The following is a 57671-nucleotide window of genomic DNA, read 5'->3' on the forward strand; positions in this document are numbered from 1 at the left end:
GGTCACGGCCGATCTACCGGCCCGGCCTGCCGCCGCCATCGAGGGCATCGCCTACTTCACGGTCTCCGAGCTGGGCGCGGCCGATGACCGCGCCCAGCGCGGACGCCTCTATGGGATCGCCGACGGGTGTTCCTGTTCCGTGCAGTTCCACGAAACGTACCTGCGCGGGGTCCACTCCCGCGTTTTCATAGGCCCGTTGCAGGACGTCGCGCTGCCCGCTCGTCCGGGGTGCGGTGAGGGTGTCACCGCCGCCGTCGTTGTTGACGGCGCCCCCTCGGATCAGACAGTGCACGGTGTCGGCGTCGGCGAGGGCTTGACGGAGGGTTTTGAGCACGACGACACCGCCGCCCTCGCCGCGTACGTAGCCGTCGGCGCGGGCGTCGAACACAGCGGCCCGGCCGGTCGGCGAGAGGGCACCGAATCGCTCGGCGACGGTGAAGCCCTCGGGGAGGAGATTGAGGCTGACCCCGCCCGCCAGCGCCAGGTCGGTCTCGCCGCTGCGCAGGCTCTCGCAGGCCAGGTGGATGGCGACGAGCGAGGAGGACTGGGCGGTGTCGACGACGACGCTGGGGCCCTGGAGGCCGAGGACGTAGGAGACGCGATTGGCGATGACACCACGGCTCAGCCCGGTGAGGGAGCGGCCGTTGACGGCGTCGGGCCCGTGCTCGTGGGCGAGTTTGGCGTAGTCGTCCCAGATCGCGCCCAGGTAGACACCGGTGCGGGTGTCCCTGCGGGTGCCGGGGACGATACCGGCGTCCTCCAGGGCCTCCCAGGCGAGTTCGAGGGCGAGCCGCTGCTGGGGGTCCATGTCGGCGGCCTCACGCGGGGAGATGCCGAAGAACTCCGGGTCGAACCGTTCCACGCCGTCGACGAATCCGGCCCGCAACGGCCGGGCGCCCTCGGGCCGGGGGGTGAACCCGGGCCGGCCCGGCGGTACGTCGGTGATGGCCTCGGTGCCGCCGCGCAGCAGCTCCCAGAACGCGGCCGGGTCCGCTGCGCCGGGCAGCCGGCAGGCCAGACCGACGACGGCGATGGGCTCCGCCGGGACCGGTCGCGCCTGCGGGCCGCTGTCGGAACGGGGTTCGTCGGTCATGGGAGTGACTTCGCCTTCCTGTCGGGCATCCTCGGACATTCCTCGGGCTCTGTCGGACATCCCGCCGTCCCGCGGAGCTTCATCGGGGCTTCCGCCCGGCTTGCCGGGGCTCCGGCGCCCGCATGGCGAAGGGCGCGCCGCCCGTATCCCGGAGAGAGCGGACGGGAAGTTACACACCGGTTTCCGACGCGTTATGTTCGCCGCTTCCTCCGTACCGTTTTCCCGTCCTTCGGTATCGGCGGCATACGGCAATGAACTTCTTTTCGTGTTCCTCCGGACGAAACAAAGGGCGCAGTCGGCGGACCTCCGTGTTCACGCGCCGAATTCGGACGGTGAAACGCTACTTGCGGGCCGACCGCAGGCCAACCCTTAGTTCTGTGCCCCTATCCCCGCGTTGCGCGGCTATTACGGCATAGGGGTGGCCCATGGATCACGGCGCCCGCCGGGTCATAGCACGGTCGGTGCAGCGGGCGCAGTGCGCGACACGCCGGATCGTCGCCGGTGGCGAGGGCCAATAGGGGTTGACCGATAGGGGGTCCACAGAGCTATTTTGACCCGTCATAACTGGACCAGACCACTCTGGGCAACCCTGGACGGTCGCTTATCACTGACCGTAGCAGTACCGGAATGCCCACTTCCTTTACATGCGCTTTCAGTTCTTTGCTTTCGCACTCAGGCAGGTTCTTTGCGTTAGCTTAACCAGCCGCCGAGTTAGAATCGGTCAGCGGCCACCGGCCGCACCAGCCACCTTGGCGACGGGGGAATAAATGACCTTAGAACGAGGAAGCTCAGGCACCATAACGCGCAGCGGGGTCAGAGGCCGCGCGAAGGGGAATAATGTGACATTCGTTGAACGGGCGGAAGAAATTCTTCTCCTGGAAAGCTTACTCAACGAGGCCCTGGGTGGCGCCGGGCGAGTCGTCTCCGTGACCGGTCCGGTCGGGTCGGGCAAGACCGAACTCGCCCACCAACTCGCCGCCCGGGCCACCGACCAGGGTGTCCGGGTCGTCCTGACCCACGCCTCACCGGCCGGCGTGGGGGCCGGTCCGGGAATCTTCGGCCAGCTCCTGGAAGCCTGTTCGTCAGCGGCCGAACTGCGCCACCGGCTGGCCGAGGACGGGTCCGCCCACGCCATGTCCTCACAACTCATGCTGGCCATCTGCCACGACCTGCTGCGCTCCGCGGCCCAGACCCCGCTCCTGCTGATCGCCGACGACGTCCATCTCACCGACGCCGAATCCCTGCGCGGGCTGCTCTATCTCGTCCGCCACGCCCGGGTCGCACCCGTGATGCTGGTGCTGGTCACCAGCGAGTACTCGCAGCAGACGATTCCGCTCTTCCACGCGGAGCTGTTCCGCGAACCGCACCACCGCCAGATCCAGCTCCCCCTGCTGTCGGTGGACGGGGTCACCGGCATCCTCTCCGAGCGGCTCGACGACGCGACCGCGCACCGGCTCGCACCGGCCGCCCACGCGGCCACCGGCGGCAACCCGCTGGTGGTCCGGGCCCTGCTGGAAGAGCACCTGATGGACCCTTCGGCCGGCGGGGAGTCCCTGCGCCCCGGCGACACCTCCGCCACGGCGGTGCTCGCCTGTCTGCACCACAGCGGACAGCCCGGCCTCGATGTCGCCCGGGGCATCGCCCTGCTCGGCGATCGCGCCACCCCCGAACTGATCTCCAAGCTGGTGTCCAGGCCCCGCCGCCAGGTCAAGAGGTTCAGCGCCGCACTCTCGCAGGCCGGTCTGCTCGGCCCCGACGGATCACTGCGCCACCCGGCGGCCCGCTCGGTCGTCCTCAACGACCCGGGCTTCGAGAACGCGTCCGAACTGCGCTACCGCGCCGCCGAGTTGCTGCACAGCGAGGGCGAGACCCCGCTACGGGTCGCCGAGCATCTGATCGCCGCCGACCGGCCCGTCCGCCACTGGCACATCTCGCTGCTGCGCCAGGCGGCGGAGGACGCGCTGGACTCCCAGCAGGCCGACCTCGCCCTCCAGTGCCTGGATCTGGCGCTGCGGGACTGCCCCGACGGCGAGGAACGCGCGCTGATCACCGCGGCCAAGGTCCGGGTCGAGTGGCGGATGAACCCGGCCCGGGCCATGTCCCACTTCGCCGGGCTGCTCAACGCCTTCGAGCAGGGGCACCTCCCCGACCTGGAGGCCATCATGCTGGCCCGCGCCCTGATGTGGCACGGGCGGGAGGAGGAGGCCGCCGGAATACTGACCAAAATCCGCGCACGCCCGCACACCCCCGAGGTCGGCGAGGCCCTGCTCAGCACCGACCAGTCGCTGCGCAGCACCCATCCGGAGTCCGTCGTACTCCTGCCGGAACGGCCGACGGATCCCCGTCCGACCTGCGAGGACCCGTGCGCCGGACCGCTGGTCGACTCGGTGATGTGGGACTTCATGCAGGCCGGGAACCACGAGGACACCGCCCGGGTCGCCGAGGGCGTCCTGCGCAACGACCACTCGCCGGACTACTGGCGCGGCCCGCACTCCAACGCGCTGTGCGCACTGCTCTACGTCCATGAACTCGACCGTGCCGAGTACTGGACCACCCGGATCTACCAGAGCGCCGAGGCCGAGGGTTTCCGCACCTGGCAGGCCGTGCGGGCGGGGATCCTGTCCGAGGTGGCCCGGCGGCGCGGCGACCTGCCGGCGGCGGTCCGGCTGGCCCGGGAGGGGCTGCGGCTCATGGGGCCGAGGGCGTGGGGTCCCCAGATCGAGATGCCGCTGTCGAGCCTGATCTCCGCCGCCACCGCGGCGGGCCATCACCGTACGGCGGCGGAGTGGCTGGCGTTCCCGCGCCCCGGGGGAGCCTCGAAGACCCGGTACTACCTGCACTTCCTCGAGGCGCGTGGCCACCACCACCTGGCGATGGGGCGCTATCTGCCGGCACTGCGGGACTTCCTGGCCTGCGGACGGCTGATGAAGAGCTGGGACATGGACATCGCCGGGATCGTGCCCTGGCGGCTGGGGGTGGCCGAGGCACTGCTGCGGCTCGGCCGCAGGGAGCGGGCCGCGCGGGTACTGGACGAGCAGGCCGAGCGGCCCGATGCCCACCACCCCCGTGTCCAGGGGCCCCTGCTGCGGCTGCGCGCGGGGACCATGAAACCGCGTCAGGCGGTGGTGCTGCTGCGCAAGTCCGACGACCTGCTCGACAGCAACCGGCTCCCGGTGGAACTGCTGGCCACGCTGATGGAACTCAACCGGGTGTACGTGGAGCTGGGCGACTCCCACCAGGCGCGTTTCACCGCCCGCCGGATCTGGCGTACGGCGGCACAGTGCGGTGCCGAGGCGCACGTACGGCAGACGCTGCTGCCGGAGTTCGCCGCTCCGCACTCCGGCACGGGGGCGCCCGCGGTCGCCGAGGACGACATGCAGACGGTGCTCAGCGACGCGGAGCTGCGGGTGGCCGAACTGGCCGCTCGCGGGCACACCAACCGGGAGATAGCCGGCCGCCTCTACATCACGGTCAGCACGGTCGAGCAGCATCTGACCCGGGTGTACCGCAAGCTCCAGGTGGACGGCCGGGTCGATCTGCAGATCCGGCTGAACACGAAACTCCAGGGCACCGCGTGACGGGGCATCGCGTGACAGGACACCGCGTGATCGTGGACGGTGGTCGGCGGCGTTGACCGCACCGGGTGGGTGGCGGGTCCGGCTCCGGACCCGCCACCCACCCGGTCTCGCGTCCACCCGGCCCGGCGTCCGGCCGGTCCCTCAGCCCGCCAGGGCCCCGGACCGGAAGGGGGTGAGTTTCCGCTCGCCGATCCGCGCGCGCAGTCCGGGATCGGTGACGCCCAGTCCCTCCTCCGCCGCCAGGCACAGCACACCGACCTTCCCCACGTGCTGGTTGGTCTGCACGAGGCGGGCGGCCTCACCCACGTCGGCCAGCGGGAAGGTCCGGGACAGCACGGGCGAGAGCCGGCCCAGGGTGAAGAGCCGGTTGCAGTCCCATGCCTCCTGGTAGTTGGCGACGTTGCTGCCGATGACACGTTTCAGGTTCATCCACAGATAGCGGTTGTCGAAGTGGTGCCAGTCCCCGGAACCGGAGCCGCAGGTGACCACGACACCGCCACGCCTGACCACGAAGACGGAGATCCCGAAGGTCGCCCGGCCGGTGGTGTCGACCGCGATGTGCGGGTCCTCGCCGACCTCGCGCCTGATCACCTTGCCCAGCCGCCGGCCCAGCTCCGCGGTGTCCCGCCCCGGCTCGTCCAGTCCCAGCTCGGACCGGTTGATCACCACGTCGCAGCCCAGCTCGGCCAGCCGGCGCGCCTTCTCCTCGCTGGAGACCACCCCGACCGCGATACCGCCGGCGTTCCGTACGAGCTGTACCGCGAAGGAGCCGAGCCCGCCGGCGGCGCCCCAGATCAGCACGATGTCGCCCTGCTTGACCCGGGCGCCGTGCTCTCCGACCAGCATCCGGTACGCGGTCGTCGCGCACAGCGTGCCGGAGGCCGCCTCCTCCCACGTCAGGTGCGGCGGCTTGGGCAGGATCTGGTCGGCGCGTGCCACCGAGTAGTGGCCGAGACCGCCGTAGTTGGTCTCCAGGCCCCAGGTCCGCTGTTCGGTGCTGAGCATGCCGTCCATGTGGGTGCCCGGCTCCTGGGAGTCGACCCATGCCCCGGCCACCACCACGTGGTCCCCCACCTTCCAGCGGCGGACCGAGGAACCCACCCGGACGATCACACCGGCGGCGTCCGAACCGATCGCGTGGAAGTCCTGGTCGTGCCGCCGGTCGAATCCGCCCTGTTCGCCGAGGCGTCCCAGGAGATCGAATGTCGGCCGCGGTTCGAACGTCGCCGCGGAGACGGTGTCGTGACTGACGGAGCCGGCCATCGTGGCGATCAGGACCTCGTCGGGAGCCAGCCGGGGCATTCGCACCTGACCGACGTTCAGCGACTTCCGTACGTCCTTGTCGGCGACGCCGCGGAAGATCTCCACCTGGTCCTTGCGCAAATGCGCGGCGGTGTACAGGCCGGGCACCGCGACATTCTCCAGTTCACTCGGCGGGGCGCCCGAGATCACCGCTTCGGCCAGAGCGTCCATGGCAATTGCCTCTCCGTTGGCGACGACACCTCCGTCCGGAGAACGTTACGGCCGTGAATTGGGCGGCCCCAACCCTTAGTCGGGCTGCCCGACCCCCTACTTTTCGATCCCCTAGGGACCTTTTCGATCCCCTAGGGAATTGGGCACGGCGGGCCGGCCGACCGCTGGAAGGGTCGGCCGGCCCGCTGGCTCAGGCTTTCGCCACCGAGAGATTGAACTCGGGGGACTGGAACGTGGTGTAAAGGCGGACGAACAGCAGGAGCGCGGCCTCGGTGGCACGCGCGCTGGTCACGTCGCCGATGTCGAGGATCTGGGCTTCGGACCAGCCGAACGACTTCAGCAGGTCGGCGACCTCGGCCTTGGCCGTCGGGTCGTCACCGCTGAGGAAGACGGTGTGGTGGCCCGGGATACGACCGGGATCGACCATGACCTGACCGGCCATGGTGTTCAGCGACTTCACGATCCGGGCCTCGGGAAAGGCCGACTGAAGCTGCTCGGCGATGCTGCCGCCGTTGGGTGTGACGACCGCGAGGCCGCCGTCCCTGGTCTCGGTGGCGTTGGAGACGTCCACGACCACCTTGCCGCGGAGACTGTCGGCGCCGGCCGCGGTGAGGACGTCGAGGGAGGAGAGACCTGGTGCGGTGTTCACCACCAGATCGGCGCCCGCGGCGGTCTCCCGCAGACCGTCGACCTTGGCGCCGTTCTCCTCGGCCCACTTCACGGCCGGGGAGTTCTCGGGGTCGCGCGACCCCAGGGTCACCTCGTGCCCGAGGGAGACCAACTTCAAGCCAACGACCTTGGCGACATTGCCGGTTCCCAGTAAGCCGATCTTCACTTTAAATGCTCCGCTTCTCGGTGGGTGCTGCTGTGACAGCTCTCCGACGCCAACCACAGCCCGAGTGCGGAACATTCCCGTTCCGGCGATCTTTTCGAAGTTCCCGTTTCAGCACGGCTTGCGCCACACCCCGAGTTCCAGTCGCTTCTGCATCGAGGACAGTTCGAGCCGCCGTGACTCGGCGCAGAAACGGCCCGTCGGTACGGCGTACTCGACGTGGAACACCGCCTTGCCGGCCGCGATGAAGGGCGACAGGCGCGCGCACTCGTCGTACTGGGCGCACTCCTCGTTGACCGCGAAGTCGAAGTCGGCCAGGAGCTGGGGGATCTGCGGCAGGTCGCTCTTCAGGCCCACGGACAGTCCGCGCTCGTGGGCGATGTCCGCGATCACGCGGTTGTAGCGGAGCTGGTCGGCGGCGGTGAGCGGGAAGCCGGTGTCGTTGCTGTAGCCCTCCACCAGGTCCGGCTCCACCGCGTCGAAGCCCTTGTCGCGGCACATGTCGAAACGGCGTTCCATCAGGGGCAGGACGTCGAGCCGCCTGATGTCCAGCCAGCGTTCGCCCGCCCAGCCGTTCTCCTCGCCGAGCACCCCCGGGGGAAGTCGGCCTGGTCGGACCGGAAGTCCTCCCACGCACCGACGTTGACGTAACAGATGGGTCATCCCCGGCGTCCCCGCGGCGGCGCAGGCCCACCCCATCAGCTCGTCCAGGAGCATGGCGCTCATGCCGCCGTGTCCGTAGCCGGGCGGCCCTTCGTGGGCGATGCCGAGCACGCAGGTCCCCGTCACACCGCCGTCGGACGCCGTGACGCGCAGGGGCGGTGCGAGCGGGCTGCCGAGGCCGGTGACGGGGCTGTACATCCGCACCCCGCCCGGGAACTCGTCGACCGCCGGGATCTCCGCGCGGGCGCGACGCCGCCCGGTCAGCTGCCCGGTAAGACTGCGGACCCCGTCCGCGACCCGGTGCAGGGTGTCCGGCGAGGCCACGGTACGGACGGCGGCATCGACCAGGGCACGCAGCTCGTGCCCCAGCGCGGCGACGGCCGCCCGTTCGTACTTCGGCCCGTCCGTTCCCGGCTGTTGGGCGACGGGGCTCGTCGTGGAGGGGTGGTTCAGGGACGGGTTCATCGGGTTTTCGGGGGTCCTTGCGGTGCGTGTCGCGGCTAGGTTGCGTCGCGTACGAACACAGGCTTGAGGTGCTTCTCGGGTAGCGCGTCGGGGAGTTGTTCCCAGTCGAGGACGTGGGAGACGACCCGCTCGGGTGCGACCTTTCCCGAGGAGGCGAGCTCCAGGGCGTCGGGGATGTGGTCGCGTACGTTGTCGCGTGCGATGCGCAGGGTGACTCCGGTGAGGTACATGTCGAGCAGGGGCAGTTCGCCGGGCCGGAAGTGGTTGCCCGCGGATTCGCAGAAGCCTTCCGGGGCGAGGGACTTGACGGCGAGGGCGAGCTGGTCGACGCGGCCGGTGGCCTCCACCGCGAGGTCGAAGCCGCGGTGGACTGGCTCGATCGTCTCGGCGGTGCGGGCGCCGTAGCCCTCGGCGATCCGGCGGTGCCCTGGGTCGGGATCGACGTACAGCACGTCGGAGGCGCCGAGCGCGCGGGCGATGTCGCACACGTACAGGCCGATGCTGCCGCGGGCGACGACCAGGACCCGGGCTCCGGGCCTGTTCTTCAGGTGGGGGGCGACCAGGCGCCAGGAGAGGGACCAGTTGTCGCTCGCCGACGCCATGGCGACCGGGTCGAGGCCGGTGGGCAGGGGCACCAGCATGGCGTCCGCCCAGGGGACGCGGACCAGGTCGGAGAAGAGCCCGCCCCAGTTGCCGCCGATCGGCGCGCCGTACATGGCCATGTGCGGTACGGAGGTGCAGTGCGCGGTCAGTCCGGCGCGGCAGTGGTCGCAGGTGCCGCAGTTGACGGACCAGGGCACGACGACCAGATCGCCGGGGGCCACGGCCGTCACGGCGGCGCCGATGTCGACGACGCGTGCCACGCACTCGTGGCCGAGGGCGAAGGGCGGGGCGATGAAGCCGTGCCCGGCCAGGATCGCGGAGTCGACGTCACAGGAGGTGGCGGCCACCGGGGCGACGATCGCCTCCTGGTCGGACCGGAGCGTGGGGTCGGGTGCCTCGCGCCACTCGACGGTGTGCCGTGCGACGTACGTCAGTTCACGCATCGGCCCGCTGCCCCTTCGCCAGGGCCACGAGGTCGGCGTAGCGGATGACGGAGCCGCCCGCGCCCCAGGTGCCGTCCGGCTGTTCGTGGACCAGCACCCACACACGCAGCGCCTCGGCCCCGGACAGCCCGGCGGCTTCGAGTACGGCCTTGGTGACGTCCTCGACCAGCCCGGCCTTGCGCCGCTCGGACAGCGCGCCCTCGGGCACCGTGACGTCCACCAGGAACCGCGGCGCGTCGTCCTCCGCGCCGGTCTGCGCCCCTTCGGGCAGTTCGACGAGGTAACTCCACGCCTGGGCGCGGAAGAACGCGGTGTCGGGCGCCCCCTCCCAGCGCAGCAGGACGGCAGCCAGTTCGCGCTGGACGGTCTTGCGCCCCTCCGCGGTCAGCGCATCGGCCGGGACGGTCAGCCTGATCATCGGCATGGCAACTCCTGTGCGGGTCGACGGCATCTCGTTATAACAGTCGTCATAGACGAGGGTCACGTTAGACTATGACGGTCGCTATAACCAGCGGGGTGTGTGTGCCGAGGACCGGCCGACAGGCGCGCGAGCGGATCGCGACCGGTGCGGCCTGAGGGCCATGGGCATTCGGGAGCCGGCTCCACCGAAAAGCCCCCGACAGGGCGCCGCTGTGCGGGCGAACCAGGTCCGCGACTCGACAACGACGGTCGTCGTCCAAGAACTCGTGACGCGCGCCCCTGACCTACGGGCGCGCTCCTGGTTTCGCGCATTGAGAGGAGCCGCCTCACATCCGATACGATACGTCTCGTCTTGATTGAGTCTCGTGCAGGAGGGTCACCATGGAACACTTCGTCGACGCCGCACCCGGCATACGCCTCTGGGCGGAAGAGCGTGGTGGCGCCGACGCGTCTCCGCTGCTGCTGGTCATGGGTGCGCAGGCGTCCGGCCTGGGCTGGCCGGACGAACTGGTGGACCTGCTCACCTCCCGCCATCGCGTGATCCGCTACGACCACCGCGACACCGGGCGCTCCACCTGGGCCTTCGACCAGCGGCCCTATCCCCTCAGCGAACTCGCGGGAGACGCCCTCACCGTGCTGGACGCCCTCGACGTCCACCGCGCCCACATCGTCGGCATGTCAATGGGCGGCATGCTCACGCAACTCCTCATCGCCGACCATCCCGACCGGTTGCTCAGCGCGACCCTGATCGGCACGAGCGCGCTCAGCACCGCCCCGTACGTCCAGCAGGACGAGACCCGGACCCCGCCCGAGGAACTCCCGGGTATCGCGCCCCGCCTGCTGGAGATGTGGTCCCGCCCCGTGGCGGACCTCGGCCTGGACGCAGAGGTGGAACGGCGGGTCGAGCACTGGCGGGTACTGGGCGGCGACCAGCTCCCCTTCGACGCCGAGTACGCCCGCGACCTGGAGCGGAAGGTCATCGCGCACACCGGGCACTACACCACCGGCACCGCGCATGCCCGCGCCGACGCCTCCGACCTGGACCGCACCGAGCAGCTCGCCCGGACCACGGTGCCCACCCTCGTCATCTCCGCTCCCGCCGAACCGGTCTTCCCGCCGCCGCATCCCCACCACCTCGCCCAGGCGATCCAGGACGCACGCATCGTCGACATCCCCGGCATGGGACACGCACTCCCACGTGAGGTGCACGCGCCGCTCGCCGCCGCGATCCTGGACCACACCACCAAACGCTGACGCGCAGCAGGACCGGAGGACGGGGCAGGAACCACAGCTCCGTCAATCCAACCGAGACGACTTCTTACTCGGACCGTCCGAAGAGCGTCCCGGCGTCGCCTCTCCCCCGGTGTGCCGCCGTGTTCCCCACAGCCGTCAGGTCCCGGTCCGCCTCCTTGGTGCTGACGGCCTGGGCTCCACGGTGGAACATGCCGAGGCCGATCACCGAGAGGGGGTGGAGTTCGCAGTCGACCGCGTCGTACAGCGCGAGCATGAGCAGCAGCAACGGCTGGGCCGCGAGATCGGGGTGGGCTTGACCACGTCCACGGTCAACGGGCGCAGACCGCGCTGCTCCAGGTAGCCGAGGTTCCTCCTGTTCCAGATGGTGAGCCACCGGTGGATCTCCCGTTCCGTGAACGTCTCCAGACGCAGAACCTGGCTGTAACTGGGGATCTCCGCGCGGTCGGCGACCATCGTGCGGCTCGTCACCACGACGATCAGGGGGCGGTCGAGCTCGACCTCCCGGTCGCCCGGCCCCGTTGACCAGGCCCCGGATCTCTTCGATCGCCACGTACCGGTCTTCGCAACGAAGCCGGCGTCTGTCGTACTCTGCGACCGGTTCCTCGCCCGGTGACCCGGCACACGGGCCGACTCGACGGCCCGCTCCAGCTCGCCGTACCGCCCCCGCCACCACTCCACATCCAGCCGCGTACCCGCCGTATGGTCCCGCGAGCCGGCCCGCCGGAACATGGCCTGCCGGGGCGCGCCCGGCTTCGAACAGCCCCGGGCGACAGCGCCATGATCAGGCAGCCCGTCAACTGCCGTCGGAGGTCCCGGCGCCGCCGCACATGCGCCCGTGAACAGCGAAACATCCGATGCCCTGACCGCCGCGGTCGCCTCCCTGTCAACACTCGATGACGAGCGCCGTACGAAACCCTTTCGGAAACACACCGGTGACATAACAGCGCTCCGTCCTAATAATTTCATCATCCGGCTCCCGCCTCATTGGCTGCAATTCGCATCCATGACCACCCGCCGACCTCACACCCCGTCGCATGGCGTTTCGCGATTCGTGTCCCGCCCAGCGAACGCCGATCCACGGGCACCCGTCGACCGCGGCCCCGCGGCCGAACCAAAGCGAGGAATGAGCATGGACACCTTGGCGAAACACGTCACCAGTCCGAGGGTGCCGGCCGGGCGAGGGCGTTCTGGCGGCAACCACCGCCCAGGCGTACGACTTTCGTTCTCCACGCACCGCGATCCGATGTGACCCATCACGCGCACCACGCCTCGCGCAGGACCGCCTTGGGCTGAATCACAGTCGGGTCCGCGCGACCGACAGCCGGCGCCACATGCCGGATCTCACCCAGGCATCTCCACACGGTGCAGGCGGAGAGCGGGCCGCAAGAATTCTCCATTCGGCCCCAGAACCGCCCTGCCCGGCTCCAATGGCCGCTGACCATACGCTCAGAGGAATCACCATGATCAAGGCTTTGGTACGGAAGGCGGTCGCGACAGCGGCAGCCTTCGGTCTCGGCGCGGCATTCGCCGTCGCCTCCGCGGGGAGTGCGTCGGCGTATCAGCCGAGCCAGACGAACTTGTACGTGTCGCAGGACAGCGCCGCGTGCAACAAGAAGCCCTGCGTTCTCTACCCGAAGTCGGCCCAGCTTCCGAGCGGCCGCATCGTGGCGTCGTTCGAGAACAGCAAGGGCGACCCCGTGGGACAGACGCTGCCCGTCTACAAGAGCGACGACGACGGCACCACATGGCAGAAGCTGACCGATCTCCAGGCCCCCGCCTACCTGTCCAGCGACTCCCAGTACGCGAAGTACACGAGCAACTGGACGAACCCGTACCTCTACGTGCTCCCGCAGGACGTCGGGTCTCTGAGTGCCGGCACACTGCTCCTGGCCAGCGTCGTCTCGGGCGACGACCCTTACTACAAGGAGCACAAGGCCGCCGACCCCAACTGGACACCGGACGGTGACGGCGACCGCAAGGACGTGGCGATCGCCTTGTACTCCAGCACCGACGACGGCGCGACCTGGAGCTTCAAGAACATCATCGCCGCCGGTGGATGGGCGGGCAGCCGCGTCTCGAACGCCAACACCTACGGGCAGTCCGACCCGGTCTGGGAGCCGTACCTGGTCGCCCGGAACGGCCAGCTCGTCGCCTACTACTCCGACGAGCACGACTACCTCGGCTTCGACGCCACCACCGGAGTACCGAACCGCGACCCGGACGACGACACGGCCACGGACTCGTACAACCAGATCCTCGTGCACAAGACCTGGAACGGCAGCAGCAGCACGTCCTGGAGCAGCCAGCCGATCGTCGATGTCCCTGGCACGACCGAGAACCTCAACGGAAAGACGCTGATCGGCAGAGGCCGCCCGGGCATGACCACTATCGCCGAGACCACCGACGGCAAGTGGCTGCTCACCTACGAGTACTGGGGCGGCGGCACGAACGTGAGATACCGGATCGCGGACGACCCGCTGAAGTTCTACCCGAACAGCGTGCCGGACCTGCCGGTCACCGACCTGCCGGTGCCCTCCGGGGGGCGCGCGATGTCGACGGGCGGCAGCCCGGTGCTCGTCACGCTGCCGGACGGACGGATCATCTACAACGCCAACGGCAGCAGCAGCATCTGGATGAACGAGTCCGGCAAGAGCGACGGCACCTGGAAGGAATACCAGACGCCGGTCACCAACGGTTACAGCCGCAATCTCCAGTACGTCGAGGGCACGGGACGAGTCGTCATCCTCCAGGCCGACTTCGGCACGGGATACGGCCCCATTCGCTACGGCGAGGTCGACCTCGGCCGGTCCGAGGGTTCCTACAGCACGCTCGTCAACCGCGCGACCGGTCAGGCCCTCAGCCCCGACGCCGGCAAGACCCAGGACGCCAACCTCACGGGAGACGCCCCCGACCTCGTCCTGCGGGACCGCAACGCGACGGACGACACCCAGCGCTGGCACCTGACGGACAAGGGCGACAACGTCAGCCTGCTCAACAAGGCCGGTGGCCGCTCGGCCGCCATCTGGACCGGCAGCGCGACAACCGGGCAGAAGCTCGCGCAGTGGGTCGACGACGGCGCCACCGACAAGCAGTGGACCCTCGTACCCTCGACCGACGGCTACTACAAGATCCGGTCCGTCCGTAACACGAGCCTGTTCATGACCGGCGCGAGCCAGAACGGCGCCGTCGACCTCCAGGCATCGATCAGCACGTCCGGCGGTGCCTCGGCGGACGACTCGCAGGAGTGGCAGCTCGTCCAGGACCCCCTGCCGACGGACTCGACCTTCACCCTGAAGGGCGCCAACTCCAACCGCTGCCTCGACGTGCCGAACGGCCAGACAGGTGTGCAGGTGCAGATCTACGACTGCTCCGGTAACGCGAACCAGACCATCACGCAGACCACGGCGGGCGAGCTCCGCGTCTCCGGCAAGTGCCTCGGCGCGGACGGCAACGGCACCACCGCGGGCACCAAGGTCATCCTCTGGACCTGCAACGGCTCGAACAGCCAGAAGTGGTGGTTCCGCCTCGACGGATCCGTCATCAACCGCTCCAACGGTCTGGCGATCGACGTGACCAGCTGGGGCACGGCCAACGGGTCGAAGGTCCAGCTGTGGACCGCCCTCGGCAACGCCACGCAGAAATGGAGCCGCGGCTAGCCGATCCAGCGGGGTGTGGCCGCGAGACGCGGCCGCACCCCGCTCTGCCATGCCCGGACGGGGTGGTGTACGCCGCCCGCTCGCGGCCGGCTCCCCGCCCAGGCTCCTCACGGTCCGGGGTGGCGGCGATGTCCATCCGGAACACGTCGAAGCCACGATCCACGGCGCATCCGCCCTTCTCCACCGCTCCGAGCACCGGTGACGACAACCAGCCGTCCAGCCAGACCCGTGGGGCCCGACGCGCTCAGGCCTGTCCGGGAGGCGTCCGGGCGGATCGCGTCGGCCGACTGGTGCCGCTTCAGCCAGCAGTCCGTGCACATGTCTGACTGAGGCGCGATTCGGACCAACACCGAGCGCGTCGTCGAGGTCGTGTTCCCGCCCGCCCTCGCCGGGCTCCTTGGCGGCACCGGCTGGATGGCCTCAGGTATGTCCCCGTAGTCCGCTGCGGGTCGCTGGGGACGAAAGAGGGCCAGGAGGCTCCCCGCTGCTGTCGCAGGGAGCCTCCTGGCCCGCGGTGTTCCCGAGGTCAGCCCGGCAGGACCGTGACGGGTGTGGTCATGGTGCGGGTGTGGTCGACGATGCGCTCGTCTCCCTGCAGGGTCACCTGGACGGGGAAGCCGGGGTCGCCCGCCGACCGGGCGACGGTGAGCGTGAGGTCACCGGGCTCGACGCGTCGGCGAAGGTCCGTCCCGCTGAAGGCGGCCATGTCCGTGTGGACCTGGAACTCGACGACACGGGTCGCACCGGCGTCCAGGTCGACGCGGGCGAACGCGATGAGCTGGCGGACGGGGCGGGTGACCGAGGCGACCGGGTCGGTGAGGTAGAGCTGGGGCACACAAGTGCCGGGGCGTTCACCGGTGTTGGAGACCCTGGCCCGTAGCGTGATCGTCGCGTCGACGGGCACGGCGGCCGCGTCGACGGACACCTCCTCGATCTCGAAGGTCGTGTACGACAGACCGTGCCCGAACGGGAACGCGGGCGTGGGGTCGATGTTGCTCACGCCGTCGCTCTTGAGAGCGAGCGGTGGCGCCAGGTACGTGCCCGGCTGGCCCGCCTCGTCGCCGGGGATCTGGACGGGCAGGCGCCCGGAGGGGTTGATCCGGCCGGAGAGGACGCCGGCGATCGCCGCCGCGCCTTCCTCGCCGGGGAAGAACGCCTGGACGGTGGCGCCCGCCGTCGAGGCGTGGCGCCCGATCGCGTACGGGCGGCCCGAGACCACGACGAGGACGGCTCGCCTCGCCGCGGCGAGGACGGCCTCCACCAGTTCGTCCTGGACTCCCGGGAGTGTGAGTACGCCGACGTCGCACCCCTCGCCGGAGGTTCCGTGTCCGAACATGCCGGAGCGGTCGCCGACGACGAGGACAGTCACGTCGGCCGCGGTGGCCGCGGCCACCGCTGCCGCGATGCCGCTGCGGTCGTCCCCGGTGACCTGGCAGCCGGTCTCGTGGTGCACCTCGACGCCGGGGAACTCGTGCCGCAACGCGTCGAGCACCGTGGGCGCCTCGATACCCAGGGGGATGTCGGGGTGGTGGAGCAGTACGTGGTTGGGGAACGAGTAGCAGCCGAACAGGCACTGGGAGTCGTCGGCCGCGGGGCCTATGACGGCGACGGAACGCGCACCGGCGAGCGGCAGCAGGTCCGAGGGGTTGTCGAGCAGGACGACGGACTCCTCGGCCAGCGCGCGGGCGACGGAGCGGTTGCGGGGCGAGTCGAAGTCCGCGGGGGCGGTGTACTGCCCGGGACTCCAGTCGGGGTCGAGCAGGCCGAGTTCGGCCTTCTGGGTCAGGACCCGCAGCACGGCGCGGTCGACAAGCTCTACGGGGACACCGTTGTCGAGGAGCGCATCCCCGTATGCGGTGGTGTGGGGCAGTTCGACGTCGATCCCGGCCCGGAGTGCGACACGTGCCGCGTCCGGGATGTCGGCCGCCACGTTGTGCAGGGAGGCGAGGAACGCGATCGCCCAGTAGTCGGACACGACCGTGCCCTCGAAGCCCCAGCTCTCGCGCAGCAGCCGGGTCAGGAGCTCCTCGCTGGCGCCGCAGGGCACGCCGTCGATGTCGTTGTAGGCGTTCATGACCGAGCCGACACGGCCCTTGACCACGGCCTTCTCGAACGGGACGAGGATCAGGTCGGCGAGTTCGCGGGGGCCGACGGCGGCGGGGGCGTGGTTGCGGGCGGCCCGGGAGGCGGAGTAGCCGGCGAAGTGCTTCAGCGTGGCGACGACTCCGGCCGACTGCAGCCCCTGCACATAGGCCAGGCCGAGTTCCGACACGAGGTAGGGGTCCTCGCCGAGGGTCTCCTCGACCCGGCCCCAGCGGTAGTCGCGTACGACGTCCACGACGGGGGACAGTCCCTGGTGGATCCCTACGGCCGCCATGTCCGAGCCGATGGCCGCCGCCATGCGGTGGACGAGGCCCGGGTCGAAAGTGGCCGCCCAGGCGAGCGGCGTGGGGTAGACCGTGGCCTGCCAGGCGGTGAATCCGGTCAGGCACTCCTCGTGGGCGATGGCCGGAATGCCGAACCGGTTCGCCGCCGTCACCCGCTCCTGGAACTCCGCCAGGTGCTTGCGGCCCTCTTCGGGGTCCACCGGCGCCGTTCCGAACACCCGGGTCAGATGCCCGAGACCGTCGACGATCGCCTCTTCGAAGCTCTCGGCGCCGCGGAAGGTGTCCTGCATCGGGGCCACGTCCCCGGAATCGTCGTGTCCGGGCCAGGTACTGCCGAGCTGCGCGATCTTCTCGGTCTCGGTCATGGCGTCGAGAAGGGCCCGCGCGCGAACGGACGCCGGCAGGGCAGGATCGTTCCACAGCCCGGTCGTCGGGCGCTCGTCGCTGATCGTCAAGGTCTCATCCGTTTCTGTGGGGGCGCGCGAGAGCCGCGCAGGGGGGCCTAAAGGGGTCGAGGAAGCACCGCCGGCCGGTACAGAAGGAGCCCGGACGCCGGTCCGGCGGTCATGGGGAGGCGGACGCGCCGGACAGCGTCATGGGGAGGTGTCGATCGGCGCCTGTCGGCGCCCGGGCCCCGGTTCAGGTGGCGTCCCGCCCGGCGGACCCGGCGGGACGCGGTCCCGTCACTTGCCGCCGGCTCCCATCAGGCCCGCGACGAGAGCCCGGCGGGCGAAGAGGTAGACGACGAGGATGGGGACCGCGGACAGCAGCACCGCGGCCAGCAGGGCCGGCACGTTCGCCCCGTACTCGGAGACGAAGTTGTACAGCCCCAGCGTCACCAGCTTCTTGTCGCTCGACTGGGTCATGATCAGTGGGAACAGGAAGCCGTTCCACGCCTGCAGGGCCGTGAAGACGCACGTGGTCGCGATGGCCGACCTCGACATCGGGACGACCAGCGTCAGCAGGGTCCGTGCCGGGCTCGCGCCGTCCAGTGCCATGGCCTCGTACAGCTCGTTGGAGATGTCCCGCATGCCGCCGCTGAGGACCAGCACGCTCACCGGCAGCGCGAACGCGGCGGTGGGCAGGATGATGCCCCACAGGGTGTCGTAGAAGCCGAGATTGTTGATGATCAGGAAGAGCGGGATGATCACCGCCTGCGAGGGGATCGCCAGGCCCAGCAGGAACAGGCGGAACGTACCCCTGGTCATCCAGCCCCGTCCACGCACCACGGCGTAGCTGATCGGGATCGCGAGCGCCAGGACGATGGCGACCGTGCCCACCGCGACGACGACGGTGTTCCAGATGTACTGCAGGAAGCCGCTGTCCAGAACCGTGCGGAAGTTCTCCAGGGTCACGGTGTCGGGGATCGAGACGGGGCCCTTGTCGGTGTACGTCGTCTGCGGCTGCACCGCAGTGTTCACCAGCGCGTACAGCGGGACGCCGATGATCACCAGCCAGACGAAGGCGGCGGCGCCGGCGAGGTAGTTCGGGCGCGTCCTCACAGCCCCTCCATCGTGCTCGTCATCTTGTCGTACCCACTGAGCTTCGTGAGGAGGACCGAGGCGGCGGTGGCGAGCAGCAGCAGGAAGCTGGCGATGGCGCTCGCGTAGCCGTAGTCGTAGGTCCGGAAGGCCGTCTGGTACATGGAGAACGGCAGGATCGCCGTGTCGGTGCCGGGGCCGCCGTTGGTCAGCAGCAGGACGATGTCGAAGGCCGTGAGGCCGCCGACGACCATGAAGATGGTCGAAGTGATCATCGTGTTGCGCAGCTGCGGCAGTGTGATGTGGACGAACTGCCGGACCCGTCCCGCGCCGTCGATCGCGGCGGCCTGGTAGAGCGTGTGCGGGACGGCCCGGGCGGCGCCCTGGTAGAGCAGGCTGTGGAAGGGGACGAACTGCCAGGTGGTCACGAGGACCAGGCAGGCGATCGCGCCCTGCTGGGTGCCCATCGGATTGGTTCCGAAGAGCCATTCGAACTTGGCCGGCAGACCGAAGTTCGGGTCCAGCAGTTGGCGCCACATGATGGCCGTGGCCGCCGTGGACAGCAGCAGCGGCAGGAAGAACACCGCCGACAGGATCGCCCGGTTGCGCTGGTGACCGGCCGCCCAGACGCCCAGCAGGATGCTGACCGGCGCCTGTACCACGATGTTCCCGATCAGCAGGACCCCCGTGACCAGGGTGGACTGCCAGACCTGGCTGTCGCCGAAGAACCGCGACCAGTTCTCCGCACCGGTGAACTGCGGTGCGTTCAGGCCGTCCCACTGCGTGAAGGAGAGGTAGAGCACGCCCACCATCGGCGCGACGGCGAAGACGAGGAAGAACAGCAGCCCGGGAACCGCCCAGGCCACGCCGGGCCGCTCCAGGGTGGGCGGAGCGGCCCGGTCACGAACCCGTTGCTGGTGCACGGGCCGCGAAGTCGTTGCGGAGACCACGTGGACGCGCCTTCCTACTTCTTGATCGCCAGAACCGCGCTGACGAACTGCTCGGGCGAGCTCTGGCCATTGAACAGCTTCTGGATCTCGGTCAGCAGCGGCGTGCCGAGAGTGAGGCCGAGCGCCTGGTCCCAGGACTGGGTGAAGGCGGGGGCCTTCTGCACCAGGTCGTACTGGAACTTGGCGTACGCCGGGTCGGCCGCCTTGGTGAGATATTGCGCGGCGTTGGAGGTGACCGGCACCTCACCCTTCTCGACCAGTCCCTGCACGTAGCTGTCGCTGTAGGTGGTCTTCAGGAAGTCCGTCGCGGTCTGCTTGGCGGCGGAGGTGGTCACCGAGAGGTAGTTCGTGGGGTTGCCGACCACGTTGGCGGCGTCGCCCTTGCCCCCCTCCACGGAGGGGAAGGCCACGTATCCCAGGCCGTTCTTGGCGAAGTCGGGGTCCTCGCTCTGCTGGGTCGCGTACTCCCATGAGCCCATCAGCACCATCGCCGCCTTGCCCTTGTTCAGCAGGGTGGTGGTACCGCCGGGGCCGTAGGCGACCGATCCGAACTTGTTGCCGAAGGCGCCGCTGTCCACCAGCTCCTTGATCATCTCCGCGGTCTTGAGGATGGCGGGGTCCTTCCACTGCGTCCAGTCGCCGCCCTGGATCTTGTCGAACAGCTCCGGCCCCGCGAGGCGGTCGACGAGGTACTCGACCCACATCAGTTCGGTCCACGAGGAGCTGGCGTTGCCGGCGAGCGCGAAGGGCGTGATCCCCTTGCCCTTGAAGACCTTGACCAGGTTCTGCAGCTCGGCGTAGGTCTTCGGCGGCTCGACCCCGGCGTCGGCGAAGACCTTCTTGTTGTAGAAGAGGAACACCGGCTGGGTGCCGCGGCAGGGGATGCCGACCAGCTTGCCGTCGACCTTGCCCGCGGCCAGGGCGGAGGGCAGGAAGTGCGACTCCAGGGCCGTGTCCAGGGTGACCAGCTTCCCGGCCTTGACGTAGTCGTTCAGGCTGCCGCCGCCCCAGTTGAAGAACAGCCCGGGCATCTTCGCCGAGCCCATCGCGGTCCGCAGCTTGTCCTTGTACCCGTCGGTGGCGATCACGGTCATGCTGACCTTGCCCTTGCCGGCGGAGCTGAAGGTGTCCACCGCCGCCTTCTGGACGGAGTTGGTCGGGTCCTGCAGCGTCCAGAAGTCCACGTTGCCCGTGGGCGAGGACGTGGAGCTGCCGGACGAACCACAGCCGGCCACGGTGACGCTCAGCGTGGTCGCCGCCGTAGCGGTGAGGAACCATCTCCGGGACACACTGTTCATCGTTGAACACCTTTCGAGTCGGCAGGATCCCTTCGCGGGTGCGCTGCACCCAGCAGGCCGTCCCGGGCCTGCCCGCACTGAGGGATCTGAGGCGATGGCCATGACCGTCAGGTGCTGTTGCGCAAGTGTTGCGGTTCCGTTGCTCCTGCGGTTGAGCTGGCGTCGGTCACGTTAAGCGGCGCAATTCGGCCGCGGCAATATCGGAGCGAAATCACTTCCGAAAGACTTTCGTAGTCCGAGGGCTTGCGGAACCGGCTCAGGTTCGTCCCTATTTCCCGGTTTCGTGCGGCGCCGTGGACATGCGCACGACCAGTTCCGTCGCGAGCTCCCTGCGCGTCGTGGCGGGAGGCCGGCCCTCGGCAAGGTTCAGCAGGACCCGCGTGGCCTCCTGGCCCAGCTCCCTGAACGGCTGTCGTACGGCGCTCAGCGGCGGCGAGGCCATGGCGGCCACGAGGGTGTCGTCGAACGACATCACCGACAGCTTGCGCGGCACGGAGATGGCCAGCTGGCGGGCGGCCTCCAGGGCGCCGAGCGCCTGGACGTCGCTCGCGGCGAAGAGTGCGGTCGGCCTCTCGTCCCGCGCCAGCACACTGCGCGCGGCACGCAGGGCCTCGCCGTAGTCGAAGTCCGTCGACCGCACGAGCGTGGGGTCGTAGGCGATCCCGGCCTCCGCCAGGGCGGCCCGGTAGCCGTGCAGGCGCGCGGACCCGGCCAGCGAGTGGGACCGTCCGGCCAGCATGCCGATCCGGCGGTGTCCGAGGTCGATCAGGTGCTGGACGGCGGTCGTCGCGCCGTGCCAGTTGGTCACCCCGATGCTCGGGATGTCCCCGGCCGGCGCGTTCAGGGGATCGACCAGCACCACGGGCAGCCGCTGGTCCAGGATCCGGCGTTCCTCCCGCTCGGCGAGAGTGGAGATGACGATGACGACCCCGAGAGCGTCCAGTCTCGGGCACTCCTCCAGCCACTGGGCGATCGAGCGCCGGCCCGTCGTCCCGACGGTCGTGTGGAGACCGATCCCGGCCGCCGACTCCACGATGCCGCGGACCACTTCCAGGGTGTACGGGCCGGCCAGGTCCCGGAACACCGCCAGGATCTGCCGTGGCCGCCGGGCCTCGGTCTCCCAGGTGCGGACATAGCCGCGTTCGGTCAGCAGCGCCTCGATGCGGGCCCGTGTCGCCTCCGACACGTCGCGTCGCCTGTGAACGACCTTCGACACAGTGGCGGGCGAGACACCGACCTCGTCGGCTATCGAGGCGAGAAGCCCGTACTGGGCGTTCCGGCGCGACCTGGCTGGGCCCGTCACAGCGGCGTGGACCTCCCCTTCGGTCTCCGTCGACCTGCGCTGAGTATGTGCTGAGTGAACGTACACGCCGGTTCGATCACGGCAGGCCGGGTCAGAGCGTCGAACCCCCCGGACACCTGCGGAAACGCGAGAACTCAGGGGTCACGAAAGTCTTTCGCGCTCCGAGCGGCCACCTCTTGTACGCTCCCCGCAGCCTGTTCGAGCCGCTCAGGCACGTTACTTCCGGGAGGCCGGGAATGCCGGTGCACAGCATCCACGACACACAACCCGCCGACCGCTGGGAGGACGCCTTCCTCTCCGGCAACGGCGAGTACGGAATCATGGTGTTCGGGCATCCCCACCGGGAGCGGATCGTTCACAACCACCACCGTTACGTGCTCCCCAACGAGTCCCTCGGGATGTGGCCGCCGGCCGTCGCCGACCGTCTTGAACAGGTTCGCGACCTGGCCCTCGCCGGGGAACGGGAGCGGGCACAGCGTGAGTTCTCCGACGGCAGGGGGATGGCCTGGACCCAGGCCTTCCACCCGGGGCACATGCTTCATGTGGACACGACGGCCGGGGACGGCCCTGTCGAGCACTACCGCCGGGTCACCGACTTCGCCACCGGCGAGGTGCGGGTCACCTGGTCCGACGGGGAACGGGAGTGGGTACGGCGTGCGTTCGTGTCGCGCACCGACGCCGTCGCGGTCGTCGAGATCACCGGTCCGCGGCTCGACCTGGCCATACGGCTGTCCGGAGAGCTGTCGGGCCGCCCCGCCGAGGTCACTTTCACGACGTCCGCCGAGGTCACCGGGGACGGCGAGGCGTCACTCGCCGTCGTGGGCGAGTATCCGCCCGGTCCCGGCGCGGCGGGATTCACCGGTGTGACCCGGGCCGTCGTCACGGGCGGCCGGGTCGCGGCGGAAGGGGACACGGTCCGTGTCGAAGGAGCGACGCGTGTCGTTCTGCTGACCCGGATGGACCGGTCGGCGCCTCTCCCCCGCATCGACGCGCTCCGCGCGGTCCTGGCCGAACTGCCCCCCGAATACGACGAGTTGCTCTCCCGGCATGCGCCCGTCCACGGCGAACTCTACGGCCGCGCCGAACTCGACCTGGGTGTGCCCGACAGCGACCGCGGCCTCCCCGTGGGCGAGCTGACCGCCCGTGCCGACACCAAGACGCTGGACGGCGCGCTGACCGAGGCGCTGTTCCACTCCGGCCGCTACCTGCTGCTCAGTTCCAGCGGGGTGCTTCCGCCCCGGCTGACCGGGCTGTGGCTGGGGGAATGGGGCGCCGCCTGGTCCGGCGACTACACCACCGACGCCAACATCAACCTCCAGATGGCCGGGGCGGTCCTCACCGGCATGCCCGAACTCATCGCGCCGTACGCCGCACTGATCGGCGGGCAGATCGACGACTGGCGCACCAACGCCCGCACGATCTACGGCACCCGCGGCATCCTCGCCCCGAGCCGGACCGACGGCGAACACGGGCTGCTCTTCCACCTCGACGACGACTGGCCCTGGACGATGTGGCTGGCGGGCGCGGACTGGCTGTTGTACCCGCTGTACGAGTACTGGCAGGCGACCGGCGACGACGACTTCCTCGCCCGTACCCTCGCCCCCTGGCTCGTCGAGGCCGCCGTCTTCTTCGAGGACTTCCTCGTCCGCGAGGACAGCGACGGACACGTCGTCCTGGTCCCCTCCTACTCCCCCGAGGTCGGCCCTCGCAACGGGCGGGGCATGTCCGGGGTGAACGCCACCATGGACCTGGCCGCGGCCCGCCACGCCCTCACCACCGCCGCCGACGTCTGTACCCGTCTCGACATCGAGCAGGCCGCGGTCGGCCGCTGGCGCGCGCTGGCGGAGCGGCTGCCGCCCTACCGTGTGGACGACCAGGGGGCGCTCGCCGAGTGGGCGTGGCCGGGACTGGAGACCGCCGACGACCACCGGCACATCAGCCATCTCCACCCGGTGTGGCCGCTGCACGACATCACCCCGGACGACACCCCCGACCTGGCCGCCGCCGCCCGCGAAGCCCTGCTGCGGCGAGGTGACGAGAACATGTCCGCGCACGGCAGCCTGCACCGCGCCCTGGTCGCCGCACGCCTGAAGGACAGCGAGACGGCGAAGGAGAACGTCCTCAAGATCGTGGGCCGCAACATGGTCTTCCGTTCGCTGATGACCTCGCACAACCCCGATCTGGAGATCTACAACGCGGACGCCGCCCACTGTCTGCCGGCCGTGGTCGTGGAGATGCTTCTCGACTCCCGGCCCGGGATCGTGGAACTCCTGCCCGCCCGGCCCCCGGAGTGGCGGTCCGGCAGCCTGCGCGGCATCGCCACGCGTGCCGGGGTGGGGGTCGACGAGCTGACCTGGGACGTGACCGAGGGCTTCGCCCGCGTGGTCCTCACGTCTGCGCTGGAACGGGACGTCACCCTCGTGTGCCGTGCCGGCGCGGAGCGACGACAGACCGTGCACCTGCGGCCGCACACCTCCACCACGGTGACCGTCCGGCTTGTCTGATGCCTCGACGCGAACACCTGGTGCCGACGGCGCCGCCGACACCAGGTGTTCGCGTCGAGGGCGCTCACTCCGTCCCGACCGGGCGGCGCGCCGCCGTCGAGGTGCGCAGCACGAGTTCCGTCGCCAACTCCATCCGGGACGACGCGGGCGGGCGGCCTTCCGCGAGCTGCACGAGCACCCGGGTGGCCTCGGCGCCCAGTTCCTGGAACGGCTGGCGTACCGCGCTCAGCGGCGGGCAGGCCATGGCCGCGACGAGGGTGTCGTCGAAGGACATGACCGCCAGGTTCTCGGGGACGCTGAGCCCGTGCTGACGGGCGGCCTCCAGGACGCCGAGCGCCTGCGCGTCACTTGCCGCGAAGACGGCGGTGGGTGGATCTGCGGAGCGCAGGATCTGCAGGCTGGCGAGCAGCCCTTCCTCGAAGTCGAAGTCGGTCGAGCGCACGATCGCCGGATCGTACGCGATCCCCGCCTCCTCCAGCGCGGCTCGGTACCCGTGCAGCCGCGCGGCCCCGGCCAGCGAGTGCGAGCGGCCCGCGACCATGCCGATCCTGGTGTGCCCGAGCTCCAGCAGGTGCTGCACCGCTTCCCTGGCCCCGCTCCAGTTCGTCACCCCGATGCTCGGGATGTCGTGGCTCGGCGCGCTGAGCGGGTCGATCAGCACCACCGGCAGCCGCTGCTCGACGATCCGGCGCTGGTCTTCCTCGGCCAGCATGGAGATGACGATGATCAGGCCCGCCGCGTCGAGTGCCACGCACTCCTCGAGCCACTGGGAGATCGAACGATGACCGGTCGTCCCGGTCACGACGTCCACGCCCATCTCGTCCGCCGCGTCCACGATCCCGCGGACCACTTCCAGCGTGTACGGCCCCGACAGGTCCCGGAACACCGCGATGATCTGCCGCGGCGCCACGGGATCACGCTCCCCCGCGCGGACGTACCCGTGCCGCGCCAGCAGTTCCTCGACCCGTGATCGCGTCGCCGCACCGACGTCGGGGCGCCGGTGCACCACCTTCGACACGGTGCTCAGCGACACTCCCGCCTCACAGGCGATGCTGGTCAGCAATCCGTACTGCGCGTCCTCGCGCGTCCTGCCCCGACCTGTCACTCGTGCGCCTCGCCTTTGAGCTGCCACTCGAAACTCCGCCGCCAGCCAACAGGACGAAACACCCGGTGACAAGGCTGCTGCGTCGACTGCGACCATCGCCGCACCGGTCTCGCTCACCGTGAATCGTCGACAACGCACACGACGGCGTCGGCCGCTCCGTGTTCGCCACACCCGCTTCGGGTGTACGGCAGAGCCTGCGACAGGGCCGAAGGGGCTCACACGTCATCTCGCCACCGTGGTGGGCCGAACCCGCTCCGAGTCGGTCGACGTGCCACGACGCGTGACCCGGCCCTCGCCCCCTGCTCCCCGCCTCCTCCTTCTGACCGGTACCGGCTCGGGTACAGGCGCAGCCGGGAACCGGTGTTCCACGAGGACAGTTCGTGGAACACCGGTCCGTTCACCCGCGCACCCGTCACCTACTGGGTGTCCACACACGGACCGTACGAAGGATGTATGCCTGGAGGTGGATGCGCGGGGCCGGGCGTCAGCCCTCGCCGCGGATCAGCTCGGCGGCGCGTTCGCCGATCATGACGCTCGGGGCGATGGTGTGTCCGCTGATCAGCGTGGGGATCACCGAGGCGTCCGCCACCCGCAGCCCGGTGACACCGCAGACCTTGAGCTGCGGGTCTACCACGGTCCGCTCATCGGAGGGGTCGCCCATCCGGGCCGTCCCGACCAGGTGGAAGGTGGTGTACATGGTCTTGAGGATGGCCTCCTGGAACTCCGCGTCGGAGGCACCGACAGCGGGGTAGACCGTCTCGGTGTACGGGGCGAGGGACGGCGACCGGGTGACCTTCTGTGCGTGGCGCATCGCCTCGATGAGGTCCCGCAGGTCGTCGGGGTGGCTGAGGTACTGGGGGTCGATCACGGGCTTGTCGTGAGGGCTGGCGGAGGCCAGCCGCAGGGTGCCGCGGCTCTTGGGGTGCAGCAACACCGCCCAGACCTTGTAACCGCTGCGCTGGTCACCGCCGGTGGCTCCGGCGACCGGGTTGTCGTCGCTGATGTCGGGGTTGTAGTCGAAGAGCAGTTCGTAGTCCGGGACGGGGGAGCCGGAGGTGCGGGCGACGAAGCCGACGCCGTTCTGGGAGAAGAAGGCGGCGGGGCCGCTGCGGTCCAGGCGCCACTGCGCGAAGGACTCCTCGGAGAGGGGATTGCCCTGGTAGGAGCCACCGACGCCGGCGGGCGCGACCGCGACCACCGGGGCTACGGGGTGGTCGTGCAGGTTCTCGCCGACGCCGGGAAGGTCCGCGACGACGCCGATGCCGTGCTCGCGCAGGTGCGCGGCCGGGCCGACGCCGGAGAGCATCAGCAGTTGCGGGGTGTTGATGACACCGGCGCACAGGACGACCTCACGCTCGACGTCGAGGGTGTGCTCACTGCCGCCCTGCTCGTAGACGAGGCCGGTGGCCCGGGTTCCGTCGAAGACGATCCTGGTGACCAGTGCCTCGGTGACGATGCGGAGGTTGGGGCGGGCACGGACCTCCTCGGTGAGGTAGGCGTCGGCGGGGGTGCGGCGGGTGCGGGCCTTGAAGATCGTCTGGTAGCGGTCGGCGACATAAGGGCTGGCACCGGCGACGTCGCCCCGCGGCCCGTAGCCGGCTTCGGTGAAGCCTTCGAGCAGGACGTCGGGGAGGCTGGTGGGCGAGGTTACGTCGGTGAGCGTCATCGGGCCGCCGGAGCCGCGCCACTGCGAGGGGCCACGGTCGGTGTCCTCGATACGCTGGTAGGTGCTCAGGGCCTGCGCTCCGTCCCAGCCCTCGGCTCCCTCCTCGGCCCACACGTCGTAGTCGCCCAGGGTGCCGCGCAGCCACGCGCCGATGTTCAGCGCACACGAGCCGCCGACGACCTTGCCCCGCGGGTGGGTGATGGAGCGGCCGCCGATCCCCGGCTGCTTGGTGGTCTCGTACTGCCAGTCGGCCTCGCTGCCGTGCAGCGCGAAGAAGGCACCCTGGGTGTAACTGGCCTCGTTGGTGTTCTCCTTGCCGGCCTCCAGGAGGACGACCTCGACGCCGGGGTCCTCTGTCAGTCGGGCGGCGATGACGGGGCCGGCCGTTCCGGCGCCGACGATGACGTAATGGGGACGGGACATGTGAAGCAACTCCTTGCCTGTGGCGCGTGGTTGGGGAACCCACCACACCCACGCGCACATCTGTTCGATGTCGGGGAATATCGTCCGTAATGTTCTTCTGGTGGAGACGGCTCGCAGCGATCGTCCGCAGCTGACCCGGCGAGGGATCGACATCACCGGAGACCGACGTCACCGGAGGAAACCGCCGACCCCGCGTCGCGACCCGAACCGGCCCGTGTCCACCGACGGACCGGCCAGGTGGCGGTTCCCCGGCCGGTGCGCGCTCACCGGTTCAGCCGAGGCCGATCTGCGAGTAGAAACTCTGGTTGTCCCAGAACAGGAACTCCTCGTCCATGGTGCCCCGCCGGTTCCAGATGCCGACCGTGGCCATGTTGATGGCGTACTTCTTGCCGGTCGGCTGGATGAAGCCGCCGTTCCCGTCCGGCATGGGGCGGGTGAAGGTGCCCTCCATCACACCGGTGACGCAGGTCAGTTCGTTCTTCGCCACCCGCAGCGGATGCGACAGGATCCGCGTGTCGGGCCCCCACACGAACAGGGCGGCGAGGTCGGCGATGTGCTTGTCGATGCCGTCGGTGTAGTGCCCGTCGGGCCAGTGCGCGCGGATGTTCTGCGCGTGGCTCTCCCCCAGTCGCGCCCAGTCGGCGTGGGTGAACACCTCGAAGTCCAGTTCGTCGAAGGTCTCCAGGTGCTTGCGCTCGGCACGGGTGAGGTTGTGCGGGAAGGGCGGGTTCGGCACCGGCGTGGTGGCCGGGTCCGGGAGCAGGCCCGGGTACCGCGTGCCGGCCTGTGCCAGGCTCTCGCCGCTGGTGACAGCGGTGATGGCGAGCGCGCCGAACGCGGCGGCGGCTCCACCCTTGAGCATGGAACGACGCTCCATGGTGAGTTCTCGATTCTCGTGATGAACGCTCGCGACGAGCGCTGATGGTGAACCTTCGGACGAAGGCCCCGGGCCGTGACGGCCCGGTCGGAATGTGGCTTTGTGCGGGAAGCCCGGCGCTCCGCTAGCCCGCGGTCGGGGAGAACTCCCCCGTGGCCCAGGCGTGGCTGGCGCTCACGATGGCGGTGACGACGTCGAGTTCACGCTCGTCACGAGGCCCGTAGACCAGCACCATGCCCGGAGTGAGCCTGATCCCGGCGAGGGGATGGGCGACGGCCCAGCCGTGCCGGACGGCGTCGGCCGCCAGGCCGACCGGCAGTGCGACGTGCAGCGAACCGTCGTGTCCGGGGTGAAGATGGGCGAACTCCCGGACCTGCGGCACGAGGAAGGCTTCTTCGGACCCGCCGGTGCGCGCTCCCGTGAACATGAAGCCTCGCGCTCCGGGAACGGAGATCGCCGACTGCCCGGTACCGACATCGGCCAGCGCGCTCAGCCGGGCGAACAACTTCTCCTGCAGTTCCTGCGGCGAGTTGTCCGAGATCTGCTGCTGGGGAATCGTCACGCTGATGCGTGGCCGAGGCCCGGCCCGGTCGGGAAGCCCGTCGGGGAGAATCGGCCAGCGAGCCGGCTCCCGGTCGGGGAATCCGTGGCGGGCCAGGCAGTCGGCCCGCTTCGCGAGCCAGCCGGCGAGGACCGCGAGCGCGCCGGTGGCGATGCCGTGCCCCACCGGGTCCTGCCGGGCGATCGTCGACGCCCCGGACTCCTCGGTCAGGTAGCGCCAGGTACGGTCGAGCAGTTCACGCGGAATGACATGGTCATGCTCACCCTGGGCCACGAAGACCGGCACCCCGGCGAGCCGCGCCGGCGTGGTGGGCACGCCCGCGTCGAAGGGCAATGTGCCGTAGAGGATCGCGGCCCCGGCGAACCGCTCCGGGTTGTCCAGCACCAGCCCGCCCGCGAACGCCGCGCCACCGCTGAAGCCGACCAGCACAACCGGACGACCGGGCGGGGCGATCTCGTCGAGCCAGGCGTTGAACCAGTCCATGGTGGCGCGCAGGGACTCCGCGACCGGGCGGCCTATACCGCGGTTTGCGAACCAGGCGAACCCGGGCCCCTCCGCGAGGGGTGCGCGTACGGCGGCGTACGACAACCCGGACGGCAACACGTCAGCGAGCGCCATGATCTCGCTCTCGCGCGAACCGCGGCCGTGCAGCAGCACGACCAGCGGAGCCACCGCGTCGCCCCGGCTCACCACGATCGGGGGCCCGAACGGGGACCTCGACCTGTCAGCGTCAGTCGTCATGACCGGTTCTCCTCAGCCGGTCGGGCCGAGCAGCGTCCACCAGGACTGCCAGCACCGGCTTTGACTCGCGGCGGGTACGGTCCGGCGACCGCTGCCTCACTGAGGGCGGAGCCCGCCTTGTCCACTCCGGAGATCGCGGCATGCACGACAGACCCCATTCATTGACTAGTCAGATATTGACACGGTAACCATCAATGCTCGACTGCACAATATCTGACTAAGCAAATTTCTCGGGGGTAGGATCGTCGACATGTCTTCCGCGACTCCCATCGACGATCCGCTGATCACCACCTTCGGTCGCCTGGTCGAGGCCTACAGCCGACTGGAGCAATGGCTCGGATCCGCCATGGAGTCCGAGGCCGGGCTGCCGCATGTCTGGTTCGAGGTACTCATCCGACTGGCCCGGTCAGAGGGGGAACAGTTGACGATGAGCACTCTGGCCGACCAGATTGCGCTCACCACCAGCGGCGTGACCCGCCTGGTGGACCGCATGCAGGCGGCGGGGTACGTCGAGCGGCGCCCGTGTCCCACCGACCGCCGTGTCTCCTACGCGGGCATCACCGCCGCCGGGTACGAGGCACTCGACCGAGCGGCCGTCGTGCACGCCCGCAACCTGCGGAAGGCCTTCGACGGCTTCACCCCACAGGACCTGGCCTCACTGGACGCCGTGCTCGACCGGGTACGCGAGGCCGGGTCCCGATTGCCCCGACTGCCATGACGCCCAGGCGTGGCGCTGTTTCCGCCCACCGCCGGGCAAGTGGTTTGCGAGAGTCGGAAGACGACGACCGGCTTGACCGTGGCCCCGGACGCGGATTCCGCGAACGCCGTGTCGATGTCGTCGAACTTGCAGTGCCGGATGAGCTTGTCGAGGGGAAGCGCCCCTGCCCGTACAGCTCGACCAGTCGCGGGATGAACAGGTGGGGCACGTAGCTGCCCTGGACGATGGTCTTGAACGTCCACCCCTTCACCAGGGACTGCCCGGTCTCGAACGGTGTCTCGGTGCCGGGCGCAGCGGCTCCGACCAGGGCCGGCGTGCCCCGGATGGACAAGTGCGCCGACCAGCGGGGCCAGTACGCCGGGGATGCCGGTGGTGTCGAGGATGTTGTTGACACCGCTGCCGCAGGTGATCCGCATCAGCTCCTCGGGGACGTCGGTGCTGCGCCCGTTGACCGTATGGGTGACGCCGAGTTCTTTCGCCAGTTCCAGGCGGGAGTCGTGTACGTCCACCGCGACGGTCGTGGTGCAGCCGGCGACCCGGGCCGCCATGATCGCGGCCAGGCCCACCGTGCCGGCACCGGAGACCGCGCAGGACGATCCGGCCGGCGGACGGAGCTGGATGGAGCACGTCGCCGAGCACGGATCGGCACTGGCGCACAAGGCGAAGCCCGTGCTCACGGCGACGCTCCAGCAGGTCTTCGGCATGGCCGAGGGGCTGCTCGACTACACCCGGATCGACGACCCGGACGACATCGTGTGTACGACTCAGGGGCGGCCCATGTGTCCGGACGCCGAGGTGCGGATCGTCGACGAGCCCGGCCACGACCTCCCCGACGGACAGCTCGGTCTGCTGCTGACCCGCGGCCCCTACACACCGGCTGGCCACTACCGGGCCGCCGAGCAGAACGCGCGAGCCTTCACCGCCGACGACTGCTCGTCGGTCACCTGCTCGTCGGTGAAGGCGTGCACGGTGTGGGCGTCACGGAACAGGAGATCCAGAGCGGTGGAGTCAAGTACGCAGGGTCCCTCGCACGCAAAGGTATCGTTGACGCAAAGATGATTGTCATGGCAACTATCTGGCTGAGTAGCATTCCCGTGTGGCAGAAGAACCTTTCCTGGACGCCGATCGGGAGCACGCCTGGCGCGCGACTCTCAAGGGGCACGCACTGCTGGTGGCACGCCTGGACGCGGACCTGCGGGAGCATGCGGAGATGTCGTTGATCGACTACGACGTCCTCGTCCAGTTGTCCGAGGCACCGGATCGGCGGCTGCCGATGGCGGAGCTGGCCCGGGCCGTGGTCTACAGCCGAAGCGGTCTGACCCGCCTGGTCGATTCACTGGAGCGCCGCGGACTGGTCGCACGGGAGCGCAGCAGCAGCGACCGCCGGTCCTGGTACACGGTTCTCACCGGCCGGGGGCTCGAGGCACTGGAGGACGCCTGGCCGGTGCACGCAGCCGGCGTGAGAGATCACTTCGCCGCGCACACGAGCCCCGAACAGGCCCGGGTACTCGCCACCGTGTTCGGCTCGGTCATCGCGAAGCTCGCCCCCGGCAGCACGGAGCTGCGCCACTACCACCCCGACGGACGAGACACGCCCTGAGCCCCGGCGCCGAGGCGGCGGTCCGGCAACCTGCCCGCGGCCCGTATTCGCCTCGTACCGGAAACAGCCGCACGAGTCGTCCACGCACATCGAGTGCGTGCGGCGGCGTGCACGGCGCCGCACGTTGCCCGAACGACGCGCTCAGCTCGCGGCGACCAGGGCCTCCTTCGCCTGGGCGAGGCCTACGACCCGCCCATTGAGCCCGCCGAACTGGTGCAGGTCGCCGCCGACCTCGATCCGCCCGGAGACCACGACACCGCCCGCTTTCAGCGGCGTGAAGCCAGTCGCCGAGATGAGGGACTCGATCGTCGACTCGGCGGCCACGTCGTCGGTGGCACAGAACAGCACCGCGCGCTCGGGCTCCCGATTGGCGTCGGCACTCAGCGACTCCGCGCCCAGCGTGCCGAAAGCCTTGCCGAAGTACGCGCCCTGCGGGACCAGGGCGGCCACGAGCCGACCGGAGGCCTCGCCCTCGGGGAGCGTGCGCCGGAAGCCGCCCTTGCCGCCGGCGGCGAGCGGGTTGGAGGCGTCGACGACGATCTTGCCCCGCGCCAGCCGAGCTCCGACGTTGCCCGCTCCGATGACAGCCGTGGTCATGACCTGCCCCCTTGCCCTGGTTGCGGATCACCCGGGACGAGCTGAGCGTCACACGCGCCACACAGGTGATCAGTACGACTCCCCGCGGGTGACCTTGCGAGGAGAATCATTGCTATGAGTATAGTTGCTAAGACAACTATTAGCTCTCGGGGTCGCGTGCCTGCGAATCCGTGGCGGGGCAGCACGCCAGTCACGTCAGAAAGTGCTCCCCGAGGAGGGATCGACCATCACCAGGACGATGCGCGCGGTCGTGCTCACCGAGCCCGGACCCGTCGAGAATCTGCAGATCCGCGACCTGCCGGTCCCCGAGCCCGGACCGGGCTGGGTGCGGATCGCGGTGAAGGCCTTCGGCCTCAACCGTTCCGATCACCACATGCGCACCGGCGTCGCCGAAGGCGTGCGGTATCCGATCGTGCCCGGTCTGGAGGCCGTAGGGGTCGTCGATGCCGCTCCCGGCAGCGATCTGCGTCCCGGCCGGCGGGTCGCCGCGCTGATGGGCGGAATGGGCCGTGCCTACAACGGCGGGTACGCCGAGTACACGGTCGTGCCGCGCAGCGCGGTGGTGCCCTTCGACTCCTCACTGCCCTGGGGTGCCCTGGGCGCCGTACCGGAGACCTTGCAGACCGCCCACGGCTCCCTCACCTCGGGGCTGGACCTGCAGCCCGGTCAGAGCCTGCTGATCCGGGGAGGCACCTCCGCCCTCGGCTTCGCGACGGCGGCCCTGGCCCACGACCTGGGTGCCACCGTGCTGGCCACCACCCGGCAGCCCGGCCGGCTCGACAGCCTCAAGGCCTACGGAGTCGACCATCCGGTACTGGACGACGGCGCCATCGCGCACGAGGTCCACCGGATCAGGCCGGGCGGAGTCGACGCCGCGCTGGAACTCGTGGGCACTCCGACCCTGCCCGACACCCTGCTCTCCACCCGGGTCCACGGAACGGTCTGTTTCGCCGGGATGCTCTCCGACCAGTGGACCGTGCGCGACTTCTACCCCATCGCGTACATCCCCCGCGGTGTACGGCTCACGTCCTACAGCGGCGGCTCCGCCGACCTGCCGGCACCGGTGCTGCAGCGCTGTCTGGACCGGATGAGCGACGGCGCCTTCGACCTCGGCCCCGCCCGCACCTACCGCATGGACCAGATCCGCGACGCGCATCACGCCGTGGAGACCAACACCGTCAGCGGAAAGGTCGTGGTCCTGACCCCCTCCGGCCTCAAGGACGACGGCGAAGCCGGTCGTGACCACTGAACCGTTCTCTCTGACACCCCCCGCCGAAAGGTATTCCGATGCGCGCAGCCTGGTACGACCGCAAGGGCCGAGCCCGCGAGGTTCTTGAGGTCGGTGATCTGCCGGATCCCGAGCCCGGGCCGGGCGAGGTCCGTATCCGCATCAGCGCCTCGGGGATCAACCCCGGTGATGTGGGCAAGCGTTGGGGCCCGCCAGGGGCACCCATGCCGTTCCCCCGGGTCATCCCGCACAGCGACGGGGCCGGCGTGATCGACGCCGTGGGTTCCGGGGTCGATGAGCAACGGCTCGGTCATCAGGTGTGGTGCTACGGCGCCCGGTCCTACCGGCCGTTCGGCACCGCCGCCGAGTACTGCGTGGTTCCCGACGCTCTCGCCGTGAGACTCCCGGACAACGCGGACAGCCACCTCCTGGACCAGGCCGCCTGCCTCGGCATCGCGGGCATCACCGGGTACCGGGCCCTGTTCGCCGACGGCCCGCCGCACGGACTGACCGTCCTGGTGTACGGAGCGGCCGGCGGGGTCGGTTCCATCGCCGTCGTCCGCACCCCCGCGCAACGGGACTTCGTACGCGGTCTCGGCGCCCAAGAGGTGTTCCTCACCGGAAGTCCGCACCTTCTCGACGATGTCCGCGAGGCCGCCCCGGAGGGGGTCAACCGGATCGCCGAGGTCGACTTCGCCGCGCACCTCGAGTTCAACGCCAGGATCATCGCCGTCGGCGCCACCATCAGCTCCTCCTACTCGGCGGACGCCCGGCCGCACATCCCCTACTGGCCGCTCGGCTTCGCCGACACCAACCTCCGCCTGCTGGGCAGCGACGACTTCGCCCCCGAGGTGAAGGCCCACGCCGCCGCCGAACTCACCGCCGCGCTCCTCGACGGCAGCCTGCGGATCGCCGTCTCGGAGCGGCTCTCCCTCGACCGCGTCGCCATCGCGCACGAACACGTCGAGCGGGGTACGCCCGGGCGGGTACTGCTCCGCCTCTGACCAAGGGCTCGCCAGCCTCCCCGAGGGACGGGTCCGACAGACCACTCCTCCACACGAAACCCGTTTCCGCACCACGAAGAGAGAGACCCATGTCCACGACCGTCACCGCCGCTGTCGTTCCCGGCACCGGTGAGCCCCTGACCATCCAGCAGCTCCAGCTCGACGACCCGAGGCCGGACGAGGTACGGGTCCGCATGGTGGCGACCGGCGTCTGCCACACCGACGCCATCGTGCGCGACGGCATCTACCCCACCCCGCTGCCCGCCGTCCTCGGCCACGAAGGCGCCGGCATCGTCGAGTCCGTCGGCAGCGCCGTCACCACCGTCGCCCCCGGCGACCACGTCGTCCTGTCCGCCGCCTACTGCGGCCACTGCCGCAAGTGCCGCGCCGGGCTGGTGGCCTACTGCGAGAACCTGATGGCCCAGGACTTCGGCGGCACACGCGGTGACGGGTCCACGTCCCTGTCCAACGACCAGGGCCCCGTCTCCTCGCACTTCTTCGGCCAGTCGTCCTTCGCCACCTACGCCAACGTTGTCGAGACCAGCGTGATCAAGGTCTCCCCGGAAGCCCCGCTGGCCACCCTGGCCCCCCTCGGCTGCGGCCTGCAGACCGGCGCCGGCGCCGTCCTCAACGAGCTGCGCCCCGAGGCCGGATCCTCCCTCGTCGTCTTCGGCGTCGGCGCGGTCGGATCCGCCGCCATCATGGCCGGTCGCGTGGCGGGCTGCACCACCATCATCGGCGTCGACCTGCACGACTCCCGGCTCGAACTCGCCGACGAGATCGGCGCCACCCACACCGTCAACCCCGCCACCGCCGACGTGGCCGCCGAGATCGCGAAGATCACCGGCGGCGACGGCATCGACTACGCCCTGGACACCACCGGCGTCCCCGCCGTCCTGCGCCAGGCCGCCTCCGCCCTCGCCATCCGCGGCACCCTCGCCCTCGTCGGCGCCGCAAAGCCCGGCACCGACGTCAACTTCGAGATCGGTGCCTCCCTCGTCAAGGGATGGACCTTCAAGACGATCGTCCAGGGCAGCGCCGTGCCCCAGGTGTTCATCCCCCGGCTCGTCGAACTCTGGCAGCAGGGCCGCTTCCCCTTCGACAAGCTCGTCGAGACCTACACCCTCGACGACATCAACACGGCCTTCGCCGACTCCGAGAGCGGCAAGGTCATCAAGCCCGTCGTCGTCTTCTGAGCCCGTCGGCCACAACCGTGGTCGAGCTTGTGGGCGGGCACAGGCCTCAGCTGTCTACGCCCGCCCGGCACGACGATCCGAACCACCACGACGACGAACGACGAAGCCACGCTCACCGTCGCGCACGGTCTTCCGTCGCAGATCCGCGCCACCCCGAGCCGACGACCACCGGCGCCGTGACCAGCGACGTTCCAGCCGGACCCGAATCGACCCCGTGCGCGTGGCGGCTCATGAACATCGAAACGCGTGAACATCGCTTCGATGTGACGAAGCGTTACCGCATCGCCGGCCCGCTCTCGCGGATCGGCGGCGTGAGAGGAACCATCGATGACCGAAGCACACTCCCGACAGACATTCGTCACCTCTGCCGACGGCACCCGAATCTCGGTGACCGTCACCGGCCGGGGTCGCCCTCTGGTGCTGGTTCACGGCTCCCTCAGCACCTCGGCGGACTGGCAACGTGTGGTGGACGGCCTGGCGGACCACATGACCGTCCACCGCCTCGACCGCCGCGGTTACGGACGCAGTGAGGACGCCGCCCAGTACTCCGTGGAACGGGAGCGGGAAGACGTCACGGCCGTCCTGGAGCCGGCCGGACCCGACGCCATCCTGTTCGGCCACTCCTTCGGTGGCTTCCTCTCGGGCAGCCTGGCCCTGGAGCACACCCCCGCGGCCGCGATTCTCTACGAGCCCCCCTTCTTTCCGCCCGGCCTCGTCGCCGATGAGGAGGCTCTCGCCGTGTACGACGGCCTGCTGGCGGCCGGCGATCCGGACGAGGCCCTCGCTCTTGGCATGCGCGCCTTCGTGAAGGCTCCCGAGGAGGAGATCTCGGCGTTCCGGAGCAGCCCCGCGTGGAAGGTGCGCACCGCGTTCGCTCCGACATGGGCCCGCGAGATGCGTGCGTTGAACGCGTTCGACAGCGAGCGCGCCCCCTTTACCAAGATCACCTGCCCGACCCTGGTACTGCGGGGCGAGCACAGCCCCGCCTGGCTGAGGGAGGGCGCACAGCGCTTCCAGCAGGTGCTCCCCGACGCACGGCTCGTGGACCTGCCGGGCCAGGGCCATGACGCCGCCGGGACCGCTCCCGCCCTGCTGGCGCGGGAAATCCTGAACTTCGTGCGCACGCTGCCGGCGTGAGTGCCGACCGCACTGTCAGCCCCTCATCACGTCACGCATCACGGGCCTTCGCTCCCCCACACGACAGCCCGACCACAGAGAAAGGCCACTCGCACATGAACGCATTCAGGCCCTTGGGCCCCCTCGGATTCGGCGGCGCCTCCCTGGGCAACATGTACGCGCCCGTGGACGACGAGACCGCGGAGGCAACCCTGGCCGCCGCCTGGGAGACCGGCGTGCGGTGCTTCGACACGGCGCCGGGCTACGGTCTCGGCCTGGGCGAGCACCGCTTCGGCCACTTCCTGCGCCGCCGCCCCCGCGAGGACTTCATGCTCGCCACCAAGGTAGGACGACTGGTACGCACCTACGTGAACCCCGCGAAGCAGATCGTGCACGGACAGGGACCCGGCGCCAGCGAGTCCCTGATCTTCAAGGAGAGTCTGCCCTTCCACATCGAGGTGGACTACGGCTACGACGCCGCCATGCGCTCGGTCGAGGACAGCTGCCAGCGGCTGGGCATCTCGGAGATCGACATCGTCTTCGTGCACGATCTCGGCTCCGATCACCTCGGCGACGCGTGGGAGGAACACTTCGACCTGGCCCTGAACGGCTCCTTCCGGGCCCTGTCCGAACTGCGCGACCAGGGTGTCATCAAGGCGTGGGGCCTGGGCAACAACGTCGTGGAGCCCGGCATCAGGGCGCTCAAGGAGGCGGACCCCGACGTGATCCAGATCTCCGGACGGTACACGCTCCTGGAGCAGCCGGCGCTCGACGAACTCTTCCCCCTGTGCGCCGAGCGCAACGTCTCCGTCATGCTCGGGGGTGTCTACAACTCCGACATCCTGGCCGGCGGAAACCACTACGACTACACCGAGGCCGCACCGGAGATGCTCGCGAAGCGCGACCGCATCCAGCGGATCTGCGCCGACCACGGCGTCGACATCCGGGCGGCGGCACTCCAGTTCGGCGCGGCTCACCCTGTGGTCGCCACCGTCCTGGCCGGCGCCAAGTACCCCGAGAAGGCCCGCGAGAACGCCGAGTTCATGGCTGCGCCCGTGCCGTCGGAACTCTGGCAGGAACTGAAGAGCGAGGGAATCCTTCCCGAGGACGCGCCCGTCCCGGCGTGACAGGCTCCCGCCCGGCGCGTCGGCGCCGTCCCGAGGCCCGGGGCCGGCTCCACGTACGGCGTGCGGTGAAGCCGGTCGCAGCGCCTACGGCTGTCCGATCACGTTGAGGGCAGTGGCCATGATGCCGCTGCGACGCCGGCCGCGTCCCATGCGTGGTCGCGGCCGCGCTGACCGTCGTATCCGCCCCTCGCCCTGTGCTCACTCCAGAAAGGCAACGCAATGGAAAACACCTCGACTCGTACACCCGAGGAGATCTACGCCAGCCACGGTCAGGCCCTGGTCGCAGAGGATCTGGACGGGCTCGTCGCGAACTTCGCCGAAGACGCGGTGCAGATCAGCCCCGCGGGCGTGAGGCAGGGCAGGGACGGCATCCGCGAGGGGTTCGCCCAGTTGTTCAAGGATCTTCCGCAGGCCGACTGGGAGATGAAGACGACACTGTTCGGGGGCGACGTGCTCTTCCTGGAGTGGTCGGCCAGGTCCGGGACCAACCGGGCCGAGCACGGCGTCGACACCTTCGTCTTCCGCGACGGACTCATCCAGGCCCAGACCGTCCGTTACGCCCTGCCCCCGAACGACCAGTAGCCATCAGTACGGCCGCGACCGGCTCGCCCGAACGCCCGTCGTCATCGACGAGGGAATCCTGGGCGGGCCGACCGCGGGCATGCAGTCGCACCCACCGCGCCCTCCGACCGGACGCCGCGACCACAAAAGACAATCAGTGCCGACGGCACCAGGCCGCCCCGCCACCGGCTCCTCAGGAGGAGCCGTCATGTCCGACCGCACGGACGACATCGTCAGCCCCATCGCCGACGGCGTCCTGAGAACTCGGTCCTCCTGCTGATCGACCACCAGATCGGTCTCAGGTGCTGCCCGTGGTCGACGCCTGCGGCAGCCTGTCCCGCCCACCGTCGTCGTTGCTCGCACATGAACGCCGGTGGCACCCGACGCGGTGGCCCACCCGTTCGACCGGCTCTTCCACCCCGCCCGTCCCCACGGTTGACCGCCGTTCCGGCGAGGGTGACCGTCCCGGTGTCATAGATCGTGAAGGTGTGGCAGAACCAGCTTCTTGATCAGTACGCGGGCTGGGAGGCCGGCGGACGGCACAGTCCGAACACGCTGGGCTTTGGGCCGCACGCAGGTGCCGAGCTTGTCGAGGAGTGCTCGGCCTGCGCGGTGCTCAGAGTTGGGTCTGGCCGCCGTTGACCTCGTAGACGGAGCCGGTGACGAAGGCGGCTTCGTCCGAGAGCAGGAAGCTCACCACGCCTGCGACCTCGCCGACCTGGCCCACGCGGCCCATCGCGGTTTTCGCGGCGATGGAGGCGCGGACCTCCGGGGGGAGTGCTTGTGCCGACGGTGCGTCGATCGGACCGGGTGCGACGGCGTTGACGCGGATGCCGCGTTGCGCGTATTCGACCGCGGCGGAGCGGGTGAGACCGACGATGCCGTGCTTGGACGCCGCGTACGCGGCCCGCCCGGCGTGGGCCATCACTCCGGCGGTGGAAGCCATGTTGAGGATGGTCCCACCGCCGGCTTCGAGCATGTGGGCGATCTCGGCCTTCATGCTGTGGAAGACACCGGTCAGGTTGATGGCAATGACGTCGTTCCAGTCGTCGAGGGCGATGTCGTGGACCTCTGCCAGGCCGGGCGTGATGCCGGCGTTGTTGAAGGCGAGGTCGAGGGCGCCGTAGGTCGTGACGGTGAAAGCGACGAGCCGCTCGGTGTCGTCGAACGACGTGACGTCTGCGGCGAACGCAGTTGCGAGGTGTCCGTCGGCACGGAGTTCCGCGGCGACGCGTTCGGCAGCCGCTGCGTCCCGGTCGGCGACGACGATCCGTGCGCCGTCCGCGGCGAGTCGTCCGGCGGCGGCCTCTCCGAGGCCGGATCCGGCGCCGGTGACGAGCCCGACCTTCCCCTTCTTGTCGCGCTTGTCGTGAGTGCCGGCGGTCATGCGACGGCCTCCTCGGTGGGGAGCTGGACGAGTGTGAAGACGGCACCTGCGGGGTCGAGGAAGACCGCGATCGTGCCGATCTCGATCGGCGTCGGCGGCATGAGCCGGATGCCGCCGTGTTCGGTGGCGCCCGTCGCGGCGGCCTCGATGTCGTCGACGGCGAAGTAGACGTCCCAGTACGCGGATGTCTCGGCAGGCATGGCCGGCGGCCGTGGCAGGAGCCCGGAGAAGGATCTGCCGTGCGTCTGCCACTCGCGGCGGCCGAGGGGACCACGCGGCTCCGTGAGCCCCCACCCGAACGCCTCGCGGTAGAACGCCGCGGACGTGTCGACGTCGTCGGTGATCAGTTCGCCCCATGCGAGAGTGCCGTGTGCGGGCCGCTTGGAGTGCTGTGTGGCGGGCGCGCGGAGTGCGACCCGTGTTCCGTTGGGGTCGCTCACGACCGCGGTTTCGGCCCAGCCGCCGTCGGCCGAGGTCAGGACCGCGCCGGCCGCGTCGGAGACGGCGGTCAGTGCGGTGCCGAGGTCGTCGACGTCGAAGTGGATGAGCCATCCAGGGATCTCGTCGGCCACAGCGATGTCGGCCACCGGCGTGCCCGCGGCGGATGCGATCAGTCGGCCGTCGGTTTCCGTGACGGCCCATCCCAGCACGGCCCTGTAGAAGGAAGCGACGGTGCGCGGGTCGGCCGAGGCGAGGCTTGCCCAGCTTGGCCCGCCGGCGGTCGGAGACGCGTCGTCGGTCATGGTCATGCTCCGTTCAGTGTGCTGCGGTCCACGCGGGGCCTTCGGCATGGTCACTGGAGTGCACCCCCGCTGATCAGGAGGCTCTGCCCGCTGACCCAGGCCGCGAGGCCGGACGCCAGGTACTCGGCGGCGTCCGCGACGTCGTCGACGGTCCCCATCCGGCGGCCGATGCGCCCGGGCCGGGCGACGAACTGCCGCACCGGGTGATCGGGGTCCGGCTCTGTGAACACGCCCGCGCCCTCGATCGCCGTGGGAAGGATCGTGTTGACGGTCACCCCGCGGTCAGCGAGTTCCTGCGCCAGGACCTGTACGGCATAGCGCGGTGCCGTCTTGCTCGACCCGTACAGTCCCTCTCCCCGGACCGGCACGGTCGTCGTGCTGGAACCGACGTAGATGATCCGGCCGCCGTCCACGACGTGCCGCGCTGCTGTCTGGAGGGTGAAGAAGGTGCCCTTGGTATTGATGGCGAAGAGACGGTCGAACTGCTCCTCGGTGATGTCGGGGAAATCGATGCCGATGAGCTCGACGCCCGCGTTGGCGACGGCGATGTCGATCTGTCCGAAACGCTCGGCGGCCTCGGCGAAGAGGCGCTGGATGTCAGGTACGACGGACATGTCGGCCCGTACGGCGATCGCCTCCGCGCCCAGACGTTCGACCTCCGCGACCGTCGCGTCGGCTTCCTTCGCGCTGGAGGCGTAGTTGACCACGATGTTCGCGCCGAGGCGCGCGTAGCGCAGGGCGATCGCCCTGCCGATGCCTCGGGCGGAGCCCGTGATCAGGGCCGTCTTGCCGGTCAGATCCCTCATCGGAATCGTTGCCCCTGCCGGCCTGCCGTTCACAGGGTCTGTCCGCCGGAGATCTCGATGCGCTGCGCGGTGACCCACTGGTTCGCATCCGAGAGAAGGGCGGACACCGCGCCCGCGATGTCGTCGGGTTCGCCCACGCGTCCCAGCGCGACCTGCGAGGTGAGGTAGTTCCGGACCTGTTCGTCGTGCATCATGCCGCCGCCGAAGTCGGTCGCGGTCGCCCCGGGCGCGACGGTGTTCACGCGGATACCGCGGCTGCCGAGCTCCTTGGCCTGGTAGCGGGTGAGGACCTCGACCGCGCCCTTCACGGCGCCGTAGGCGGAATGCCCCGGGACGGCGAAACGGGTCAGACCGCTGGAGACGTTCACGATGGCGCCGCCGTCGGCAAGCGCCGGCAGCAGGGTCTGGGTCAGGAAGTACACGCCCTTGAGGTGTACGTCCACCAGGTCGTCGAAGTCCTTCTCGGTCGTCTCCGCGAACGGGGCGGTCAGGTCGGTGCCGGCGTTGTTGACGAGGAAGTCGAACGTGGTCCTGCCCCAGCGCGCCCGGAGCTCGGAGCCGAGCTGCTCGGCGAAGTCCCCGAAGGTGTTCACGGCACTGGTGTCGAGCCGCAGCGCGACGGAGGAACGTCCCAGATCCGTGACGGCGGACACGACCTCCTCGGCCTCGGCCCGGTTGTTCCGATAGGTCACCACGACATCGACACCTGTCCGGGCGAGATGCAGCGCGTATGCGCGTCCGAGACCTCGGTTGGCCCCGGTGATGACGGCGATCTTCTGGGTGGTACTCACGATGGCTCCTTGGCCGCTGGTCGCTCTGGAGGGGTTCGAGGTGCTGCTGTCGAACCCGGTGACCAGTTGACGTGCGATCCGAGCAGCCATCCAGTGCCTGCTTGTCCACTGCCCGGCGATCCCAGGCTGAGGGCTCAGCCTGGGATCGGCAGACAGTGGATAGCCGTATCCGGGTGAGGCACAGTGTCGATATGGATCAGAGCGGCCTGGCGACATTTCTCCGCAGGCGTCGAGAGGCGCTGCAACCCGACGACGTCGGCGTTCCTCCGGGGCAGCGCCGACGCACGCCGGGGCTGCGACGCGAAGAAGTGGCCACGCTGTGCGGCATGTCGACGGACTACTACAGCCGTCTCGAACGCGGTCGCGGACCACAGCCCTCGGAGCAGATGATCACCGCGATCGCCCGTGGGCTCCGGCTCACCCTCGACGAACGCGACCACCTCTTCGTCCTCGCCGGCCACAACGCACCCGCCCGCACCACACGCGACGACCACGTCAACGCCGGGATGATGCGCATCATCGACCGCCTCGGTGACACCCCCGCCCAGGTCGTCACCGGCACCGGCGAGACCATCGTCCAGACCCCGATGGCAGTGGCCCTGCTCGGCGACGAGACCCGATTCACCGGGCTGGCGCGAAGTCTCATCTACCGATGGTTCACCGACCCGAACGAACGCACGATCTATGTGCCGGACGATCATCCGACGCACGGCCGCGTCTACGTCGCTCATCTCCGCGCGGTCGCCTCCCGCGAGGGCCGCGGCTCACACGCCGCCGCGCTCGCCGACCGGCTGGGCGCGGAGAGCTCCGAGTTCGCGGAACTGTGGGCCCAGCACGAAGTCGGTGTCTCCCACACCGCCCGCAAGAGAATCCTGCACCCGCAGGTCGGAATGATCTCCCTGCACTGCCAGACACTCGTCGACCCCGGCCAGGGGCAGTTGCTGCTGGTGTTCACGGCGATCCCGGGCACGGAGGACCACGAAAAGCTCCGACTGCTCTCGGTCATCGGCAGCCAGCGACTCGGGGCGTCCATCACGACGGCCTCCGGCTGGGGACCACGTGTCCCCGGCCCGCCGCCGAGCACGGAGCGGCCGGCTGAGGAGCCGTGACCGCGCTTCCGTGCAACGCCGGCTGGATGCGATACGGCCGATCAGTCATCGGCCGTATCCGTCACGAACAGGCGGCCACGAGCAGGAAGGGCATCGAGAGCACCGGCCCGACCGCCACAGCGACTGTTCCGTACACCGGCCGGTGGGCGCGCAGCACCGGGAGGAAGCGGTCGACGGCGTACCGGCCGGTACCGGTGATACCGCCGCCGAACCAGCCGAACAGCCTGGGCGCCGTGCGCGGCCATGGCCGGGCCTCGGCTCTGCCGGTCGTTGCGGACCACGTGCGGGATCTTGAGGCCACGAGCAGCCCATGGCAGGCTCATGCCGCATGATCGATGAATTCGCGAAAGACGACCTGCACGGGAGACTGCGGCGGAACCGCGAGGCGCTGCTCTGGAAACTCGACGGCTTGTCCGAATACGACGCCCGACGGCCTTTGACAGCGACCGGGACCAACCTCCTCGGCCTGGTCAAACACGTGGCCTCCGTCGAGGCCAGGTACTTCGGCGAGGTCTTCGACCGCACTTCCCCGGAACCGCTGGGCCGGTGGCAGGACCACGACGGCAGCGATCTGTGGGCGGCCGAGGACGAGACCCGCGATCAGATCATCGGGTTCTACCGGCGCACGTGGGAACACTCGGACGCGACGATCAACGAGCTTCCCCTCGACGCCCCCGGCCACGTGCCGTGGTGGCCGGAGCCTGGTCCCAACACGAACCTGTTCGCCGTCATGGTCCATGTCCTCGGCGAGTCCAACCGGCATACCGGGCACGCCGACATCCTGCGCGAGGGACTCGACGGCCGGACCGGGGTGCGCGCCGAACACGAGCAGCAGATCGACGAGGAAGCCCGTGCGGCCTACTGCGCGAAGATCGAGCAGGCGGCCAGGTCGGCCGCACCAGTCAAGGCTCAGTACTCCAGTGAGAATTCGTGAGTCGATCATGGTCGACACGTACGCGACAAGGTCGGCGGCATCGAACAGGAGGTCGTTGACAGTGGACTTCTGCACGACCTCGTCGTCGATGGTGCAGCTGATCTCGGCGTCCGTCGGCAGTTCGTCCGGTGTGACCAGGACCGGGCCGAGGGGCGTGGTGGCCTCCCAGTCCACCGCGTCGGACTCGGGCGGCAGGATCAGCGTGTCGCTCGGGCCGATCAGTGCCTCGGGGAACTTGGCGAACAGAGTGGGGAATTCGGGCAGGTCGCGGCCCATCTCCGTGATGTGCGTGCGGTAGTTCGGCCCCACACAGACGATCTTCCCGGGGTGCGGGACGACCGGTGCCGGCCGGGACGGCTCGACCGGGAGGCACGGGCCTTCCGCCGCCGCGGCCACGGACTGCCAGTCCTCGCGGCGGAGCGGTTCACCGACGTCTCCGGGGCCGATGTCGACGTATCCGTCGTTCTCGACGCGCACTGCGCGCAGGTCGTCCTCGGTGCGTACGGTCGCGAGCTTCATGCCTGGATGCCTTCCTGGTGGGAACGGTGGAGGTCGAGTCGTTCGAAGACGGGTGCGTCGCTGAAGCGGAAGAGGTCCATCCCGGTCTCGGTGGCCAGGGACAGGGGCTGCCAGGAGGGCACGACGAAGAGATCGCCGCGCTCGCCGACAAGTGCCGCGTGTGGGGAGCAGAGCGGGCCGCGTCCTGCCCGCCCACTTCACCTCGGGCGGCAAGGCTCTCCTCGCGGCACTGCCCCCCCGACCAGGTCACAGCTCTCTACGAAAGTGCGACCGACGTCGAAGCAACGCGACGGGTTTCAGGGGCGAGCCGACCAGCATGAGCTCGCCCTCACCCATCCAGGGCGCCGACGCGGGCACTCATCGGGCGGACGACGGTGCCACGTCGGCGTCCAGGACCGCAGATCTCTCCGGGCCGGTCAACTGATCCCCTCGCGGCTGAACCGAATGCGCCTGGCGGCCCCGCCCCCGATCACACCGGCTGGACGGTGCGGATACGTCGGCTGAAGCTCATCTGCTGCCTGGAGCGTCGGGGTGCGGAGTCCACCGTCACCGCTTCCGACCGGTCCACAGGACCGGGGAAGGCCAGGTCCTCTCTTATGGGTAGTTCTGCGCATGCCGACCGCTCGTCCGCCGTGGAAGCCTTCGACTTCCCACTCACCACGCGTTCTGCGGGGAAAGCGCTTCCCGTTGGCGAAAAGGCCCCCACGGAATGTCAGAAGGAAAGCAAGGACATCGATGGCTGCCCAAGGCAAGCAGGGGGTCCAGTGACGACCGCACTCCGGAATCACGACGTCGGCAGACCGAGATGGCTGACGGCCCTCATCGCCTCCGTGACATCGGCCGCCATCCTGGCCGGAGCCCTGGCCGGTGCAGTGCTCACCGCCTCTCCCGCCGCCGCGCAGACCACGCCGGTCTTCCGGCTCGACACCGACAACGGCGCGACCACCGCCAACTACCTCTCGTTCGTCAGCCAGGTCCGCGCCAACGTGGACTACGAGGCACAGGACGTGGACAACACGGTCGAGGGCACCAGCGACCTGGTCGATCACACCAATCCCAACGCCCTCGGGTACACCGAGGCCATCATCGTGACCGAGGCCGGGAACCAGGTGCGCCTGCGGTTCCGGACGAGCGACATTTACCTGGTGGGCTGGTTCGACAGCAACAGCCACTACCACTACATCGGTCCGCGGGCCGAGGCACGGGTCCCGGCGTCGGAGAACGAGCCCCAGCAGCTGACCGAGGGAGCGGACTACGGCACCCTGGAAAAGCTTGCTGGAGGGATAAACCGTTCGGACATGGTCTTCGGCCGGATCCAGACCGAGGCCCACGCCCTGAGCCTGTGGAAGGCTTCCAGCAGCCAGGCGATGGCCGCGGCGGCGGTGTACTTCGCCCAGTTCGTCTCCGAGGCCACACGATTCCGTGGCATCCAGGACACCATCGCCCAGGACGGGTTCGGCCCCACGGGTGACGACTCGTACTCCGAGCACACCACGCTCGACTCCCGTCTCGTCCAACAGGAGACCGAGTGGGGAACGCTGAGCGACCGGTTCCGTACGGTGCAGCTCACCGGCAGTGACCAGACCCCCATCCCGCTGACCGGCTGGTTCCGCAACGGCTTCGGTGACATCGTCGAGCAGGCGCTGAACCTCGCACGCGACTACACGCACGTCATGATGCTCTCCAACGGCTACCCGGGCTGGGTCAAGAGGCGCCACCTCACCGACGCCGAAACCCTGGTCGTCGCCGCCGACGGCACCGGCGACTACACCACCGTGCAGGCCGCGATCGACGCCGTCCCCTCGGACGGACTCCAGTACACCGTCCTCATCGAGCCGGGCACCTACCACGAGGCGATCACCGTCCCGGCGAGCAAGGCCGACCTGCTCATCAAGGGGGACACCACCGACGCCTCCGAGGTCGTCATCACCGCCGAGCGGGCCCACGGGATGACCAACCCCGCGACGGGCGCGCCGTACGGCACCGAAGGCAGCGCCGTGGCCACGGTCAAGGCGACCGGCGTCACGGTCTCGAACGTCACGATCCAGAACACGTTCGACCCGGCCAATCACCCGGAGGTCGACGCGTACTCGACGCAGGCCGTCGCGCTGGCCGCCGAGGGCGACCGGCAGACCTACACCCAGGACCGGATCATCAGCCGCCAGGACACCGTCCTCGCCAAGGCTCCGGTGGCCACCGGCCAGTACCGGCAGTACTTCGTCGGCAGCTACATCGAGGGCTCGGTCGACTTCATCTTCGGCAACGCGACCGCGGTGTTCGACCGCTGCAACATCGCCATGGTCAACTGGGTCGGCGGCACGGTGCTGGCGCCGAACACCGACTACCGGCAGAAGTACGGAATCCTGATCACCGGCAGCGAGATCTTCACCAACGGCGTGCCGGCGAACACGATGTACCTCGGCCGGCCCTGGCACAACACGGCGGACGCCTGGCCCCAAGCCGTGGTCCGTGACACCACGGTGCACTCGGGCGTAACCTCCGCCCACCCCTGGACCGACATGACCACCGACTACCCCTGGTCGTGGGCCCGGTTCAAGGAGTACGGCAACTACGGCCTGGGATCCGGGGCCGGGGCGGACGCCCCGCAGATGACCGACTCCGAGGCCGCCGACTACACCGCTCAGAAGTACCTGGCCGGAACCGACGGCTGGAACCCGGTCTCCTGAGAACGGTCGTCCGAGAACCCGGTCTCCGGGCCGAAGAACAACAGCGTTGAAAGGGTGGGGCCCGGATCATCCGGGCCCCACCCCATGGCTCCCCTGCCTCCTACACCGCCGCTACCTGATCGGCCGTCCACCAGGCCGCGATCCGGGCCCGTGATCTGAAGCCGAGCTTGGCCAGGATGTTCTCCACATGGCGGTCGACCGTGCGTGGCGACAGGACCAGCTCCGCGGCGATCTGCCGGTTGCTCAGTCCTGTGGCCACCAATGCGGCCACCTCCTGCTCCCGACGGGACAACGGGGACACAACGTCGGAGGTGCTGATATCGATGTCGGCGTCGGCGTCGATCCCGTCGGCAAGGGCGAAGGCGACGGCCCGTCCGGGGCCGCCGTGCCGACCGCCGTCCTCGAACGCCACCGCGTAGGCCGCCCGCCCCAGCGCGGCGACGACCGCCCCCTCGCAGCGCTCGTGGTGTGCGGCCATCTGCGGCCCGAACGCGGCGATGGAACTGCCGGCATCCCGCCACAGCGCGTCCGCGGCACCCAGCAACCCGGCGGCCCGCACGTGCGCGCCGCCGACGGCGGTGGCCCAGGCGAGCAGCTCCAGCATCCGTGCGACCATCGCGAAGTCGTCGAAGCCGAGCATGCACTCCAGCGCGGACCGGGCCAGAGTCTCGGTACTCTCACGGTCGCCGCGGGTCCAGGCATCGTGCCCCAGCGCCATCAACACCTGCGCACGCCCCCACCGCTCACCACTCGCCTCGGCTGCGGCGATCACCCGGCCGCCGGTCTCGGACGCGCGCGGATCCCCGACGTAGGCCTGGGCGCAGGCGAGGGCGAGGAGCCACGACGCCGACTGACGTTCGTCCCCCAGCACCGACATGTCGGCCAGCGCCTTCGCGTACCTGTCCACCGCCTCCACCGGCCGTCCCCGGTAGTGGGCCGACACCCCACGGAAGCCGGCCACCTGGACCCGCACCGCCGAGTCGCCAAGTCGCTCGCCCAACGCGCCGGCCTCGTCCAGCCACCGGTCGGCCGTCGCCAGGTCGCCCTGGGTCTGCGCGACCCAGATCGCGGCGAGCAGCGCCTGTGCGCGCTCCGGGGTGGGCTCGGGAGCGGCCACGAGCGCCCGCTCGAACATGCGGCGCCCCTCGCTGAGGAAGCCTCCCGCGCACCAGTGCCAGCACAGTGCCGCGATCAGCCTGAGCCCGGCCCGGGGATCGGCGTGCCAGTCCAGGGCGGCGACCAGGTTGGCGTGCTCGACGCGCAGCCGGGCGAGGTTCTCCACCTGACCGGCGCCGTACCAGTGCCGATCGATGCGCTCGGCCAGGGCGAGGTAGAAGTCCCGGTGGCGCACCCGTAGTTCGCACTCCTCACCGGAGTCCGTGAGCCGCTCCCGGCCGTAGCGTCGTACGATCTCCAGCAGCCGGTAGCGTCGGCCCTCCGCCTCGCAGGTCAGGACGACGGACTGGGCCACCAGCCGGTCCAGCAGGTCCGGCACCTCGCGCCGGTCGATGCCGTCCCCGGCGCAGACGCCCTCGGCCGCCTCCAGGGTGAAGCCGCCGACGAAGACCGACAGCCTGCGCCACAGCAACTGCTCTGCCGGGGCGCACAGTTCGTAGCTCCAGTCGATCATCCCACGCAGGGTGCGCTGGTGCCGCGGGGCGGTCCGGTTGCCCCCGCTGAGCAGCACGAACCGGGATTCCAACCGGTCCTCCAACCGGTCCGCCAACTGTTCGACAGTGAGGCTCCGCAGTCGGGACGCGGCCAGTTCGATGGCCAGCGGCAGTCCGTCCAGGTCGGCGCAGAGCCGGTCCACTTCGGTCTGGTTCGGGGGGCTGACGGCGAACTCCGCGTGGACGGCGGTGGCCCGGTCCCGCAGGAGCGCGACCGCCTCGTCCGGCGGCAGTGGCGGTACGGCGAGGACGTGCTCGCCGGTCACGCCGAGCGTGTGGCGGCTCGTCGCCAGGATGTGCAGCTGCGGCGCGGCCGACAGAAGCGTCTGGACCAGCCCGGCGCAGGCGCCGACCAGGTGCTCACAGTTGTCCAGGATCAACAGGGCCCGCTGCCGCGTGAGATAGCCGGCCAGTTGGTCGGCGACGGGGCGGACACCGAGGTCCGGCATCCGCAAGGCGCCGGCCACGGTGGCTGTCACCGCCGCCGGGTCGTGCACGGATGCCAGGTCCACCAGCCACACCCCGTCCGGGAACGCCTTCCCGAACGTGTGGGCGGTCTCCAGCGCCAGCCGTGTCTTGCCCACGCCGCCCACCCCGGTGAGCGTCAGCAGCCGCCCCGCGCCCAGCAGCCGGCGGATCTCGGCGGCCTCGTGCCGCCGGCCGACGAAACTGGTGAACGCCGCGGGCAGATTCCCCGACTCCACGTCCATGCCTGTCACGTCCGCACCCGCCTGTCCGTCCCCTGAGGGCCCCATTCAAGACCAGCTCTTGCTTGAAAGTTACACAATGCTCACGCAAGACATACCAAGAACAGGCAAAACGGAACACGCCCTCACGGAACACCCCGGTCGCCACAGAGCAGCCGATCATCTCGCGCACCGCCACCGGGTCACACAGGCAAACGATCAGACGGTTCGGTGAAGAAGTCATGGAGTTATGCAGACTTCAAGCTTTCTGCCCTTCTCACAGGAACCTCCCAGCGAAGAGGATGACGACGATCTCGGGGGCTTGATCACTTCTCATCGACCGTCATGCGCATACGCCGGTCCGGCATGCGCAGGGGGAAGGCACCAACTTGTCCCAGCACCACCCCGCTCACCGCCGCATCGGCGGCAGAGCGGCTTCCCTGTCGGCCTTGGCGCTCGCCGGCGGCCTGCTCGTCGCCTCCGGCCCGCTCGCACAGGCCATTCCCACCGAGCCGACGTCGAACGGCCCGGCCGCCACTGTCCGGCAGTCGTTCTCCGCGGGCACATATCTCGTTCAGCTCGACGACCGGCCCGTGGCCACGCACCCTCAGACCGCTCCCGCCCAGGGCGAACGACTCAACACCCGGTCGCAGGCGGTACGCGACTACCTGGGCCACCTGAAGCGGGAACGCGACGAGGTGCTCAACGAGGTGGCAGGCGTCAAGCCGCTGTACACCTACCAGTACGTACTCAACGGATTCGCGGCCAGACTGACGGCTCGTCAGGCAGGCGAGCTGGCCCGTACTCCGGGCGTCGTCTCCCTGGCGCGCAACGAGATGCGCCAACTGGCCGACGCGGCCACCACGGAGAGCGCGGACACCGCGGACGGCACGGCGACCGCGGCCCGGGCCGGGGCCGGTACGCCCACCGCGCCCATGGCCGGGACCAAGCAGGCGGCCGAGCACGACAAGCAGACCGCCGGCTCTCTCCCCGTCCCTGACACCGCCGAGTTCCTCGGCCTCAAGGACCGCAAAGGCCTGTACGCCATGTCCCCGGGCGGTCAGCGGAAGGCCGGCGAGGGGACGATCATCGGCGTCCTCGACACCGGCATCGACACGAACAACCCGTCCCTGCGGGCGCTCCCGGAGCCGCGGCCCGACGCCGAGGCCATCGCCAGGAAGTGGAAGGGTGTCTGCGACCCCGGCACCGCTCCCGATCACCGCGTCACCTGCAACAACAAGGTGATCGGCGCCCAGTACTTCGACAAGGGGCTCACCGACCCCACGGACACCGACTGGTCGTCCCCGATGGACTCCGACTCCCACGGCACCCACACCGCGACCACCGCGGCAGGCGACTTCGACGTGCCCGCCACCGTGCCCGACAGCGGTATATCCGGACGGATATCCGGCCTCGCGCCGAGCGCCCGTATCGCGGCCTACAAGGTGTGCTGGAGCGGCGGCTGCCCGTCGGTCGACATCGTCGCCGGGTTCGACAAGGCCGTGGCCGACGGCGTGGACGTCATCAACTTCTCCATCAGCGGCGGCAACGACGCACCGACGACCATCCCCGAGTACACGGCCATGTTCAACGCCGCCAAGGCGGGCGTCTTCGTCTCCGCCGCGGCCGGCAACGACGGCCCCGGTACCGTCAGCAACAACGTCCCGTGGGTGGCCACGGTGGCCGCCTCCACCCACGACCTGGGCTACCGCACGACCGTCACCCTCGGCAACGGCACGTCGTACGAGGGCGTCGGCATCAGTGCCTCCGCCGTGCCGTCCGCGCCGCTCGTCGACGCGGCGCAGGCCGCCGCCGGCGGGGTGGCCGCCGACCAGGCCGAACTCTGCAAGCAGGACACCCTCGACCCGGCCGAGGTCAAGGACGCGATCGTCCTGTGCAAGCGCGGCGACAACGACCGCGTCGACAAGAGCGCCCAGGTGAGGGCCGTGGGCGGCGTCGGCATGGTGCTGTACAACACGAGTCCGACCGACGAACAGGTGGCCGACGCCCACACCATCCCGACCGTCCACCTCGACAGCGCCACAGGTCAGGCCGTCAAGACGTACGCCGACGGCTCCGGCGCCACCGCCGAGCTGGGCGCGGCACGGGCGGTCAGGCAGCAGGCCCCGCAGATCGCCGGGTTCTCCGCCGGGGGCGTCGACCAGACCAGCCACGGCGACCTGATCAAGCCGGACATGGCGGCTCCGGGTGTGGACATCGTGGCCGGCACCACCCCGGGCGGCGACGGCGGCGCCGACAAGGGTGAGCAGGGCATGCTGTCCGGCACCTCGATGGCCACTCCGCACGTCGCGGGCCTCGCCCTGCTGCTGCGGTCGCTGCACCCCGACTGGTCGCCGATGGAGCTGAAGTCGGCGCTGATGACCACGGCGACGACCAAGGACGACGAGGGCGAGCCGATCCGTCGTGCCGGCGTCGACGGCCCGGCCACGCCGCTCGACTTCGGTGCCGGCCAGGTCGTCCCGAACTCCGCCGCCGACCCCGGTCTGGTCTACGACTCGACTTCGGCCGACTGGACGGCGTACAGCTGCTCCCTCGGCTACCACCCGGTGAGCGACGACGGCGGCGACGCCTGTGGCACCGCCCGCAGGATCGACCCGAGCGACTTCAACTCCCCGACCATCTCGGTGGGCGACCTCACCGGGAAGCAGACCGTCACCCGCACCGTCACCAACGTCGGCGCCAGCACCGGCGTCTACACCGCCAAACTCCAGACGCCGCCCGGCTACAAGGCCCTCGTCTCGCCGAAGAAGCTGGTCGTGGCGCCCGGCGGTTCGGCCACGTACAAGGTCACCTTCACCCGTACCGACGCGGTCCACGACACCTGGTCCTACGGCTCCGTGACGCTGAGCGACAAGGACGGGCACAAGGTCCGCAGCGCCGTAGCCCTGCGCTCGGTACCGGTCGTCGTGCCGCGCTCGGTGACCGGCACGGGCACCACCGGGTCCGTCACCGTCACCGCGCGGACCGGCTGGAACGGCACCCTGACGACCCCCGTGAACGGCCTGTACGCGGGCACGGTCAAGACCGGCACGCTCACCGGCACCGACCCCGACTTCGGCCCGCCGCCGTCGTCCCTGCCGGCCTCCTCGGTCAGGACCGAGGTCACCGTCCCCGAGGGCACGTCCTGGGCCCGCGTCGCGATCCTGTCCGCCGACCACCTGGCGGGCAGCGACGTGGACCTGTGGGTGTACGACAAGGACGGAAACCTGCTCTCGAACCCCGCCGACGGCAACGACGAGCACGCCGACCTCACCGGGCCGGGCACCTACGACGTGTACGTCAACCAGTACGCACTCCCCCAGGGCACGACCAGCCAGCCCTACACCCTCCGTACCTGGCTGATCGGCCCGGACACCAAGCCCGACCACCCGGCCACAGCCGCTCCGGCCAAGCAGAAGGCAAGCGCGGGAGACACCGCCGAAGTCACCGTCTCCTGGAAGGACCTCCCGGCCGGTCGCACCTACCTCGGCGTCATCGGCTACGGCGACGGGACCGGGACCGTCGGCAGCACGAAAGTGACCGTCACGTCGTGAACACGCGTGGGCCCCGCCACGTGAGCGGCGGGGCCCACGTTCCCCTGAAGGAGACGAGACACCCCTGCCAGGCGAGCGACCAAGTCGTAACAGCCCAGGAGATCTTGCCGGGTCCGTCGCCCGGCGTGTGAGACACACGGTCGGTCACCGGCGGACTCGGCGGCGTCGCCTCGGTTCCGGCCGGGCTCGCCCTGAGCGACACCCGGAGGGTAGGCCGGAGCGGACCCTGTCCCCCATCGGCGCAGCGAGCGACGGGCCTTCGACCTCCTCCACCGCGAGCCGTCCCGCCCGCGGTCCAGGTCACCCGACTGGCAAGCCGTGTCCGGGCCTCACGTTGGTCACCGCGGTCGGAGGACGGCCGGGTTCACGGCAACGCCCGGCCCACAGCTTCCTGGCGGCCCACGAGAGAGAGCCGCAACGACGGTCCCGGGGGCCCGGAAAGCGGGCTCTCCGGCAGCCGGATCCGACTGCCAGGAACTGCCGCCATGGATCCGGCCCGCCGCAAGGTCCGATCAAGCCATAGGGAAAACCCCACGGTTCGGGTTGACCGGCAAAAGATGATGAATGTTCAAGTACTGTCGGTGCCCCAGCGGCTCCACCGCTCGCCTGTCGGCGGTGTCGACCCCGCAGCCCCCCACTCGACGGAGACCCCCATGCCCACGGCGCCGAACCCATCCGGCTCCACCTCGTCCGACACCCGATGTAGCACCCCCGACGACTCCCCCACCACGGTCCTGATGGATGACCAGGCACTCACGGACTTCCTGACCGCGGCCGTCGCCGAGTACCGACTCATCACCCCCGAAGCCCCGTTACCCTGTTTCGCCCTCCTCCTCGGACACGCCGAGGCCACGACCTACCACGTGCGGCGCGTCGCGTTCGGCCGCAATGCCCGCACCAGCGATCCTGCCGCGCGAGAGGAGTTCCGCGACACGATCGTGCCCCGCTTCGGGGCCGCCTACGAGAACGAGCACCGCGGTTGGTGGATGGACTCCGCCGACCTGCTCAAGGCGGCACGGGAGGCCGACGATCTGGGCCTGGACCTCCTCGGCTCCATCCACATGCACCCCGACTGGCATCGCATCGGACCGCCCTCGCAGCGCGCGCAACAGCTCAGCGAACGACCGACGCCGATGGACCGTCATCTCTTCGGCCGCGCGGGATGGCCACTGAATCTCATCTGCTATCTGGAACGGCGGGGCGACGCCTTCTACCACGCACTGGCGGCCTGGGCCCCGCAGCCGCGCAACGGCTCCGACGACGCCGAGTGCGCGCCGGCCGCCCTGCGGATCCGCACGAACGCCCCGGTGGGGGTGTGAGCAGCGTGCACGAGCCCGACGCGCGGGCGATCCGCGCCCTGTGGGACCACATGACCCGTGGCTGGGCCGGGGGCGACGCCGCCGCCTTCGCCGCGGTCTTCAGTGAGGACTGCGACTTCACCACGGTGCGGGGCGAGAAGCCGGCCGGCCGGGCCGGGATCGAGACAGGTCACGCCGCCCTCTTCCAGGGACCGTACGCGGCAACCGTCCTCGACGCCCGCGTGACCGCCATCCGTCCTCTGCGCCCGGACCTGGCCACGGTCGAAGCGGAATCCACCATCACCGCCTCCGACGGAACACCCCTTGTCTCCACCCACGCACTGGCCGTCGTGGAACGAACCCCCGGAGACCGCTGGCTGATCAGCACGTTCCACAACATGATCCCCGCGCCGCGGCCGGCGCCCGCACCTCAGGAGACCTCCGTGGCAGAGCCCACCGCACCCGAGACCGCCGCCCGACCGAAGCTCCGGCACCTGGCCATCGTGGCCCGCGATCCGGAGAAGCTTGCCGACTTCTACTCCTCGGTCTTCGCGATGGAACTCTTCCACCGCGACCCGGACGGCAGTTGCTTCCTGTCCGACGGCTACCTCTCCCTTGCCCTGATCAAGCACCAGTTGGACGGCGACACCCCGGTCGGCATGAACCACTTCGGGTTCCACATCGAGGACACGGCCGCCGTCTCCGCCGCCTTGGTGGAGACCGGGGCGCCAACGCCCGCCGAGCGCTTCACCAATCGCCCCTTCGCCGAGTACCGGGGAATGGACCCCGAGGGCAACTGGTTCGATCTGTCCGAACACGGTTTCGGAGGCCCTCGCCCGAACACGGGGGACTGACCACCGGCACGCCAGACATGCCTCTCGGCCGGGGCCGTGTTCCGGCCGAGAGCACAGCTCGGCGTGCCGGAGTTCGCCGGGCGTCCAAACCGGTCGGAAGCGACGTGCACGAAGCACGTGAGCCGGTCCGACGACAGCGACGGCGATCACCCGCCCCAGCCCCCGACGGACATGTGAACCCAGTTCTCTACACTCCCGCCATGAGCAACCACACCCCCACCCCGCTGGCCGTCACAGCCGTCGACGCCATCGAGAACGTCAGCGGCACCTACCCCGGCCAACGGCGCGTGCACGCCCGCGGTTTGTGCTTCGACGCCACCTTCACCCCCTCCGGCGAAGCCGCCTCCCTCACCACCGCGGCCCACCTGGGGTCCGGCCCGACGCCCGTCGTCGTGCGCTTCTCCAACTCCAACACCAACCCCACGGTGCCCGACGGTGTGCGGGCCGGCCGCGGTCTCGCCGCGCGCTTCTTCCTCCCGGACGGCAGCACCACGGACCTCGTCTCCGTGAACATCCCGGTGTTCTTCGCCGCCACCCCCGAGCAGTTCCTGGAGCTGCTCGACGCCTTGAAGAAAGACCCCAGCACCGGGGCCCCCTCCCCGGAGAAGGTCAAGGCGTACGCCGCCGCCCACCCGACCGCCGCGGCCGGCCTGCAGGAAGCGGCCCGGATGCCCATCCCCGTCAGCTACGGCACCGCCCGCTACTGGGCCATCCACGCCTTCGTCTGGGTGGACCCGGACGGAGGGCGCCACCCGGTCCGGTACCGCTGGGAGCCCGACACCGGGCTACAGGAACTGTCCGAGCAGGAGGCCGCGGTCAAAGACCCCGAGTACCTCGCCGAGGAGTTGCTCCGCCGCCTCGCCGACGGCCCCGTCGGTCTCACCCTCCGTGTTCAGCTCGGCAAGGACGGCGACCCCACCGACGACCCGACGAAGGCGTGGCCCGCCGACCGTCCCGAGATCGTCGCGGGCCACCTGCGGATCACCGCCCCGGTGACCGACCAGGACCACTGGGCCGCGCAGGTCTACGACCCCACGCGCATCACCTCCGGCATCGAACTCTCGGACGACCCGGTCCTCGCGTTCCGCAGCCAGGCCTACGCCGTCTCCTACGGGCGTCGCACCGAAGGGAACTGACCAAGCCCGGGTGGACGAACCGGGGTTCGTCCACCCGGCCCGCACGCCAGGTGCACGCGCGTCCAAGATGCCGACGGCTACAGCCGCTTGCACCGATCGGCAGGACCCGGCTGTCGGCCAAGCCGCGGAACCGACGACGACCGATTCCGCCGGTGGGCACTCAAGGGCCGATGCACGACGTTTCGGCCACCCACTATGGGCAGCGCCGACATTGGACGTCGCCGACCATCTCTGAAGTGCCCGGCAGTGGAGCGCCCTCTGCGTCCGAGCGGCGCGAACACCGCCTTCAAATTCGCAAACACAGAAGCCACCCGGTCGCCGACTCCGGACCGGGAAGCGGCAACGGGCACTGGGCAACCTGTCGAAGCGCGCGGCTCGGCCCGCCAGGCCACGTTTGGCGCTCCTATGCCGCACACCCGATCAAAGAACACAGCCCGGCCGACCGCTTCGCCGGAATGGTCCGCTTACAAGCGGATCGACTTCGTGAAGTCGATCACAGTACGGAGGTTGTTCTCCCTCCCGCCTCTGTCGGGATGCTGTGATTCTGCTTGAACTCGCAAGCATTTCTTGCCC

40 protein-coding genes and 7 pseudogenes are annotated in these 57671 nt (G+C 69.8%); 20 read left to right on the top strand and 27 right to left on the bottom strand.

The window, feature by feature from the left end; translation table 11 throughout:
• Nucleotides 1-130: 130 nt before the first annotated feature.
• Nucleotides 131-1153: pseudogene (locus ACWDR4_RS29740) on the bottom strand (beta-ketoacyl [acyl carrier protein] synthase domain-containing protein); the annotation flags it as partial.
• A gap of 779 nt (nucleotides 1154-1932) precedes the next feature.
• Here ACWDR4_RS29740 and ACWDR4_RS29745 point away from each other — a divergent pair.
• Nucleotides 1933-4671: an AAA family ATPase gene (locus ACWDR4_RS29745; RefSeq protein ID WP_450413183.1), complete on the top strand. Its 2739-nt coding sequence runs from the start codon at nucleotides 1933-1935 to the stop codon at nucleotides 4669-4671.
• Nucleotides 4672-4812: 141 nt separating this feature from the next.
• On the opposite strand, the gene ccrA is transcribed toward ACWDR4_RS29745, so the two are convergent.
• The 5 genes and pseudogenes from ccrA to ACWDR4_RS29770 form a co-directional block, all read right to left on the bottom strand.
• Nucleotides 4813-6144 (bottom strand): crotonyl-CoA carboxylase/reductase, encoded by a 1332-nt coding sequence (gene ccrA, locus ACWDR4_RS29750; RefSeq protein ID WP_450413184.1) that lies wholly within the window; start codon nucleotides 6142-6144, stop codon nucleotides 4813-4815.
• Between the two features lie 190 nt (nucleotides 6145-6334).
• Entirely contained in the window at nucleotides 6335-7036 is a 702-nt protein-coding gene (locus tag ACWDR4_RS29755; RefSeq protein ID WP_450413245.1) for an NADPH-dependent F420 reductase, read from the bottom strand.
• A 51-nt stretch (nucleotides 7037-7087) separates the two neighbouring features.
• Nucleotides 7088-7632 (bottom strand): annotated as a pseudogene (locus ACWDR4_RS29760) (endo alpha-1,4 polygalactosaminidase); the annotation flags it as partial.
• A gap of 507 nt (nucleotides 7633-8139) precedes the next feature.
• Entirely contained in the window at nucleotides 8140-9150 is a 1011-nt protein-coding gene (locus tag ACWDR4_RS29765; RefSeq protein WP_450413185.1) for a zinc-dependent alcohol dehydrogenase, read from the bottom strand.
• Nucleotides 9143-9574 carry a tautomerase family protein gene (locus tag ACWDR4_RS29770; RefSeq protein ID WP_450413186.1) on the bottom strand — a complete coding sequence of 144 codons (432 nt, stop codon included), beginning with the start codon at nucleotides 9572-9574 and terminating at the stop codon, nucleotides 9143-9145. Before ACWDR4_RS29770 ends, ACWDR4_RS29765 begins: the two co-directional genes overlap by 8 nt.
• 377 nt (nucleotides 9575-9951) lie before the next feature.
• Here ACWDR4_RS29770 and ACWDR4_RS29775 point away from each other — a divergent pair, with 377 nt between their 5' ends.
• The gene (locus ACWDR4_RS29775; protein ID WP_450413187.1) at nucleotides 9952-10824 is read left to right on the top strand and encodes an alpha/beta fold hydrolase; all 873 of its coding nucleotides are present in this window, start codon (nucleotides 9952-9954) and stop codon (nucleotides 10822-10824) included.
• A gap of 64 nt (nucleotides 10825-10888) precedes the next feature.
• On the opposite strand, the gene ACWDR4_RS29780 is transcribed toward ACWDR4_RS29775, so the two are convergent.
• A complete protein-coding gene (locus ACWDR4_RS29780) occupies nucleotides 10889-11077 on the bottom strand; it encodes a hypothetical protein (RefSeq protein ID WP_450413188.1) in 189 nt (62 codons plus the stop codon).
• A 1207-nt stretch (nucleotides 11078-12284) separates the two neighbouring features.
• Between ACWDR4_RS29780 and ACWDR4_RS29785 the strand changes: the two genes are divergently transcribed.
• Complete coding sequence (locus ACWDR4_RS29785) at nucleotides 12285-14480, top strand: RICIN domain-containing protein (protein ID WP_450413189.1); 2196 nt, start codon at nucleotides 12285-12287, stop codon at nucleotides 14478-14480.
• Between the two features lie 526 nt (nucleotides 14481-15006).
• On the opposite strand, the gene ACWDR4_RS29790 is transcribed toward ACWDR4_RS29785, so the two are convergent.
• The 5 genes from ACWDR4_RS29790 to ACWDR4_RS29810 form a co-directional block, all read right to left on the bottom strand.
• Nucleotides 15007-17322, bottom strand: a complete 2316-nt coding sequence (locus ACWDR4_RS29790) for a beta-xylosidase/alpha-l-arabinosidase (RefSeq protein WP_450413190.1) — start codon at nucleotides 17320-17322, stop codon at nucleotides 15007-15009.
• A 228-nt stretch (nucleotides 17323-17550) separates the two neighbouring features.
• Entirely contained in the window at nucleotides 17551-18369 is an 819-nt protein-coding gene (locus tag ACWDR4_RS29795; protein ID WP_450413191.1) for a carbohydrate ABC transporter permease, read from the bottom strand.
• Nucleotides 18366-19298 carry a carbohydrate ABC transporter permease gene (locus ACWDR4_RS29800; protein ID WP_450413192.1) on the bottom strand — a complete coding sequence of 311 codons (933 nt, stop codon included), beginning with the start codon at nucleotides 19296-19298 and terminating at the stop codon, nucleotides 18366-18368. Before ACWDR4_RS29800 ends, ACWDR4_RS29795 begins: the two co-directional genes overlap by 4 nt.
• Nucleotides 19299-19312: 14 nt before the next feature.
• Nucleotides 19313-20596, bottom strand: a complete 1284-nt coding sequence (locus ACWDR4_RS29805; protein ID WP_450413193.1) for an ABC transporter substrate-binding protein — start codon at nucleotides 20594-20596, stop codon at nucleotides 19313-19315.
• A 268-nt stretch (nucleotides 20597-20864) separates the two neighbouring features.
• On the bottom strand, nucleotides 20865-21899 hold the full coding sequence (locus ACWDR4_RS29810; protein ID WP_450413194.1) for a LacI family DNA-binding transcriptional regulator: 1035 nt from the start codon (nucleotides 21897-21899) through the stop codon (nucleotides 20865-20867).
• Between the two features lie 236 nt (nucleotides 21900-22135).
• Between ACWDR4_RS29810 and ACWDR4_RS29815 the strand changes: the two genes are divergently transcribed.
• Nucleotides 22136-24403 (top strand): glycosyl hydrolase family 95 catalytic domain-containing protein, encoded by a 2268-nt coding sequence (locus tag ACWDR4_RS29815; protein ID WP_450413195.1) that lies wholly within the window; start codon nucleotides 22136-22138, stop codon nucleotides 24401-24403.
• Between the two features lie 64 nt (nucleotides 24404-24467).
• Here ACWDR4_RS29815 and ACWDR4_RS29820 read toward each other — a convergent pair whose 3' ends face one another.
• The 4 genes from ACWDR4_RS29820 to ACWDR4_RS29835 form a co-directional block, all read right to left on the bottom strand.
• Nucleotides 24468-25466, bottom strand: coding sequence for a LacI family DNA-binding transcriptional regulator (locus ACWDR4_RS29820; protein ID WP_450413196.1), 999 nt, complete (start codon nucleotides 25464-25466; stop codon nucleotides 24468-24470).
• 526 nt (nucleotides 25467-25992) lie between these two features.
• Complete coding sequence (locus tag ACWDR4_RS29825; protein WP_450413197.1) at nucleotides 25993-27597, bottom strand: GMC family oxidoreductase; 1605 nt, start codon at nucleotides 27595-27597, stop codon at nucleotides 25993-25995.
• A 271-nt stretch (nucleotides 27598-27868) separates the two neighbouring features.
• Nucleotides 27869-28474: an ester cyclase gene (locus tag ACWDR4_RS29830; protein WP_450413198.1), complete on the bottom strand. Its 606-nt coding sequence runs from the start codon at nucleotides 28472-28474 to the stop codon at nucleotides 27869-27871.
• Between the two features lie 124 nt (nucleotides 28475-28598).
• Entirely contained in the window at nucleotides 28599-29777 is a 1179-nt protein-coding gene (locus ACWDR4_RS29835) for a luciferase domain-containing protein (RefSeq protein WP_450413199.1), read from the bottom strand.
• Nucleotides 29778-30027: 250 nt separating this feature from the next.
• Between ACWDR4_RS29835 and ACWDR4_RS29840 the strand changes: the two genes are divergently transcribed.
• A complete protein-coding gene (locus tag ACWDR4_RS29840; protein ID WP_450413200.1) occupies nucleotides 30028-30495 on the top strand; it encodes a MarR family winged helix-turn-helix transcriptional regulator in 468 nt (155 codons plus the stop codon).
• Nucleotides 30496-30878: 383 nt separating this feature from the next.
• On the opposite strand, the pseudogene ACWDR4_RS29845 reads toward ACWDR4_RS29840, so the two are convergent.
• Nucleotides 30879-31199, bottom strand: a pseudogene (locus ACWDR4_RS29845) (zinc-binding dehydrogenase); the annotation flags it as partial.
• On the opposite strand from ACWDR4_RS29845, the pseudogene ACWDR4_RS29850 reads away from it, so the two are divergent.
• A pseudogene (locus ACWDR4_RS29850) lies at nucleotides 31114-31356 on the top strand (AMP-binding protein); the annotation flags it as partial. The pseudogenes ACWDR4_RS29845 and ACWDR4_RS29850 sit on opposite strands and share 86 nt — an antisense overlap.
• Nucleotides 31357-31412: 56 nt before the next feature.
• On the opposite strand, the pseudogene ACWDR4_RS29855 reads toward ACWDR4_RS29850, so the two are convergent.
• Nucleotides 31413-31493 (bottom strand): annotated as a pseudogene (locus ACWDR4_RS29855) (malonic semialdehyde reductase); the annotation flags it as partial.
• A gap of 98 nt (nucleotides 31494-31591) precedes the next feature.
• On the opposite strand from ACWDR4_RS29855, the gene ACWDR4_RS29860 reads away from it, so the two are divergent.
• Nucleotides 31592-32095, top strand: coding sequence for a MarR family winged helix-turn-helix transcriptional regulator (locus ACWDR4_RS29860; protein ID WP_450413201.1), 504 nt, complete (start codon nucleotides 31592-31594; stop codon nucleotides 32093-32095).
• 141 nt (nucleotides 32096-32236) lie between these two features.
• Here ACWDR4_RS29860 and ACWDR4_RS29865 read toward each other — a convergent pair whose 3' ends face one another.
• Entirely contained in the window at nucleotides 32237-32692 is a 456-nt protein-coding gene (locus tag ACWDR4_RS29865; protein ID WP_450413202.1) for a hypothetical protein, read from the bottom strand.
• A 202-nt stretch (nucleotides 32693-32894) separates the two neighbouring features.
• On the opposite strand from ACWDR4_RS29865, the gene ACWDR4_RS29870 reads away from it, so the two are divergent.
• The 6 genes from ACWDR4_RS29870 (at nucleotide 32895) to ACWDR4_RS29895 (ending at nucleotide 38945) form a co-directional block, all read left to right on the top strand.
• Nucleotides 32895-33941, top strand: a complete 1047-nt coding sequence (locus ACWDR4_RS29870) for an alcohol dehydrogenase catalytic domain-containing protein (RefSeq protein ID WP_450413203.1) — start codon at nucleotides 32895-32897, stop codon at nucleotides 33939-33941.
• A 38-nt stretch (nucleotides 33942-33979) separates the two neighbouring features.
• Nucleotides 33980-34924 carry an NADPH:quinone reductase gene (locus ACWDR4_RS29875; protein ID WP_450413204.1) on the top strand — a complete coding sequence of 315 codons (945 nt, stop codon included), beginning with the start codon at nucleotides 33980-33982 and terminating at the stop codon, nucleotides 34922-34924.
• Nucleotides 34925-35013: 89 nt separating this feature from the next.
• Nucleotides 35014-36120, top strand: coding sequence for an NAD(P)-dependent alcohol dehydrogenase (locus ACWDR4_RS29880; RefSeq protein WP_450413205.1), 1107 nt, complete (start codon nucleotides 35014-35016; stop codon nucleotides 36118-36120).
• A gap of 327 nt (nucleotides 36121-36447) precedes the next feature.
• A complete protein-coding gene (locus tag ACWDR4_RS29885) occupies nucleotides 36448-37257 on the top strand; it encodes an alpha/beta fold hydrolase (RefSeq protein WP_450413206.1) in 810 nt (269 codons plus the stop codon).
• Between the two features lie 95 nt (nucleotides 37258-37352).
• Nucleotides 37353-38363 carry an aldo/keto reductase gene (locus ACWDR4_RS29890; RefSeq protein WP_450413207.1) on the top strand — a complete coding sequence of 337 codons (1011 nt, stop codon included), beginning with the start codon at nucleotides 37353-37355 and terminating at the stop codon, nucleotides 38361-38363.
• A gap of 219 nt (nucleotides 38364-38582) precedes the next feature.
• On the top strand, nucleotides 38583-38945 hold the full coding sequence (locus tag ACWDR4_RS29895; protein ID WP_450413208.1) for a nuclear transport factor 2 family protein: 363 nt from the start codon (nucleotides 38583-38585) through the stop codon (nucleotides 38943-38945).
• Between the two features lie 595 nt (nucleotides 38946-39540).
• Here the strand turns inward: ACWDR4_RS29895 and ACWDR4_RS29900 are convergent.
• Genes ACWDR4_RS29900 through ACWDR4_RS29915 form a run of 4 tightly spaced genes read right to left on the bottom strand, consistent with a single transcriptional unit; the run spans nucleotide 39541 to nucleotide 42651 of the window.
• Entirely contained in the window at nucleotides 39541-40311 is a 771-nt protein-coding gene (locus tag ACWDR4_RS29900; protein ID WP_450413209.1) for an SDR family NAD(P)-dependent oxidoreductase, read from the bottom strand.
• Entirely contained in the window at nucleotides 40308-41054 is a 747-nt protein-coding gene (locus ACWDR4_RS29905; RefSeq protein ID WP_450413210.1) for a VOC family protein, read from the bottom strand. The genes ACWDR4_RS29900 and ACWDR4_RS29905 overlap by 4 nt, the downstream gene beginning before the upstream one ends.
• 50 nt (nucleotides 41055-41104) lie before the next feature.
• Nucleotides 41105-41860: an SDR family oxidoreductase gene (locus ACWDR4_RS29910; protein ID WP_450413211.1), complete on the bottom strand. Its 756-nt coding sequence runs from the start codon at nucleotides 41858-41860 to the stop codon at nucleotides 41105-41107.
• Nucleotides 41861-41889: 29 nt separating this feature from the next.
• Nucleotides 41890-42651 (bottom strand): SDR family NAD(P)-dependent oxidoreductase, encoded by a 762-nt coding sequence (locus ACWDR4_RS29915; RefSeq protein ID WP_450413212.1) that lies wholly within the window; start codon nucleotides 42649-42651, stop codon nucleotides 41890-41892.
• Between the two features lie 191 nt (nucleotides 42652-42842).
• Between ACWDR4_RS29915 and ACWDR4_RS29920 the strand changes: the two genes are divergently transcribed.
• Nucleotides 42843-43760, top strand: coding sequence for a helix-turn-helix transcriptional regulator (locus ACWDR4_RS29920; protein ID WP_450413213.1), 918 nt, complete (start codon nucleotides 42843-42845; stop codon nucleotides 43758-43760).
• Nucleotides 43761-43821: 61 nt separating this feature from the next.
• On the opposite strand, the gene ACWDR4_RS29925 is transcribed toward ACWDR4_RS29920, so the two are convergent.
• Entirely contained in the window at nucleotides 43822-44061 is a 240-nt protein-coding gene (locus tag ACWDR4_RS29925; protein ID WP_450413214.1) for a hypothetical protein, read from the bottom strand.
• A gap of 27 nt (nucleotides 44062-44088) precedes the next feature.
• Between ACWDR4_RS29925 and ACWDR4_RS29930 the strand changes: the two genes are divergently transcribed.
• Entirely contained in the window at nucleotides 44089-44694 is a 606-nt protein-coding gene (locus tag ACWDR4_RS29930) for a DinB family protein (RefSeq protein WP_450413246.1), read from the top strand.
• Between the two features lie 18 nt (nucleotides 44695-44712).
• Here the strand turns inward: ACWDR4_RS29930 and ACWDR4_RS29935 are convergent.
• Nucleotides 44713-45213, bottom strand: a pseudogene (locus tag ACWDR4_RS29935) (fumarylacetoacetate hydrolase family protein); the annotation flags it as partial.
• A pseudogene (locus tag ACWDR4_RS29940) lies at nucleotides 45210-45353 on the bottom strand (cupin domain-containing protein); the annotation flags it as partial. The pseudogenes ACWDR4_RS29935 and ACWDR4_RS29940, both read right to left, overlap by 4 nt.
• Before the next feature lie 624 nt (nucleotides 45354-45977).
• On the opposite strand from ACWDR4_RS29940, the gene ACWDR4_RS29945 reads away from it, so the two are divergent.
• The gene (locus ACWDR4_RS29945) at nucleotides 45978-47900 is read left to right on the top strand and encodes a pectinesterase family protein (protein WP_450413215.1); all 1923 of its coding nucleotides are present in this window, start codon (nucleotides 45978-45980) and stop codon (nucleotides 47898-47900) included.
• A 100-nt stretch (nucleotides 47901-48000) separates the two neighbouring features.
• Here the strand turns inward: ACWDR4_RS29945 and ACWDR4_RS29950 are convergent, their stop codons facing one another.
• Entirely contained in the window at nucleotides 48001-50280 is a 2280-nt protein-coding gene (locus tag ACWDR4_RS29950) for an ATP-binding protein (protein ID WP_450413247.1), read from the bottom strand.
• Between the two features lie 365 nt (nucleotides 50281-50645).
• Between ACWDR4_RS29950 and ACWDR4_RS29955 the strand changes: the two genes are divergently transcribed.
• The 4 genes from ACWDR4_RS29955 (at nucleotide 50646) to ACWDR4_RS29970 (ending at nucleotide 57098) form a co-directional block, all read left to right on the top strand.
• Complete coding sequence (locus ACWDR4_RS29955) at nucleotides 50646-53810, top strand: S8 family peptidase (RefSeq protein ID WP_450413216.1); 3165 nt, start codon at nucleotides 50646-50648, stop codon at nucleotides 53808-53810.
• Nucleotides 53811-54547: 737 nt separating this feature from the next.
• Nucleotides 54548-55129, top strand: coding sequence for a hypothetical protein (locus ACWDR4_RS29960; protein WP_450413217.1), 582 nt, complete (start codon nucleotides 54548-54550; stop codon nucleotides 55127-55129).
• Nucleotides 55126-55962, top strand: a complete 837-nt coding sequence (locus tag ACWDR4_RS29965) for an SgcJ/EcaC family oxidoreductase (protein WP_450413218.1) — start codon at nucleotides 55126-55128, stop codon at nucleotides 55960-55962. Before ACWDR4_RS29960 ends, ACWDR4_RS29965 begins: the two co-directional genes overlap by 4 nt.
• A gap of 200 nt (nucleotides 55963-56162) precedes the next feature.
• Complete coding sequence (locus ACWDR4_RS29970) at nucleotides 56163-57098, top strand: catalase family peroxidase (protein WP_450413219.1); 936 nt, start codon at nucleotides 56163-56165, stop codon at nucleotides 57096-57098.
• Nucleotides 57099-57671 lie beyond the last annotated feature (573 nt).

The organism is Streptomyces sp. NPDC000878 (assembly GCF_053599695.1).

What these genes read in the sequence shown, in the direction of transcription:
- ACWDR4_RS29885 (WP_450413206.1), top strand. Translation starts at nt 36,448, where the DNA reads ATGACCGAAGCACACTCCCGACAGACATTCGTCACCTCTGCCGACGGC.
- ACWDR4_RS29950 (WP_450413247.1), bottom strand. Translation starts at nt 50,280, where the DNA reads ATGGACGTGGAGTCGGGGAATCTGCCCGCGGCGTTCACCAGTTTCGTC.
- ACWDR4_RS29875 (WP_450413204.1), top strand. Translation starts at nt 33,980, where the DNA reads ATGCGCGCAGCCTGGTACGACCGCAAGGGCCGAGCCCGCGAGGTTCTT.
- ACWDR4_RS29815 (WP_450413195.1), top strand. Translation starts at nt 22,136, where the DNA reads ATGCCGGTGCACAGCATCCACGACACACAACCCGCCGACCGCTGGGAG.
- ACWDR4_RS29770 (WP_450413186.1), bottom strand. Translation starts at nt 9,574, where the DNA reads ATGCCGATGATCAGGCTGACCGTCCCGGCCGATGCGCTGACCGCGGAG.
- ACWDR4_RS29895 (WP_450413208.1), top strand. Translation starts at nt 38,583, where the DNA reads ATGGAAAACACCTCGACTCGTACACCCGAGGAGATCTACGCCAGCCAC.
- ACWDR4_RS29775 (WP_450413187.1), top strand. Translation starts at nt 9,952, where the DNA reads ATGGAACACTTCGTCGACGCCGCACCCGGCATACGCCTCTGGGCGGAA.
- ACWDR4_RS29765 (WP_450413185.1), bottom strand. Translation starts at nt 9,150, where the DNA reads ATGCGTGAACTGACGTACGTCGCACGGCACACCGTCGAGTGGCGCGAG.
- ACWDR4_RS29910 (WP_450413211.1), bottom strand. Translation starts at nt 41,860, where the DNA reads ATGAGGGATCTGACCGGCAAGACGGCCCTGATCACGGGCTCCGCCCGA.
- ACWDR4_RS29920 (WP_450413213.1), top strand. Translation starts at nt 42,843, where the DNA reads ATGGATCAGAGCGGCCTGGCGACATTTCTCCGCAGGCGTCGAGAGGCG.
- ACWDR4_RS29835 (WP_450413199.1), bottom strand. Translation starts at nt 29,777, where the DNA reads ATGACGACTGACGCTGACAGGTCGAGGTCCCCGTTCGGGCCCCCGATC.
- ACWDR4_RS29880 (WP_450413205.1), top strand. Translation starts at nt 35,014, where the DNA reads ATGTCCACGACCGTCACCGCCGCTGTCGTTCCCGGCACCGGTGAGCCC.
- ACWDR4_RS29840 (WP_450413200.1), top strand. Translation starts at nt 30,028, where the DNA reads ATGTCTTCCGCGACTCCCATCGACGATCCGCTGATCACCACCTTCGGT.
- ACWDR4_RS29970 (WP_450413219.1), top strand. Translation starts at nt 56,163, where the DNA reads ATGAGCAACCACACCCCCACCCCGCTGGCCGTCACAGCCGTCGACGCC.
- ACWDR4_RS29865 (WP_450413202.1), bottom strand. Translation starts at nt 32,692, where the DNA reads ATGACCACGGCTGTCATCGGAGCGGGCAACGTCGGAGCTCGGCTGGCG.
- ACWDR4_RS29785 (WP_450413189.1), top strand. Translation starts at nt 12,285, where the DNA reads ATGATCAAGGCTTTGGTACGGAAGGCGGTCGCGACAGCGGCAGCCTTC.
- ACWDR4_RS29900 (WP_450413209.1), bottom strand. Translation starts at nt 40,311, where the DNA reads ATGACCGCCGGCACTCACGACAAGCGCGACAAGAAGGGGAAGGTCGGG.
- ACWDR4_RS29825 (WP_450413197.1), bottom strand. Translation starts at nt 27,597, where the DNA reads ATGTCCCGTCCCCATTACGTCATCGTCGGCGCCGGAACGGCCGGCCCC.
- ACWDR4_RS29905 (WP_450413210.1), bottom strand. Translation starts at nt 41,054, where the DNA reads ATGACCGACGACGCGTCTCCGACCGCCGGCGGGCCAAGCTGGGCAAGC.
- ACWDR4_RS29960 (WP_450413217.1), top strand. Translation starts at nt 54,548, where the DNA reads ATGGATGACCAGGCACTCACGGACTTCCTGACCGCGGCCGTCGCCGAG.
- ACWDR4_RS29805 (WP_450413193.1), bottom strand. Translation starts at nt 20,596, where the DNA reads ATGAACAGTGTGTCCCGGAGATGGTTCCTCACCGCTACGGCGGCGACC.
- ACWDR4_RS29930 (WP_450413246.1), top strand. Translation starts at nt 44,089, where the DNA reads ATGATCGATGAATTCGCGAAAGACGACCTGCACGGGAGACTGCGGCGG.
- ccrA (WP_450413184.1), bottom strand. Translation starts at nt 6,144, where the DNA reads ATGGACGCTCTGGCCGAAGCGGTGATCTCGGGCGCCCCGCCGAGTGAA.
- ACWDR4_RS29780 (WP_450413188.1), bottom strand. Translation starts at nt 11,077, where the DNA reads ATGCTCGCGCTGTACGACGCGGTCGACTGCGAACTCCACCCCCTCTCG.
- ACWDR4_RS29830 (WP_450413198.1), bottom strand. Translation starts at nt 28,474, where the DNA reads ATGGAGCGTCGTTCCATGCTCAAGGGTGGAGCCGCCGCCGCGTTCGGC.
- ACWDR4_RS29890 (WP_450413207.1), top strand. Translation starts at nt 37,353, where the DNA reads ATGAACGCATTCAGGCCCTTGGGCCCCCTCGGATTCGGCGGCGCCTCC.